At 42.1% G+C, this 54,413-nt stretch carries 48 protein-coding genes, 2 pseudogenes and 1 riboswitch; of the genes and pseudogenes, 46 read left to right on the forward strand and 4 right to left on the reverse strand.

The genetic code is table 11. The annotated features are described in order from the left end of the window. Both I4V44_RS18570 and I4V44_RS12560 read left to right on the forward strand, forming a co-directional pair. Positions 1–177, forward strand: a 177-nt coding sequence (locus I4V44_RS18570; RefSeq protein ID WP_420314758.1) for an ABC-three component system middle component 6, incomplete at its 5' end; no start/stop codon positions are given. 428 nt (positions 178–605) lie between these two features. Next, complete coding sequence (locus I4V44_RS12560) at positions 606–1,157, forward strand: prolyl-tRNA synthetase associated domain-containing protein (RefSeq protein WP_118568899.1); 552 nt, start codon at positions 606–608, stop codon at positions 1,155–1,157. Positions 1,158–1,302: 145 nt separating this feature from the next. Here the strand turns inward: I4V44_RS12560 and I4V44_RS18315 are convergent. After that, a pseudogene (locus I4V44_RS18315) lies at positions 1,303–1,488 on the reverse strand (small, acid-soluble spore protein, alpha/beta type); the annotation flags it as partial. 288 nt (positions 1,489–1,776) lie between these two features. Between I4V44_RS18315 and I4V44_RS12570 the strand changes: the two are divergent. The 4 genes from I4V44_RS12570 to I4V44_RS12585 all read left to right on the forward strand — a co-directional run bounded on the left by I4V44_RS12570 (position 1,777) and on the right by I4V44_RS12585 (position 4,032). Continuing rightward, the gene (locus I4V44_RS12570; protein ID WP_008702973.1) at positions 1,777–2,172 is read left to right on the forward strand and encodes a methylglyoxal synthase; all 396 of its coding nucleotides are present in this window, start codon (positions 1,777–1,779) and stop codon (positions 2,170–2,172) included. Further along, entirely contained in the window at positions 2,169–2,720 is a 552-nt protein-coding gene (gene rsmD, locus I4V44_RS12575) for a 16S rRNA (guanine(966)-N(2))-methyltransferase RsmD (RefSeq protein ID WP_020993877.1), read from the forward strand. The genes I4V44_RS12570 and rsmD overlap by 4 nt, the downstream gene beginning before the upstream one ends. 126 nt (positions 2,721–2,846) lie before the next feature. Next, positions 2,847–3,341 carry a pantetheine-phosphate adenylyltransferase gene (coaD, locus tag I4V44_RS12580; protein ID WP_118572810.1) on the forward strand — a complete coding sequence of 165 codons (495 nt, stop codon included), beginning with the start codon at positions 2,847–2,849 and terminating at the stop codon, positions 3,339–3,341. A 58-nt stretch (positions 3,342–3,399) separates the two neighbouring features. After that, positions 3,400–4,032 (forward strand): hypothetical protein, encoded by a 633-nt coding sequence (locus I4V44_RS12585; RefSeq protein WP_008702979.1) that lies wholly within the window; start codon positions 3,400–3,402, stop codon positions 4,030–4,032. Between the two features lie 110 nt (positions 4,033–4,142). On the opposite strand, the gene I4V44_RS12590 is transcribed toward I4V44_RS12585, so the two are convergent. Continuing rightward, the gene (locus I4V44_RS12590; protein ID WP_025576988.1) at positions 4,143–5,069 is read right to left on the reverse strand and encodes a hypothetical protein; all 927 of its coding nucleotides are present in this window, start codon (positions 5,067–5,069) and stop codon (positions 4,143–4,145) included. Between the two features lie 169 nt (positions 5,070–5,238). Here I4V44_RS12590 and I4V44_RS12595 point away from each other — a divergent pair, with 169 nt between their 5' ends. The 21 genes and pseudogenes from I4V44_RS12595 (at position 5,239) to glmS (ending at position 30,050) form a co-directional block, all read left to right on the forward strand. Next, on the forward strand, positions 5,239–6,690 hold the full coding sequence (locus I4V44_RS12595; RefSeq protein WP_055058008.1) for an aminoacyl-histidine dipeptidase: 1,452 nt from the start codon (positions 5,239–5,241) through the stop codon (positions 6,688–6,690). Between the two features lie 350 nt (positions 6,691–7,040). Further along, positions 7,041–7,853 carry a GTP pyrophosphokinase gene (locus I4V44_RS12600; RefSeq protein WP_025576989.1) on the forward strand — a complete coding sequence of 271 codons (813 nt, stop codon included), beginning with the start codon at positions 7,041–7,043 and terminating at the stop codon, positions 7,851–7,853. A 102-nt stretch (positions 7,854–7,955) separates the two neighbouring features. Then, a complete protein-coding gene (locus I4V44_RS12605; protein WP_118339407.1) occupies positions 7,956–9,911 on the forward strand; it encodes a YgiQ family radical SAM protein in 1,956 nt (651 codons plus the stop codon). Beyond that, complete coding sequence (locus I4V44_RS12610; RefSeq protein ID WP_118568897.1) at positions 9,908–10,561, forward strand: hypothetical protein; 654 nt, start codon at positions 9,908–9,910, stop codon at positions 10,559–10,561. Before I4V44_RS12605 ends, I4V44_RS12610 begins: the two co-directional genes overlap by 4 nt. An 81-nt stretch (positions 10,562–10,642) precedes the next feature. Continuing rightward, positions 10,643–11,668 carry an RluA family pseudouridine synthase gene (locus tag I4V44_RS12615; RefSeq protein WP_196002807.1) on the forward strand — a complete coding sequence of 342 codons (1,026 nt, stop codon included), beginning with the start codon at positions 10,643–10,645 and terminating at the stop codon, positions 11,666–11,668. Further along, positions 11,592–12,152 (forward strand): signal peptidase I, encoded by a 561-nt coding sequence (lepB, locus tag I4V44_RS12620; RefSeq protein ID WP_008702987.1) that lies wholly within the window; start codon positions 11,592–11,594, stop codon positions 12,150–12,152. The genes I4V44_RS12615 and lepB overlap by 77 nt, the downstream gene beginning before the upstream one ends. 25 nt (positions 12,153–12,177) lie before the next feature. Next, on the forward strand, positions 12,178–12,711 hold the full coding sequence (locus I4V44_RS12625; RefSeq protein WP_118339403.1) for a Holliday junction resolvase RecU: 534 nt from the start codon (positions 12,178–12,180) through the stop codon (positions 12,709–12,711). 1,001 nt (positions 12,712–13,712) lie between these two features. Then, entirely contained in the window at positions 13,713–14,831 is a 1,119-nt protein-coding gene (hisZ, locus tag I4V44_RS12630; RefSeq protein ID WP_118521588.1) for an ATP phosphoribosyltransferase regulatory subunit, read from the forward strand. A gap of 3 nt (positions 14,832–14,834) precedes the next feature. Next, positions 14,835–15,482, forward strand: coding sequence for an ATP phosphoribosyltransferase (gene hisG, locus I4V44_RS12635; protein WP_008702990.1), 648 nt, complete (start codon positions 14,835–14,837; stop codon positions 15,480–15,482). A 2-nt stretch (positions 15,483–15,484) separates the two neighbouring features. Further along, positions 15,485–16,789: a histidinol dehydrogenase gene (hisD, locus tag I4V44_RS12640; protein WP_118574247.1), complete on the forward strand. Its 1,305-nt coding sequence runs from the start codon at positions 15,485–15,487 to the stop codon at positions 16,787–16,789. A gap of 106 nt (positions 16,790–16,895) precedes the next feature. After that, a complete protein-coding gene (gene hisB, locus I4V44_RS12645) occupies positions 16,896–17,483 on the forward strand; it encodes an imidazoleglycerol-phosphate dehydratase HisB (RefSeq protein WP_118330728.1) in 588 nt (195 codons plus the stop codon). Positions 17,484–17,568: 85 nt separating this feature from the next. Then, positions 17,569–17,883, forward strand: a pseudogene (hisI, locus tag I4V44_RS12650) (phosphoribosyl-AMP cyclohydrolase); the annotation flags it as partial. Positions 17,884–18,080: 197 nt separating this feature from the next. After that, a riboswitch (cobalamin riboswitch) is annotated at positions 18,081–18,257 on the forward strand. 201 nt (positions 18,258–18,458) lie between these two features. Beyond that, a complete protein-coding gene (locus tag I4V44_RS12655; protein ID WP_118574249.1) occupies positions 18,459–19,856 on the forward strand; it encodes a sirohydrochlorin cobaltochelatase in 1,398 nt (465 codons plus the stop codon). Between the two features lie 324 nt (positions 19,857–20,180). Next, complete coding sequence (locus I4V44_RS12660) at positions 20,181–21,200, forward strand: hypothetical protein (protein ID WP_118574251.1); 1,020 nt, start codon at positions 20,181–20,183, stop codon at positions 21,198–21,200. Between the two features lie 24 nt (positions 21,201–21,224). Beyond that, positions 21,225–22,418, forward strand: a complete 1,194-nt coding sequence (locus tag I4V44_RS12665) for an ABC transporter substrate-binding protein (protein ID WP_118574253.1) — start codon at positions 21,225–21,227, stop codon at positions 22,416–22,418. 139 nt (positions 22,419–22,557) lie between these two features. After that, positions 22,558–23,577: a FecCD family ABC transporter permease gene (locus I4V44_RS12670; RefSeq protein ID WP_196002808.1), complete on the forward strand. Its 1,020-nt coding sequence runs from the start codon at positions 22,558–22,560 to the stop codon at positions 23,575–23,577. Between the two features lie 80 nt (positions 23,578–23,657). Next, entirely contained in the window at positions 23,658–24,815 is a 1,158-nt protein-coding gene (locus I4V44_RS12675; protein WP_118409381.1) for an ABC transporter ATP-binding protein, read from the forward strand. 82 nt (positions 24,816–24,897) lie between these two features. Further along, entirely contained in the window at positions 24,898–25,617 is a 720-nt protein-coding gene (locus tag I4V44_RS12680) for a glycosyltransferase family 2 protein (protein ID WP_008703000.1), read from the forward strand. Between the two features lie 362 nt (positions 25,618–25,979). Further along, positions 25,980–26,243, forward strand: coding sequence for a hypothetical protein (locus I4V44_RS12685; protein ID WP_008703001.1), 264 nt, complete (start codon positions 25,980–25,982; stop codon positions 26,241–26,243). A gap of 79 nt (positions 26,244–26,322) precedes the next feature. Beyond that, a complete protein-coding gene (locus I4V44_RS12690) occupies positions 26,323–27,945 on the forward strand; it encodes a hypothetical protein (RefSeq protein WP_196002809.1) in 1,623 nt (540 codons plus the stop codon). A gap of 263 nt (positions 27,946–28,208) precedes the next feature. Next, positions 28,209–30,050, forward strand: coding sequence for a glutamine--fructose-6-phosphate transaminase (isomerizing) (glmS, locus tag I4V44_RS12695; RefSeq protein ID WP_196002810.1), 1,842 nt, complete (start codon positions 28,209–28,211; stop codon positions 30,048–30,050). Positions 30,051–30,124: 74 nt separating this feature from the next. On the opposite strand, the gene I4V44_RS12700 is transcribed toward glmS, so the two are convergent. Beyond that, complete coding sequence (locus I4V44_RS12700; RefSeq protein WP_243280277.1) at positions 30,125–31,180, reverse strand: tetratricopeptide repeat-containing glycosyltransferase; 1,056 nt, start codon at positions 31,178–31,180, stop codon at positions 30,125–30,127. A gap of 81 nt (positions 31,181–31,261) precedes the next feature. Then, on the reverse strand, positions 31,262–31,735 hold the full coding sequence (locus tag I4V44_RS12705) for a collagen-like protein (protein ID WP_118587697.1): 474 nt from the start codon (positions 31,733–31,735) through the stop codon (positions 31,262–31,264). Positions 31,736–32,568: 833 nt separating this feature from the next. Between I4V44_RS12705 and I4V44_RS12710 the strand changes: the two genes are divergently transcribed. The 19 genes from I4V44_RS12710 to I4V44_RS12800 all read left to right on the forward strand — a co-directional run bounded on the left by I4V44_RS12710 (position 32,569) and on the right by I4V44_RS12800 (position 54,301). Next, entirely contained in the window at positions 32,569–34,164 is a 1,596-nt protein-coding gene (locus I4V44_RS12710) for an AAA family ATPase (RefSeq protein WP_118587713.1), read from the forward strand. Positions 34,165–34,370: 206 nt separating this feature from the next. Then, positions 34,371–35,171, forward strand: coding sequence for a DUF4866 domain-containing protein (locus I4V44_RS12715; protein ID WP_008703013.1), 801 nt, complete (start codon positions 34,371–34,373; stop codon positions 35,169–35,171). 68 nt (positions 35,172–35,239) lie between these two features. Next, positions 35,240–36,571, forward strand: a complete 1,332-nt coding sequence (locus I4V44_RS12720) for a threonine/serine ThrE exporter family protein (RefSeq protein WP_196002812.1) — start codon at positions 35,240–35,242, stop codon at positions 36,569–36,571. Positions 36,572–36,835: 264 nt separating this feature from the next. Next, positions 36,836–37,786 (forward strand): L-lactate dehydrogenase, encoded by a 951-nt coding sequence (locus I4V44_RS12725; RefSeq protein ID WP_008703016.1) that lies wholly within the window; start codon positions 36,836–36,838, stop codon positions 37,784–37,786. 596 nt (positions 37,787–38,382) lie between these two features. Beyond that, a complete protein-coding gene (locus tag I4V44_RS12730; RefSeq protein WP_118521581.1) occupies positions 38,383–39,177 on the forward strand; it encodes a CoB--CoM heterodisulfide reductase iron-sulfur subunit B family protein in 795 nt (264 codons plus the stop codon). Beyond that, positions 39,174–39,563: a 4Fe-4S dicluster domain-containing protein gene (locus I4V44_RS12735; RefSeq protein WP_008703021.1), complete on the forward strand. Its 390-nt coding sequence runs from the start codon at positions 39,174–39,176 to the stop codon at positions 39,561–39,563. The genes I4V44_RS12730 and I4V44_RS12735 overlap by 4 nt, the downstream gene beginning before the upstream one ends. 6 nt (positions 39,564–39,569) lie before the next feature. Then, positions 39,570–41,558, forward strand: a complete 1,989-nt coding sequence (locus I4V44_RS12740; RefSeq protein WP_196002813.1) for a CoB--CoM heterodisulfide reductase iron-sulfur subunit A family protein — start codon at positions 39,570–39,572, stop codon at positions 41,556–41,558. Further along, positions 41,549–41,992, forward strand: a complete 444-nt coding sequence (locus I4V44_RS12745) for a hydrogenase iron-sulfur subunit (protein ID WP_008703025.1) — start codon at positions 41,549–41,551, stop codon at positions 41,990–41,992. Before I4V44_RS12740 ends, I4V44_RS12745 begins: the two co-directional genes overlap by 10 nt. Then, positions 41,980–42,954, forward strand: coding sequence for a 4Fe-4S dicluster domain-containing protein (locus I4V44_RS12750; protein ID WP_022380682.1), 975 nt, complete (start codon positions 41,980–41,982; stop codon positions 42,952–42,954). The genes I4V44_RS12745 and I4V44_RS12750 overlap by 13 nt, the downstream gene beginning before the upstream one ends. A 3-nt stretch (positions 42,955–42,957) precedes the next feature. Further along, positions 42,958–43,989 (forward strand): 4Fe-4S dicluster domain-containing protein, encoded by a 1,032-nt coding sequence (locus I4V44_RS12755; RefSeq protein ID WP_196002814.1) that lies wholly within the window; start codon positions 42,958–42,960, stop codon positions 43,987–43,989. Continuing rightward, positions 43,989–44,843 carry an FAD/NAD(P)-binding protein gene (locus I4V44_RS12760; protein ID WP_022380684.1) on the forward strand — a complete coding sequence of 285 codons (855 nt, stop codon included), beginning with the start codon at positions 43,989–43,991 and terminating at the stop codon, positions 44,841–44,843. Before I4V44_RS12755 ends, I4V44_RS12760 begins: the two co-directional genes overlap by 1 nt. Positions 44,844–45,021: 178 nt before the next feature. After that, positions 45,022–45,699: a 2Fe-2S iron-sulfur cluster-binding protein gene (locus I4V44_RS12765; protein WP_008703029.1), complete on the forward strand. Its 678-nt coding sequence runs from the start codon at positions 45,022–45,024 to the stop codon at positions 45,697–45,699. A gap of 14 nt (positions 45,700–45,713) precedes the next feature. Next, the gene (locus I4V44_RS12770) at positions 45,714–47,327 is read left to right on the forward strand and encodes an FAD-dependent oxidoreductase (RefSeq protein WP_025576996.1); all 1,614 of its coding nucleotides are present in this window, start codon (positions 45,714–45,716) and stop codon (positions 47,325–47,327) included. A 170-nt stretch (positions 47,328–47,497) separates the two neighbouring features. Then, the gene (locus I4V44_RS12775) at positions 47,498–48,340 is read left to right on the forward strand and encodes a fumarate hydratase (protein WP_118330743.1); all 843 of its coding nucleotides are present in this window, start codon (positions 47,498–47,500) and stop codon (positions 48,338–48,340) included. A gap of 1 nt (position 48,341) precedes the next feature. Then, positions 48,342–48,908: a Fe-S-containing hydro-lyase gene (locus I4V44_RS12780; RefSeq protein WP_022380686.1), complete on the forward strand. Its 567-nt coding sequence runs from the start codon at positions 48,342–48,344 to the stop codon at positions 48,906–48,908. A 317-nt stretch (positions 48,909–49,225) separates the two neighbouring features. Next, a complete protein-coding gene (locus I4V44_RS12785; RefSeq protein WP_226824829.1) occupies positions 49,226–49,927 on the forward strand; it encodes a YoaK family protein in 702 nt (233 codons plus the stop codon). Between the two features lie 322 nt (positions 49,928–50,249). Then, positions 50,250–50,729 carry a complex I 24 kDa subunit family protein gene (locus I4V44_RS12790; protein WP_008703034.1) on the forward strand — a complete coding sequence of 160 codons (480 nt, stop codon included), beginning with the start codon at positions 50,250–50,252 and terminating at the stop codon, positions 50,727–50,729. Further along, positions 50,726–52,597: an NADH-quinone oxidoreductase subunit NuoF gene (locus I4V44_RS12795; protein WP_008703037.1), complete on the forward strand. Its 1,872-nt coding sequence runs from the start codon at positions 50,726–50,728 to the stop codon at positions 52,595–52,597. The genes I4V44_RS12790 and I4V44_RS12795 overlap by 4 nt, the downstream gene beginning before the upstream one ends. A 15-nt stretch (positions 52,598–52,612) precedes the next feature. Continuing rightward, on the forward strand, positions 52,613–54,301 hold the full coding sequence (locus I4V44_RS12800) for a [FeFe] hydrogenase, group A (RefSeq protein ID WP_008703039.1): 1,689 nt from the start codon (positions 52,613–52,615) through the stop codon (positions 54,299–54,301). Positions 54,302–54,413 lie beyond the last annotated feature (112 nt).

Consider the following 54,413-nt stretch of genomic DNA (forward strand, 5'->3'; position numbering starts at 1 on the left):
GCAGAGATTGAATCCCGTCAGGCACTGAAAGAGGCTTACCGGTCCGCAGAAAATGCAAATCGTGCGAAAACAGAATTCCTTTCCAATATGTCCCATGTTTTGTTATGTTTAGATTGGTTGTATCTTATAGATGCGGCAGAGGTCGATAAGAAAGGGTGCATAAACTTATGTATATGAACTACTACGGCTATTGAATAGCCGATTTTGTTAAACTCTTTGATATCCGGCAGTTCCATTGCTGTGAGTACCGTTTTATCCCCATGGAGGCTTTCTATGTAAGTATCTACAGCATTGTGGATAGGATGGGGGAATAATCCATGTCAGGATGCAGGGATGCTGGCAGTAGATGCAGTTGGATGAGATGTTGTTTCAGCGGATATATAGCGGGTACTGATGGGTACTATGGAGCATCACATGATATTCCTGCTGCGGATAGACCGGTTGGTATCATAAGGTGGGGAGAGCTGGAGTGTTGGTGATCTATTCCGCGGAAGTGGTAGAACGTACAGGATACTAGAAAAATATTCTGGATATTTGCTCTTCTGTTGACATTCCGCTTACAAAAGGATTACACTTTGATAAATGAAAAAAAGGAGAGTTATGAAATGAAATTACAAAAGGGAAGACCCGAAAATACAGATAACCGTCTGAACAAAGAAATCCGCGTCTATGATTTTTTAGACAAGCTAGGTATTCAATATCAGCGTATTGACCATGAGGCTGCTATGACTATGGAAGCCTGCGAAGAAATTGACCACGCCCTTGGCGACAACACCACAATCTGCAAAAATCTGTTCCTGTGCAATCGTCAGGAGACGGATTTTTATCTTCTTCTGATGCCTGGTGATAAACCGTTTAAGACAAAAGATCTCTCTGCGCAGATCCATTCCGCCAGATTATCTTTTGCCAAACCGGAATATATGGAGAAATATCTTGATATCACCCCTGGATCCGTCAGTGTATTGGGACTGATGAATGATTCTGAGAAGAAAGTACAGCTTCTTATTGATGAAGATGTCATGAAGGAGCCATACTTCGGCTGTCATCCCTGTATTAATACCTCGAGTCTCAAATTCACAACTGAAGATCTGATGCAGAAAATTATTCCAGCACTGGAGCATGAGCCTGTCACAGTGACTCTGCCGGTTCCGGAATAAGGAAAACACATAACCAAAGACACAGGAAAGCCCTCAGCCATAGATTTTGTCTATATCTGAGGGCTTTCTGAATACCTGGGAATGTTGTTCTGTAGTTGACAATGACTCTGGGAATGATATAAAATATAGAATTGAAATTTAGCGGTTGTTCTGATACTATTTTCTTGACCATATAACCTCCGACAGAACCATTCTGTTTAGAAGTCAGGTTACCGTTGTACCCGTCTGTAAGCGGTACGCCTAATTCATTTGCAACCTCGAATTTGAAACGGTCTAACGCACCTTTTGCTTCCGGTACAGCTGTCTGGTTAGAAGATTTTGTGTTTGACATATCAATTTCCTCCTTGGTTGTTGTTTTCTTTTGAAGTATTTTTGTGTTGCAATGCTAGTATATGAAGATGTAGAAATAATACACTGGAAGTTTTCGCATGGACAGGAAGAGCATGGAAACAGGAAAACTTGCATGATGACTGTAAGAAAAATATTAATAAATTATGAATTATGTATATTTTTTAAGTTTTAATTGCGTTTTATTTAGTGCTTTGTTATAATTACAGTTAGGATTGTGGATAAAAGATAAAATCCGCAAAATAAATAGGAGAAACGGAGAGGAGAAACTATGAACTTAGGTATAATCGCACATAACAGTAAAAAAGTACTGATAGAAGATTTCTGCATCGCTTATAAGAATATACTTGCCAAACATGAGGTCTATGCCACAGGTACAACCGGACGGAGAATAGAAGAAGCGACAAGCCTTCATGTGCATAAATTCCTTGCCGGCAGTATTGGTGGAGACAAGCAGTTTATGGAGATGGTAGAGCGTCAGGATCTTGATATGGTCATTCTGTTCTACAATCCGGTCATGATCGATCCTAAAGAACCGGATATCACAAGCATCGTGAGAAGATGCGACCAGTACAATATTCCTGTAGCGACAAATATTGCCACAGCAGAACTTCTTATTTTAGGGCTTGCAAGAGGAGACCTGGATTGGAGACTGAATCTGAAATGAGAGTGATCGCAGGTAAAGCCAGAAGGCTTAATTTGAAAACAATTCCGGGGATAGACACAAGACCTACTACTGACAGAATCAAAGAAACATTATTTAATATACTTCAGCCGGAGCTTTTGGAATGCCGTTTCCTGGATCTTTTTTCCGGAAGTGGCGGGATCGGAATCGAAGCTCTGAGCAGAGGGGCTTCTTATGCAGTGTTTGTGGAGAAGAATCCAAAAGCTGCTGCATGCATCAGAGAAAATCTTGCATTTACAAAACTGGCAGAAGATGGTAAACTGCTGAACATGGACGTGTTGCAGGCATTGCGTTCCCTTGAGGGAAAAGGTGTTTTTGACATTATTTTTATGGATCCCCCATATAATAATGAACTGGAAAGACAGGTGCTGGAATATCTGAAAGACAGCACAGTTGCAGATAAGAATACACTTATTATTGTGGAAGCGGATCTTCAGACGGATTTCAGTTATGTGGAATCTCTCGGTTACAGGCAGCTGCGTTCGAAAGAGTATAAAACAAATAAGCATGTATTTTTAGAACGTGCATAATTAACTATAATAATTTCAGAATGAATACATTGCTTCCTGAAATTATCATAAGATTGCTGCCTGCAGGCAGCATTCGTGTTGTTATGCATATGTGTATGTGCCAGAGGAAAGAGAGAGTAAAAATAAATGAAAATAGCAGTATATCCCGGCAGCTTTGATCCGGCTACCTATGGACATCTTGATGTGATCCGGAGAGCAGCAGTTTCTTTTGACAAAGTGATAGTGGGCGTTTTACATAATTCTTCAAAAAGTCCGTTGTTTTCTGTGCAGGAACGTGTTAATATATTAGAAAAGGCGACTCAGGACGTTCCTAATGTCGAGGTAAAACCATTTGAGGGATTGTCTGTGAATTTTGCCAGAGAGAATCACGCTCAGGTGATCATACGTGGACTTCGCGCAGTTACAGATTTTGAGTATGAGCTCCAGATGGCTCAGACCAATCGTGTACTTGCACCGGATGTAGATACTGTATTTCTGACTACAAGTCTGGAATATGCATACCTGAGTTCTACAATATTGAAGGAAGTTGCACATTTTGGAGGCGACCTGAGTAAGTTTGCACCGTCCGAGATAACGGATGCAGTTATTGAGAAGATTCGTCTTACAGCAGACAACAAATAAGTTATTGTTCACATAGAGCGTACAGTAACAGAAATAGAAAATAAGGAGTGTATATACTATGAGCAGCAGAATTGAACAGATTATCGGTGAGATTGAGGAATATGTGGACAGCTGTAAATTCCAGCCACTGTCAACTACTAAGATTGTGGTAAATAAAGAAGAAATTGAGGAACTTCTGAGAGAACTCCGCCTGAAAACTCCGGATGAGATTAAACGTTATCAGAAGATCATTAACAATAAGGACGCTATCCTTGAGGATGCTCAGACTAAGGCAGATGCACTGATCGCAGATGCACAGGCAAGAGCACAGGAACTGGTAACACAGCATGAGATTATGCAGAAAGCATATGCACAGGCAAATGATACGATCAATGCAGCTAACAAACAGGCACAGGAGATTCTGGATTCTGCAACACAGGATGCAAACAGCATTCGCCTCAGCGCGATCACCTATACAGATGATATGATGGCCAATATTGGCAGTGTGCTTAATACAACATTAGAGGATGCAGGTGTGAAATACAAAACATTTATTGATTCCCTGCAGAGCTGTCTTGATGTTGTAAACCACAATCGTCAGGAACTTGCACCTCAGACAGCACAGGCTGCAGCAATTACAGGCTCTTATCATGATAATGACGGAGCGAAAGATGATGATGACGATCTGTTAGATGATCTGGGAGAGAACTAAAAATAAATCAGTTATAAATATTATAGAAGATGAGAAAACAAGGGGCAGGAAAATTTCCTGCCCTGATTTTGTATAATGAAATGATGACAGTTCCCGGAAAGAATTTATTTTCACAGATAGGAAATCAGACAGTAAAGAATACCTGCTGTAAGGAATGTACAGATACACTTGGAAATAAAATAAGGCAGAATGCTGAGGTCATGGTGGAGAACACCTTTTGTCTGAGCAAGGATGCACAGACCGCCGGATGCGGTAGCTGCAGCGGACAAAAGTATACGAGTCATGTATGGCAGTCCGGAAACTGAAATAAGAGAAAGTCCGGAAGTGATCTCTGTAAATCCGAGCAGCAGGTATTGATAGAGAAGTGGAAAAGGCGCATAATATCTGATACATCCTGCCAGAATGGAGAACAATAGAATATATCCTCCGAGACGTGTAATGGTTTCAAAACCGTTCATTATAGAAAAATCAAGTATATTTTTTCGAGAAGAAATCTCGGGTGAAAATCCTGGGGAATCTGAGATGGTGGCATTTTGGTACACAAAAAAACGAAAGAACAGCATACATATCAGATTTGCTGAAAAAATACTCGCAAAGACCATGCCGGCAGGTACTGTATCCTTAAGACAGGACTTACAGAGATAGGTAATGATAAAGGCAGGGCTTGGATTGTTACAGAAGGTAGTGAGATAAAGAGCTTCTTTTTTGCTGATTTTATGTAATCCATACAGATCAGAAGCAAGTTTGGCTCCCAGAGGATAACCACACAGCATTCCGAGAACGAAAACATAACCACCCCAGATGCTGACACCCGGAAAAATATGAAAGAATGATTCAAATGGCAGGAGAAGTTTCCGGATATGACCGGTATGTGTAAGCATTCCTGTGAGAATAATAAATGGGAGAAGCGTTGGGATTAATGTATTCAGCCACAGAGTCATTCCGGCTCTGGCACAGGACAGACTTTCAGCAGGATGTAGCAGAAGAAAGACAAGAAGAAAACAAATACCACCGGTGAGTATGGTGTTTTTGGACATACAACAACCTCTTTGCAATTGTTTGCCATTCTTTATAAAATTTATATGGCGCAGAATGAAAATAAATGCTATAGTATTTGGGTAAAATATATCTGGAAAATTTGTCGTATATCGGGAAAACAATGGTATATTATAAGACAAATGTGTGATTTTTGGAGGTAATATAATTATGGCAGTTTTAGAGAATTGTGAACCCAAAAGAGTGTTCCATTATTTTGAGGAGATATGCAAAATTCCTCATGGCTCAGGAAATACAAAGCAGATCAGCGACTATCTGGTTCAGTTTGCAAAGGATCATGATCTGAAATATGTTCAGGATGAGATGAATAATGTGGTTATTTATAAACCGGGCACAGCGGGATACGAGAATGCTCCTGTAGTGATCATTCAGGGACATATGGATATGGTATGTGAGAAACGTCCGGATGTAGAGCATGATTTTACAAAAGACGGATTAAATCTTTCTGTAGAAGGTGACTATGTATCTGCAAACGGAACAACCCTTGGTGGTGATGACGGAATTGCTGTTGCTTATGGTCTTGCACTTCTGGAAAGTGATACAATTGCTCATCCGCCGCTTGAAGTGTTTATTACTGTAGATGAGGAAATCGGTCTTCTGGGTGCAGTTGGATTTGACTGCAGTGTATTAAAAGGAAGAAGATTTATCAATCTGGATTCTGAAGCAGAAGGAAGCCTCTGGATCAGCTGTGCAGGCGGACTTTCCGGAGTCAGCCATATTCCAGTGACAAGACTGGATGCAGAGGGAGAGAAGCTGACAGTTAAGATCAGCGGATTGATGGGCGGTCATTCCGGAGCTGAGATTGACAAGAATCGTGCAAACGCAAATTCTCTTCTCGGAAAATTTCTCCATGGTCTGGATGAGAAAACAGATTTTGAACTGATCAGTGTGCAGGGCGGACAGAAAGATAATGCCATTACAAGGGAGGCTACAGCAGAAATCCTTGTTCTTGAAGAAAATGCAGATGCTGTCAGAGAATATGCGGCTTCTGTGCAGGGAGCATGGAGAGAAGAGTATGCAGGAACTGATGAGGGTATCACAGTAACTGTTGAAGATGAGGGAAAACAGGAAGTAAGGGTTCTTCATCCCACAAGTAAAGAAAAAGTAATTTTCTTCCTTGTAAATGTACCTTATGGTGTTCAGAAAATGAGCGGAACGATCAAAGGACTGGTAGAGACTTCTACGAATATCGGTATTCTGAAGACTTCTGAGAATGAGGTAATGGGAAGCTCCAGTATCAGAAGTTCTGTGGAGACAGCCAGAGATTCCCTTTCTGACAAGATTGCCTATCTGACGGAGTTCCTTGGCGGAGAGTATGAGAGACAGGGCGTTTATCCTGCGTGGGAGTATCGCAAGGATTCACCGCTTCGTGATAAGATGGTGGAAGTATATGAGGAAATGTATGGACAGAAACCGAATGTGGTGGCAATCCATGCAGGACTTGAGTGTGGACTTTTCTATAAGAAGATGGAAGGACTTGACTGTGTGTCTCTGGGACCTGATATGAAGGATATTCATACGTCTGAAGAGGTGCTTAGTATTTCTTCTACAGAGAGAGTCTGGAAGTATCTGGTGAAAGTTCTGGAGGCTCTTAAAGAGTGATGTTGGAAGCATCCCTGTTGCGCTTTGGCGGCAGGGGTGCTTTTTTGAATGTTCTATATGTCCGGTGCTTTGCATATACTGTATCAGAATGCGGAACTAAGCATTTCGTTACTGTTCACTCCGTTCACAGTAACGTAGCCAAAATTCATTTCAGATTGCCTGCGGCAATGGAATTTTGGCTTGTATGTCTCGGGATTTTGGCATATTCATGCCAAAACACCTCGCGGGATAGTGGTGTGTGAACAGTAACCGCATTTCTAAAAAAAACAGAAACTATTCATATTAGCGAGATATTTTTCAAAATCTATGCTATAATAACAAAATGTATGAAATGCAAGGAGCGAGTGAAAATGGAAATACAGTTATGGAGAAGCATTTTGTGCCCGTATGAACTGGCTGTGAGAGAGCTGGAAGTGAAATTCAATCACATTATTGATGAATGTAAAGAGAATGATGTTTACTGCCCGATTGAGCAGGTGGAGGGCAGGGTTAAGAGCGTGAGCAGTATTCTTGAGAAAATGCAGCGCAAGCATATTCCTATGGAGAGAATGGAAGAAGAACTGGAGGATATTGCCGGTGTTCGTATTATCTGCCAGTTTGAGGAGGATATAGAGACGGTTGCTTCCCTGATCCAGAAGAGAAGCGATATGGTTATAAAGAGTGAGAAGAATTATCTGAAGCATATTAAACAGAGTGGTTACAGAAGTTATCATCTGATTATTTATTATACAGTGGATACGATCAAAGGGCCAAAGAAGCTGCAGGCGGAGATACAGATCCGTACAATGGCTATGAACTTCTGGGCGACGATTGAGCATTCCCTGCAATATAAATATAAAGGGGATATGCCGGAGCATGTGGCAGAACGTCTGAGCAAGGCAGCAGATGCCATTAATGCTCTTGACCATGAGATGTCTTCTGTGCGGAATGAGATTATGGATGCACAGAATTCGTCACAGATGCAGTCTAATCTGGTGAAGGATATTCTGATCAACATTGAAAATCTGTACAAGATTGCAAATAAGCGGGAGATTATGAAGATTCAGGATGAGTTCCTGAGAGTATTTAAAACAAAAGATCTTCAGCAGCTGAAGCGGTTCCACAGACAGCTTGATATTATATCCGAAGGATACCGGGCACAGGCAGTGTATCATCATGTCTGATTATTATCCGGAAATGATAATTTGAAAGGTTTGCTGCAGATGTAGAACTGTGTGGCGGATGATCGTATCCGCATGACTATAATACATACGAGGAAAATATAAATGCAGGATTTTTTACCGGTAACAAAGAAAGAAATGAAACAGAGAGGGTGGGAGCAGGTAGATTTTGCCTATATTACAGGTGATGCCTACGTGGACCATCCTTCCTTTGGTACTGCGATCATCAGCAGACTGTTGGAGAGTCGTGGGTATAAAGTGGGGATCATTCCTCAGCCTGACTGGAGAAAGAAGGAGAGTATTCAGGTATTTGGAGAGCCTCGACTGGGATTTCTGGTGTCTGCGGGAAATATGGACTCTATGGTAAATCACTATACAGTCTCTAAAAAGCACAGGCAGAAAGATTCCTATTCACCGGGAGGCCAGATGGGACTTCGTCCTGACCGTGCGGTGATCGTGTACAGCAATCTGATCCGTCAGACTTATAAAAAGACACCCATTATCCTGGGTGGGATTGAAGCCAGCCTGAGACGACTGGCACATTATGATTATTGGGAGAATAAAGTAAAACACAGTGTACTCCTTGATTCCGGGGCAGATATGATTTCCTATGGAATGGGTGAGCATTCAATCATAGAGATTGCAGATGCGCTGGCGAGTGGACTGCCGGTAGAGGAACTTACCTATATTGCAGGAACTGTATTTAAGTGCAGGGATCTGTCGAGAGTTTATGATCCGATTATTCTTCCTTCTTATGAGGAAGTAAAAGTAAATAAGAAGGTTTATGCAGACAGCTTTGCCATTCAGTATCAGAATACAGATCCATTCAGCGCCAGACCAATGGCAGAATCTTATGGGACAAAGGGATATATTATACAGAATCCTCCTGCTCTGCCCCTGACGCAGGAGGAAATGGATGATGTATATGCCCTGCCTTATACGGAGAAAGTTCATCCCATGTATGAGAAGCTGGGCGGAATTCCGGCACTGGAAGAAATCAAGTTCAGCCTGACAAGCAACAGAGGGTGTTTTGGCGGCTGTAATTTCTGCGCTCTGACTTTTCATCAGGGAAGAATTCTTCAGACCAGAAGTCATGAGTCTCTGATCGAAGAAGCTACCAGAATGACAAATGATCCTGAGTTCAAGGGTTATATTCACGATGTGGGTGGTCCCACAGCAGATTTCAGACAACCATCCTGTCAGAAACAGCTCACGAAAGGGGTCTGCAAGAATAAGCAGTGTCTGTTTCCCACGCCATGCAAAAACCTGACTGTAGATCATTCGGATTACGTTTCTCTGCTTCGGAAGCTGCGGAAGATCCCGGGAGTGAAGAAGGTATTCATCCGCTCCGGTGTACGCTTTGATTATGTGGTGGCAGACAGGGACAAGACTTTTTTGCGTGAACTGGTGGAACATCACGTAAGCGGGCAGCTGCGTGTGGCACCGGAACATGTGTCTGATCAGGTTCTGAAGTATATGGGAAAACCAAGTCACAGCGTTTATCAGCAGTTTCTTAAGGAATATGATGCGGCAAACAGGCAAACAGGAAAGCAGCAGTATGCTGTCCCGTATTTCATGTCCTCCCATCCGGGATGTACCATGAAAGAGGCAGTAAAACTTGCGGAATATGTCCGGGATCTTGGCTTTACCCCGGAACAGGTACAGGATTTCTATCCAACCCCGTCTACTCTTTCTACCTGTATGTACTATACGGGAATCCATCCTCTTACAGGTGAGAAGGTATATGTTCCGAAGAACCCCCATGAAAAAGCAATACAGAGAGCTTTGATGCAGTACAAGAATCCTGCAAACAGAGAACTGGTGCTGGAAGGCCTCAAAATGACCGGAAGAATGGACCTGGTAGGTTACGGCCCTAAATGTTTGATCCGGCCGCTTCGAGAGAATCATGGAGGCCAACAGCATACTCAGGGCAGCAGTCGGAATGCGAAAAACAGCAGAAATAGCAAAAATAACAAAAACAACAAAAACAGTTCAGCATCTGCAAAGAAGAACACTATCAGAAATATACATAAGAAAAATTCCGGAGGAGGACGTAAGTGACAGAAAAGAAAAACAGAAATAAAAAACAAAGTAAAGCGAAAACATCTTCAAGAGTATCCAAAGGGAATTTCGGATATTTCAGAAGTGAAAAGAGACGTCGCCTGATCATCACTGCAATTCTTTTTGCAGTACCCTTATTCATCTTTTTTACATCCTGGTTCTATTTTAAGACAAGAATGACTGTCTGGACAGTTGTAACTGTAGTTGGCTGTCTTCCGGCATGTAAATCCATGGTGAATCTGATCATGATTCTGAAATGCAGACCAATGGATGCCGGATTATATCAGAAAATCCATGAGCATCAGGGCAGTCTGGATATGGCATATGAACTTTACATGACTTTTTATGAAAAAAGTGCCTATATTGATGCAGCAGCAGTATGTGGAAATACAGTAGTGGCTTACAGCAGTGATCCGAAAATCGATGCATCTTTCATGGAAACCAATTCCCAGAAGATCATCCGTAAAAACGGTTATAAAGTGACGGTGAAAATTTTTACAGATCTCCGTCCGTTCCTAGAACGTCTTGATTCCATGAACGATCACAGAGAAAGTCTGGAAGAAGGAATCAAATTTACCCCGGACGAAAAATATCCGGATCTTTCCAGAAATGAACTGATCCGGCAGACCATTCTGGCATTGTGTCTGTAGTCGCCGGAATTCAATTACAAAATATATCTATAGCAATGTGTTATTTCGGAGTTTGGTATAATTATACAGGAACAATTAAATATGAAAGAATTTATTATAGAAGAAAATGAAGCGGGCCAGCGCTTTGATAAATATCTGGCCAAGCTTCTCAGAGAAGCACCTAAAAGTTTTTTTTACAAAATGCTCCGCAAAAAGAACATCACTCTAAATGGAAAGAAAGCCACAGGAAACGAAAAACTTCTCAAAGGCGACACCATCAAACTGTTTCTGAGTGATGAAACTTTCGATAAATTTGCAGGAAGCAGTCAGGCAGCAAGAGCATACTGCGAACTGGATATTGTTTACGAGGATCCTGATATCATTATCATCAATAAACCGGCAGGGATGCTTTCACAGCCGGCAGATGACGGGGAACCGTCCCTTGTAGAATATCTGACCGGCTACCTTTTAAAGAAAGGTGACCTTACAGAAGAACAGCTCAAAACCTTCAGACCTTCTGTATGTAACCGACTTGACCGTAATACCAGCGGAATGGTCTGTGCAGGTAAAAGCCTTGCCGGTCTGCAGTTTCTGTCCAGGATATTCCACGACAGAATACTTCACAAATACTACCTCTGCCTCACAAAAGGCAAAATAGAAAAACCGGATCATATCAGGGGTTATCTGCACAAAGATAAAAAAACAAACAAAGTAATCGTAAGCAGACAGGAATTCAAAGATTCCCTGCCGATTGAAACGAAATATCGTCCTCTTGGCAGCAACGGAAAAATAACTCTTCTGGAAGTTGAGCTGATCACAGGCCGTACTCACCAGATTCGTGCTCATCTTGCAGGAACAGGACATCCATTGCTTGGAGACACCAAATACGGAGATTCTGAATTTAATAAGCAATACATCCGCCATGGAGTCAGGCATCAGCTTCTCCATGCATACAGGTTAGTAATTCCGGAGACAGACCAGAACTTTGTGGCGCCGGCACCGGAGCTTTTCTGTAAAATCATCAAAGAGGAAAATCTTGAGGAGGCTTATCATGAGAATCTGGAAAGAAATATGGGATTACGCAAAAATGATCATCATAGTAGTAGTGATCGTAACGCTTGTGAATAGCGTAGTACTGATCAATGCCAAAATTCCTTCCGAATCAATGGAAAAAACCATTATGACAGGAGACCGTATTTTCGGATTCCGCCTTGCATATGGACTCAATCTGGATTTCTTCGGACATGAAATATCAAAAAAAATAAAAGATCCGGAACGCTTTGACATTGTTATTTTCAAATACCCGGATGACGAAAGCAAGCTTTTCATCAAACGAGTCATCGGACTTCCGGGAGAAAAAGTACAGATTAAGGACGGCAAAGTCTATATCAATGATTCAGAGATTCCTCTGGATGACAGTTTCGTTCCGGAAAAACCAAGAGGCAGCTTTGGCCCGTATGAAGTTCCCGAAAATAGCTATTTCGTCCTGGGTGATAACCGCAATCATTCCAAAGACTCCCGTTGCTGGAAAAGCACCAGTTTTGTGACCTTTGATGAGATTGTCGGAAAGGCAGTTATCAGGTATTATCCGTCGGTAAAATTATTGAAGTAGAAAATAAAATTTACGGAGAAATAAAGTGGCAACATGGAACAGCAGAGGTTTGCGGGGATCCACTCTGGAGGATCTTGTAAATCGTACAAATGAACAATACAGAGAAAAGGGACTGGCACTTATCCAGAAAATTCCCACTCCGATCACACCTGTCCGTATGGATAAGGAAAATCGTCATATTACGCTGGCATATTTCGAGCAACGAAGCACTGTAGACTATATCGGAGCAGTACAGGGCATCCCCGTCTGCTTTGATGCCAAAGAATGTGCGGCGGATACTTTTCCGCTTGCGAATATCCATCCTCATCAGGTGGAATTTATGCAGGCATTTGAAAAGCAGGGAGGGGTGGCTTTTTTTCTTATATTCTACAGCCATGAAAACCAGTTCTATTACCTTACACTGCGCAGTCTCCTTACTTTCTGGAACCGGATGCAGGAAGGCGGCCGCAAGAGCTTCCGGCGCGAAGAGCTGGAGCCTCAGTACTATTTGAATAAAAAAAGCGGGTTTCTTGTGCCCTTTCTGGATGGGATTCAGATTGATCTTGATGAGCGGGGATAGAAAAAGGGGGACGCACAGAAATTTATTTTATTTCCGGTGCGGTTTCGGCATCTAAGAGTTTCTAAGGCAAAAAAAATCTGCTAAAAGCATGAGCCGTCTTCTCAAACTCGCTCCGTCGCAGACTTCGCTCAGACAGTGAAACAGCCGGCTCATAACGCAGATTTTTTTTGCCTAAGAAACTCTAAGATACCTGCAAATGCACCGGAAATAAAATAAATTTCTGCGCTGTGTATTGGCAGTAACTATGAAGAAATCAACTTGCTGGCATACTATAGCAAGCCTCTTATAATGTTATTGATTCAGTTCATCAGAGCGTAAAATCCTGCGTCAGCACGCCTGTAGGTATCTTTCTTGTTTTTCGCACTCTGCTGAATTGCCTCAAATGCATTAGTACAGCGAAAATTAAGTTTCTGCTATATTGACGCAGGATGATTTTTTCAGCCGCAAGGCGGAGGAATGAGGCGTAGCGGTGGCTACGGCGATTGACGACAACGCTGCAGATGAAAAATCAGACAAGTCAATATAGCAGTTACTTAATATTCGCTGTATTAGTTAATAGACTTGCTATAGCCATCATAATCTTCCGCATTGCGAAAACCAGCTCGGAAACATATTGTATTTGAGGTGCATTTGCAGGTGTCTTAGAGATTCTTAGTTTTCAGGAAATCTGCGTTATGAGAAGAAAAGCCCCTTGTCTGAGCGACAGCGAGTAATTCCGGGCTTTTCTTCTCATGGTTTTAGCAGATTTTCCGAAGACTTAGAAGCTCTTAGATACCGAAACCGCACCTCAAATACAATATGTTTCTGAGCGTCCCTTTGAATACACATAACGAATAGACAAAAACAACAATATAATAACATTAACTGTACTTGACATTTATTTGAAAACCTATTATAATTCTATCTAGTTACACATTGCTTTGGTAGCACGTTACCGCACTAAAGCAAAATATAAAATAATAACAAAAAGAATTACAACATAACCAAGAGGAGGACCACCCATGCAGCGTATTTTCCACACCCCTGAAGGTGTAAGAGACATCTACAACGGCGAATGCAGCCAGAAAAGAAAGGTACAGGAGAAAATCCATCGCGTCTTCCACCAGTATGGCTATGAAGACATAGAAACCCCCACATTCGAATATTTCGAAGTGTTCAGCCGTGAAGTAGGAACCATCCCCTCCAAAGAACTCTACAAATTCTTTGACAGAGAAGGCAACACCCTGGTACTCAGACCTGACTTCACCCCGTCTGTATCCAGAGCCTGCGCAACCTACTTTTCCCCGGACAAAGAACCTGTAAGCCTCTGCTACACAGGAAACACCTTTATCAACAACACCAGCTACAGAGGACATCTCAAAGAAACCACACAGATGGGAGTAGAACGGATCGGTGATGAATCCGCAGATGCAGATGCAGAACTTCTTGCCATGACGGTGGAATGCCTTCTGGCAGCAGGTCTTACTGAATTTCAGGTCAGTGTCGGACAGGTAGATTACTTCAAATCTCTGTTAAAAGAAGCCGAACTCGGTCCGGAAGCAGAGGAACGCCTTCGTGTTTTGATCTCACAGAAAAATTCTTTCGGAGTAGAAGAGTTTGTAGAGGAACAGAAACTCAAAGACAGTATGCAGAAAGCATTTATTGAAATCCCACAGATGTTCGGTTCGGAAGAAGTCTTAAAGAAAGCCAGAAGTCTGACAAATAACGCCTGCGCACTGGAGGCGGTTTCCAGACTGGAAGAAATCTATGAGATTATGAAAAATTACGGATATGAAAAGTATATCTCTTTCGATTTTGGAATGCTCAGTAAATATCAGTACTATACAGGTATCATTTTCCAGGCATACACTTACGGAACCGGAGAGCCTATGATCAAGGGTGGCCGTTACAACGGACTGATGAAACACTTTGGCAAACCTGCGGCATCTATCGGATTTGCCCTTGAAGTAGATAACCTTCTTCTTGCACTTTCCAGCCAGAAACTGATCTCTGAGAAAGAAGAGAAGCCGGAAGTGATCGAATACGAGCCACAGAACCGTACAGAAGCCATTAAAGAGGCACAGAAACTTCGTGCAGAGGGTAGATGTGTGGCATTACGTTTGAAAAAGGAGGCCAGATAAGCCATGAGATACCTGACAGTTGCCCTGACAAAAGGCAGACTTGCCAACAAAACAATGGAGATGTTTGAGAAAGCAGGAATCACCTGCGAAGAGATGAAAGATAAAGATTCCCGTAAACTGATCTTTACCAATGAAGAACTGAAGATGAAATTCTTCCTTGCAAAAGGGCCGGATGTTCCTACCTATGTAGAGTATGGTGCGGCAGATATCGGAATTGTGGGAAAAGATACGATCCTGGAGGAAGGCCGTAAGCTTTATGAAGTGATGGATCTTGGATTTGGAAAATGTAAGATGTGTGTCTGTGGACCGGAGAGTGCCAGAGAAGTTCTGGAGAATAACCAGCTGATCCGTGTGGCGACTAAATATCCAAATATTGCCAAGGATTACTTTTTTAACAGAAAACACCAGACAGTAGATTTGATCAAATTAAACGGTTCCATTGAACTGGCACCCATCGTTGGTCTGTCTGAAGTGATCGTAGATATTGTGGAGACCGGAAGTACACTGAAGGAAAACGGACTGAAGGTGCTGGAAGAGGTCTGCCCGCTGTCTGCCAGAATGGTAGTCAATCAGGTGAGCATGAAGATGGAAAATGAGAGAATCCGTAAACTTATTGAAGACTTAAGAAGAGTTCTTCAGGAGGAGATGTAAAGATGCGTACAGTAAAATTAACAAAAGAATCAACAAAGGATATTCTTGAGAATCTGCTGAAAAGAAGCCCGAATAACTATGGAAAATTTGAATCCACAGTAGCTCAGATCCTTGATAAAGTAAAAAATGAAGGGGACGCAGCCCTTTTTGCCTATACAAAAGAATTTGACAAAGCTGATGTGACAAAAGAGACTATCCGCGTCACAGATGCAGAAATTGAAGAGGCTTATGCGCAGATTGATCCTGCACTTCTTGGAGTGATCCGCAAAGCTCTGGTCAATATCCGTCAGTATCATGAAAAACAGATCCAGAACAGCTGGTTTACAAGCACAACAGATGGAACTATGCTTGGACAGAAAGTAACACCGTTAAATCGTGTGGGTGTTTATGTACCCGGTGGAAAAGCAGTTTATCCGTCTTCTGTACTGATGAATATTGTACCTGCGAAAGTGGCAGGAGTCCCGCATATTGTTATGACAACACCGCCCGGAAAGGATGGCAAAGTATGCGCTTCCACACTGGTAGCAGCCAAAGAAGCAGGAGCAGATGAGATTTATAAGGTGGGTGGTGCACAGGCAATCGGTGCCCTTGCTTTCGGAACAGAGAGTATTCCGAAGGTAGACAAGATCGTAGGTCCCGGAAACATTTTCGTAGCTCTTGCAAAGAAAGCAGTATATGGCTATGTAAGCATTGACTCCATTGCAGGACCGAGTGAGATCCTTGTTCTTGCAGATGAGACAGCTAATCCGCATTTTGTGGCAGCAGACCTTCTTTCCCAGGCAGAGCATGATGAACTGGCATGTGCTATCCTGATCACTACAAGTGAGGAATTTGCGAAGAAAGTAGATGAAGAAGTAAAAGGTTTCGTGGAGGTTCTTTCCAGAAAAGAAATCATTCAGAAATCTCTTGATAACTTTGGCTACATTCTGATTGCAGAGGATATGGACGAAGCGATTGAGGCGGCCAATGAAATCGCTCCGGAACATATGGAAATCGTGACAGCCAATCCTTTTGAAGATATGATGAAAGTGAAGAATGCAGGTGCGATCTTTATCGGAGAGTACAGCTCCGAGCCACTGGGAGATTATTTTGCAGGTCCGAACCATGTGCTTCCTACAAACGGAACTGCCAAATTCTTCTCAGCCCTTTCCGTAGATGATTTTATCAAGAAATCAAGTATTGTATATTACTCAAAATCTGCGCTGCGTAACATCCACAAAGATATCATCCAGTTTGCAACTTCTGAGCAGCTTACTGCACATGCAAATTCTATTGCAGTTCGTTTTGGGGATGAAGATAACGAATAATGGTAAGGCTTTGAATCTGAAATCTGCTATAATGTAAACTGTAGTTTGCACAGAAAAACATGGATTCAGAGTGTTTGAAAATAAGTAAGACAGAGAGGACTTAACCATGGCAAGAGAAGCCTCAGCAGAAAGAAATACAAAAGAAACAGAAATCAAATTAAAAATAAATCTGGATGGAACCGGATACTCTGATATTGAGACAGGTGTGGGATTTTTTGACCATATGCTGGATGGATTTACCCGTCATGGACTTTTTGACCTCAGTGTCAGAGTCCATGGAGATCTTCAGGTGGATGATCATCACACCATTGAGGATACAGGAATTGTTCTGGGAACAGCATTAAAAGAAGCAATTGGTGACAAAAAGGGGATTAAGCGCTATGGAAGCTGCATCCTTCCTATGGATGAATCCCTGGTGCTCTGTGCGATCGATCTGTCCGGAAGACCTTACTTTGTATGGGATGCAGAGTTTACCACAGACAGGATTGGTGACATGTCCACAGAAATGGTGAAAGAATTTTTCTATGCCATTTCCTATGCCTGTGGCATGAATCTTCATATCAAGGTTCTGGCAGGTGGGAATAATCACCATGTAGCAGAAGCAATGTTCAAAAGTTTTGCCAAAGCACTGGACGCAGCCACATCCTATGATCCAAGGATCACAGATGTTCTGTCTACCAAGGGCAGTCTGTAAATTCTGAAGATTTACGAAAATATCAATCAACAAAATTATATGGAGACAGAAAATGGAAAATACAGTGAATTTAAAAAGCAGCATCGCATGGTCTGATTTTAAATTAAACAGTGATGGAATGGTACCTGTCATAGCTCAGGATTATCAGACAAACGAAGTACTGATGCTGGCGTATATGAATGAAGAAGCATTTAATACCACTCTTGAAACAGGTAAAATGACTTACTGGAGCAGAAGCCGCAATGAACTCTGGACGAAGGGACTCACATCCGGACATCTCCAGTTTGTAAAATCCCTTACACTGGATTGTGACAATGATACGATCCTTGCTAAAGTAGAGCAGATCGGTGCAGCCTGCCATACCGGAAACAGAACCTGTTTTTTCAAAGCCCTGACAGAAGTGTGATGAATAACGCGATAATATACATACAAGCCAAAATTCCATTGCCGCAGGCAATCTGGAATGAATTTTGGCTACGTTACTGTGAACGGAGTGAACAGTAACACTAATGCCAAACATTAAAGGAAAATATACACGAATTGTATTGACATTTTTGGTAAAATGTGATAAAAAAAGAATATCCGAATTGAATATGTGCAATGTTATAACGCAAAGGTTGCATCGTACTTGATGCGCAAAAGAGAATCCGGTGAGAATCCGGAGCGATACCGTCACTGTGTATGGGAGCTGTTTTTCAGAAACCACTGGGAAACCGGGAAGGGAGAAACAGCGATGATCGAAGTCAGGAGAACTGCCTTGGCGTAGAATTTAAGGTCTGCGGTATACAGAACCTGTATTCTCATAACGATACATAGCTCTTTTATTAAATGAATCAGACAGAATCGGAAATTACAGATATATCTGGTACATATAAACCATGTATTTATGGGAAGGCGGTAGCTGCAGAATATGCAGCTGCCTTTTTTGTGCATACAATTGTCCGGAAATACGAGAAATAAAAGAGGAAAAACGAAATGAAAAGAAAATCCATGTTAGCCTTATTACTGGCAGTATCCATGACCTGTTCCATGACAGCAGCAACAGGTACAGTTGCTTTTGCATCTGATGATGCAGCAACAGAAGAGGCTGCAGATGACACAGAAGCAGCTGCAGACGATGCAGATGCAGCAGATACAGAGGAAGCATCTGATGATACAACAGAAGCTTCTGATGATGATCAGAAAGCCGCAGACGAAGTTGGTGCCCTGATCGATAAGATTTATGTTCAGGAAAGAACAGACACAACTGACGAAGACTGCAAAGCAGCAAAAGAAGCATGGGACAAACTTACAGATGCTCAGAAAGAACTGGTAACAGGTGAAGAAGCAAGCCCTGAATACTTTGGACGTGACACAGGTGATGCTTCCAAAGATGATCCTCGTAACCAGGATGAGATTGGTGAGAATGAACTTCTTGTAGTAAGTTTTGGTACATCCTTCAACGACAGCCGTGCAGAGGATATCAAAGGAATCGAGGATGCCCTTGCAAAAGCATATCCGGACTGGTCAGTAAGACGTGCATTTACAGCACAGATTATCATCAACCATGTACAGGCAAGAGATGATGAAGTAATCGATAATATGCAGCAGGCTCTTGACCGTGCAGTAGCTAACGGTGTTAAGAATCTTGTTGTACAGCCGACACATCTGATGCATGGTGCAGAATATGATGAAATGACAGAGGCAATTGATGGATACAAAGACAAATTTGAATCTGTTGCAATTGCAGAGCCAATGCTCGGTGAAGTTGGTGATGACGCTACAGTGATCAATGATGACAAGAAAGCAGTTGCTCAGGCAATCACAGATGAAGCTTGCAAGGAAGCTGGATTTGATGATATGAAAGCAGCAGCAGATGCAGGCACAGCATTTGTATTCATGGGACATGGTACATCCCATACAGCTAATGTAACCTATGACCAGATGCAGACACAGATGGATGATCTTGGATTCACAAACGCTTTCATCGGAACTGTAGAGGGAGAACCGGAAGACACAGCATGTGACAAGGTTATCGAGAAAGTAAAAGAAGCAGGATTCAAGAATGTGATCCTTCGTCCTCTGATGGTCGTTGCCGGAGACCACGCTAACAATGATATGGCCGGTGATGATGCAGATTCCTGGAAATCTCAGTTTGAAGCATCCGGTGATTTCGACAGTGTTGACTGCCAGATCGCAGGTCTTGGAAGAATTGCAGCAGTAGAAGATCTGTATGTGGCTCATACAAAAGCAGCAATTGATTCTCTTGGAGCATCTGACGATGCAGCGGCAGAAGATACTGATGCCGAAGCAGCAGATGACAGTGCAGACGATGCACAGGCAGATGACGCAGCTGAGACAACAGCTGATACTGCAGAGGCTGATGCTGAATAAAAAATATTGTTCAAACAAGATAAACTGCCCGGAGGACTTGCAAAAGTTTCCGGGCAGATATATTATATGATAAGAAAAAAAGAAGTCATAGCAATTCCATAAAATACTGCAAACAGTTCGCACGTTTCTGTTCATTCCGTTCACAGTAACGTGCGCACATCTGAGAAAGATCCAGAGGAACTGTCTTAATTGCATTATTTTCTGGAATTACTATAATATATTTGCCATCACCTGTTCAAAAGCCTGTTGCTCTGCAGCAGATGGGTTGAACAGCACGATAGAAAAAACTATAAAAAATATGAAGATAAGGGAGAAGAAATAATCATGAAGAAACGTTCATTTACATTATTAATGTCAGCACTTACTATTTCAGCTACTCTGATCGGTACAAGCCCGGTTGCTGCAAAGACAGATACTGATACGGCAACAGAAGAAACCACTGATAAAGAAGAAACCACTGCAAAAGATGCTGATTCAGAAAATACAGATAATAAAGAAACAGATGCATCCAAGGGTGATACATTAGAGGATGGCACCTACACAGCAGAATTTGATACAGACAGCGGAATGTTCCATGTAAATGAAACAAACGACGGAAAAGGAACCCTTACAGTAAAGGATGGCAAGATGACTATCCATGTAAGCCTTGCTTCAAAGAAAATTGTAAATCTTTTTGTGGGAAAGGCAGAAGATGCACAGAAAGACGGGGCAGAGATTCTTGAACCAACCACAGATACTGTTACATACAGCGATGGAATGAGTGAGGAAGTATATGGATTTGATATCCCGGTACCCGCAATTGATGAAGAATTCGATGTAGCTTTGATCGGAACAAAAGGAAAATGGTATGACCATAAGGTAAGTGTCAAAAATCCTGTAAAATCCGATGATACAGATGCAAAAAAAGATGATAAAGAAAATAAAGATGCAGATTCCAAAGCAGATGACACAGACAAAGATGCGAAAGACAGCAAGACAAGTGAAGGTAAGACTCTGGCAGATCTGAATCTTGAAGATGGCGACTATACCATGGATGTAACTCTTACAGGCGGTTCAGGAAGAGCAACCATTGATTCTCCTGCTGCCATTAAGGTAGAAGGCGATAAAGCTACAGCAACTATCGTATGGAGCAGTCCGAACTATGATTATATGCTTGTGGATGGTGAGAAATATGAGCCGGTTAATAAAGATGGAAACTCCACTTTTGAAATCCCTGTCAGCGTATTTGATGCAGAGATGGAGGTAACAGCAGATACAGTAGCAATGAGTGAGCCTCACGAGATTGACTACACCTTAAATTTTGATTCCACAACTGCCAAAGAAGCAGAAAAAACAGCAAAATAATCATATACAAACAAAGAAACAATTATGAAGATGAAAAACATAATAAAGAAACAGCAAAAAACAATATTTATCGGTTTTATATCAGTTGCATTATTTATTATCTGTATATGCACTGTCTGTACAGCATACGCAGCAGATAAAGACAATGCAAAAACTCCTGTGGATATCCCGGGACTTACCTATGATCACAGTATGGAACTTTCCTACGCAGAAGAATTCAGCGTAGACTATTACAATGATGGCTATGCTCTGATCACTATCAATCAGGAAGGACAGTTTCTTGTAGTTCCAGAGGGAAAAAAGGCTCCAAAGGGGCTTGAAAAAGATATCACAGTTATTCAACAACCGCTGAACAACATCTATCTGGTAGCAACCTCTGCTATGGATCTTTTCCGCGCAATTGACGGTATTGACAGCATTCGTCTTTCAGGAACTCAGGAGAATGGATGGTATATCCAGGAAGCAAAAGATGCCATGGAATCCGGAAAAATGATTTATGCAGGCAAGTACAATGCACCGGATTATGAACTGATCCTGAATGAAGGCTGTGGTCTTGCCATTGAATCAACTATGATCCACCATAATCCGGAGGTGGAAGAGAAACTGGAACAGTTTGGTATCCCGGTAATGGTAGAACGTTCCAGTTATGAGAGCCATCCTCTGGGAAGAACTGAATGGATGAAACTCTATGCTGTGCTTCTCGGAAAGGAAGATGTAGCTGAGAAGGCATTTAAGGAGCAGACAGACAAGCTTGACAAAGTTCTGACCTCTGATGATAAAGATACAGGTAAAACAGTAGCATTCTTTTACATTAATTCCACAGGTGCTGTCAATGTGCGAAAAAATGGTGATTATGTTTCAAACATGATCGAGCTTGCAGGCGGCAAATATGTTCCCGAAGATACAGGAGAAAGTGATAACGCTTTGTCTACCATGAATATGCAGATGGAAGAATTTTATGCCAAAGCAAAAGATGCGGACTATATCATCTATAACAGTACTATCGACGGTGAACTTTCTACTATTGATGAACTGCTGGCAAAAAGTAATCTTCTGGCAGATTTTAAGGCAGTGAAGGATGGAAATGTGTGGTGTACGGGGAAAAATCTTTTCCAGGAAACCACTGAGCTTGGAACTATGATTGAAGATATTCATACAATTCTTACTACAGATGATGATTCGCTGGATGAACTTGCATATATGCATAAGTTAAAATGATATTTGTAACTTTTCGGCACACTCGAATCCGCATCCTATGCGATTGGTATAGTTATTTACGAATGGCACTGAAATATGTTTGCGGGATTCTGCAGAACTGCCAAAAGCAGGAAATATAAAAACAAAAGGAACAAAAAATATGGATGACAAAAAACGTACAGCCAGATACTGGATAGCATTTTTTATACTGGCGGTGTTTCTGGTGATTTTATTTGTCTGGAATGTAAATGCCGGAAGCATTCATCTTTCAGTGGGTGAGATTCTGAATATTATTTTCAGACATCAGGGAGATGCGACTGCTTACAATATAATATGGGAAATCCGTCTTCCCAGGATTCTGTCAGTGATCATTCTTGGAGGAGCACTTTCTGTATCCGGATTTCTTCTTCAGACATTTTTTAATAACCCTATTGCAGGTCCCTTTGTACTTGGAATTTCTTCAGGAGCCAAGCTGGTAGTTGCACTTCTGATGATTTATTTTCTGAGCAGATCTATTTCCATGGGTTCTGCAGCCATGATCATTGCAGCATTTATCGGTTCTATGATTTCCATGGGATTCGTCCTGCTGGTTGCAAAAAAAGTCCACAACATGTCCATGCTGGTTATCAGCGGTGTCATGATCGGTTACATCTGTTCTGCAGTTACAGATTTCGTAGTTACATTTGCGGATGACTCCAATATCGTCAATCTTCACAACTGGTCACTGGGAAGCTTTTCAGGAATGTCCTGGGGTAATGTGAAGGTAATGACAACAGTAGTTCTGCTCACAATGGTGATCGTGTTCTTTATGTCCAAACCTATCGGTGCCTACCAGCTGGGTGAAGTTTATGCCCAGAATATGGGAGTGAATATCAAGCTGTTCCGCATAGGACTGATTCTCTTATCCAGTATTCTGTCTGCCTGTGTGACAGCTTTTGCAGGACCAATTTCTTTTGTTGGCATTGCAGTGCCTCACATTGTAAAAAGCCTGCTGAAAACAGCCAGACCGCTCCTTGTGATCCCGGCCTGTTTTCTGGGAGGGGCAGTATTCTGTCTTTTTTGCGATCTGATTGCCAGAACCGTATTTGCACCTACAGAACTCAGTATCAGTTCCGTAACAGCAGTATTTGGTGCACCGGTTGTAATCTATATCATGATCCACAGACAGAAGAGGAATTGATATAAAAAGCGGGAGCAGAATACGCTATCCGGGCAGATTACTTATATGATGCAGCATAAAAAAGGAAAACAGGAAAACATATGTCAGAGAAAATAGCAGATGTAATAAGAGAAACAGAAAATAACAAAGCAGACCGGCAGGAACAGTATTTTTTCCGTACGGATCAGCTGACTGTGGGATATGACGGAAAACCTCTTATCAGAGAAATCAATATTCAGCTGAAAAAGGGAGAAATCCTCACTCTCATCGGTCCTAACGGTGCCGGGAAATCCACTATTCTTAAAAGCATCACCAGACAGCTTGCCGCGATCAGCGGTACTGTTTATCTGGATAAAGAGAGAATGGCAAAGATGACTAATAAAGAGGTCTCTCAGAAACTGGCAGTCGTGCTCACGGAGCGTATGCGACCGGAACTGATGACCTGCGAAGACATTGTAGCCACAGGGCGTTATCCTTATACAGGCACTTTGGGAATACTCTCCGCAGAGGATAAGGCAAAGGTAAAGAAATCAATGGAAACCGTCCATGCATGGGATTTAAAAGACAGAGATTTCACAGCCATCAGTGATGGTCAGAGACAGCGAATCCTTCTTGCCCGGGCTATCTGTCAGGAACCGGAGATCATTGTGTTGGATGAGCCGACTTCTTTTCTGGATATCCGTCATAAGCTGGAACTTCTTACTATTTTGAAACAGATGGTGCTGGATCATCAGCTTACAGTGATCATGTCGCTGCATGAGTTGGATCTTGCACAGAAAATATCTGATAAAGTTATCTGTGTACATGGAGAATATATAGAGAAATACGGTGCTCCGGAAGAAATCTTTACTTCTGAGTATATTCGGAAGTTGTATGGAATTACCAGAGGAAGCTATAATGCTGCTTTTGGATGTGTGGAGATGGATCCGCCCAGAGGTGAACCTCAGGTGTTTGTAATTGGCGGTAATGGAAGTGGAATTCCGTATTATCGAAAACTGCAGAGACAGGGAATTCCGTTTGCGGCAGGAGTGCTTCACACGAATGATGTAGACTGTCAGGTAGCCGGTGCACTTGCAGACCAGGTGATTACAGAGAAACCTTTCGAAAGTATTTCACAGGAATCTTATGATAAGGCTGTGGAATTGATGAAAAAATGTCAGAAAGTTATCTGTCCTCTGAAAGACTTCGGAACAATGAATGCCGCAAACAGGGAACTGCTTCGCCTTGCGCGGGAGCTGGGAATACTGGCAGAGCTATAGTACATCGTTTTCGAAATAATATTATTATTTCATGTATATGTATGCTATAATGGATACCATCAATCATCCAAAGGAGAGAAATATGGATAAGTTATACATTGTTATCCCGGCATACAATGAGCAGGATAACATTGAACAGGTCATTAATGACTGGTATCCTGTTATAGAGAAGCATAACGGAAACGGTCAGTCACGTCTGATTGTCATTGATGACGGGAGCAAAGATTCTACATATGAAAAACTGAAACAGTGTACAAAGACACGCCCTCTGCTGATTCCGATAACAAAACCAAACGGCGGTCATGGTGCAACTGTGCTTTATGGCTATAAGTATGCACTCAAAAATGGTGCAGATTACATTTTCCAGACAGATTCAGACGGCCAGACACTGCCGGAAGAGTTTGAACCGTTCTGGAAACGAAGACAGAAATATGATATGGTCATCGGCTGGAGAAAAGACAGACAGGATGGAATATCACGTGTTTTTGTAACAAAAACTCTGAAACTGGTTATCCGTATCTGTTTTGGGGTAAATCTGACAGATGCCAACACTCCGTACCGTTTGATGAAAGCAGAGACGATGGCCAGGTACATACATCTGATCCCGAAGGATTTTAATCTTTCCAATGTACTTCTGGCTGTTATTTATAAGAAGAAGGGATGCAGCATCAAATTTCTTCCTGTCACATTCAGACCTCGTCAGGGCGGGGTGAATTCCATTAACATGAAGAAAATCTGTAAGATCGGAAAACAGGCGGTAATAGATTTTGTGAAATTGAACAGGATTATCCGCCGAACATAAAAAAATGATGAAAAAAAACTGTTGTTTCTACAGTGATCGTGAGGAACAGCAGTTTTTTTATGTTATAGGAAATTACTCCGTAATGTTCCTATAACATAAAAAAGCCCTCCGGGCGGGATTCTTTCTTGTATTTTCAGATAAATGTCGAATCATATCATAAGATGTCGGACGAAATAAATTGACATTTTCTTTAAACAAAATTACAATTATAGTTGTAATAAGACAGAAAACGGTATGTACCGATCTGCACACATCGGGTACATAACACACATAACACAACAAATCAACATATAACAAAACAACACACACAGGTAACAAGGTTACCACAAATGTAAAAATAATAATAGGGAGAAAAGAATAAGATGAACAAAATGAATGAATTGTGCGAAATGGAATTAACAGGTCGTTACGAGGAGAAACTTTCTGCTCTGAAAGCGGAAATCAGTGCAGCAGATGAGTATATCAGGCAGGATAACAGTGACCTGACGGAATTTGAGAACCGATATGAGCGCTTAGATATCCCGTATCGTGTAAAAAGATTTCTGGATGACTATATTGCGTGTATGCAGACAAAATATGAACGTCTTGCAGACCTGTGCTATCTGGCAGGAGAACAAGGATTATAAAAAAAATCTTGTTTTATCTGTCGAAATAAAGTATTGTAGTAATATACTATATTTACGACAGATAAGGAGAAAATGCGTTATGTACAGAAAGAAAAATTTTATAAGTCTGGGAATGAGCCTGGTTCTGGCAGCAGGAATTACGGTAACACCTGTAACAGCAGCAGATTTCACAGATGGTACAGTTTCTGAATTTAATTCAGATGATGCAACAGAATTTGATGTACAACAGGAAACTGCGGATAATGCGGAGTTTGCATCAGATACAGAGGATAGCATTTCGGACAAAGCAGGTTCAAATGAAGCAGATTCAGACGAAGAAGTCTTTGCAGAGGCTGTAATTCCGGACGAAAACGGTGCTGTGGATAACAGACAGCTTCTGGAGAAATATCTGAATGACATTCTGTACGGACAGGATCCGGACACACAGCCAGCAGCTTCTCTGGGTGAGGATGTACTGAATGGACAGCAGCAGACCTTATATGAGGAACTTAAGAGTAAAATCAGCGCAGTGGCATCGAAAGGTGGTTCTACCAGGTTTAAAGTCAGTTCAGATCTGGGACTGACCTGGCAGACAACAGCAAGCGGTAATGCGCTCAAAAGAGAAGTAGCCGCACACCTTAATGAACTGGATATTTCAAAGATTATCGATTGCCTGGCTGTAGATTGTCCATATGAATTGTACTGGTACGAAAAGACTGCAGCTACTACCTGGCAGTATGGTTACAGCACAAAGGCAACAGGAAACAAAACAACTGTAAAAATTGAAAATCTTTCCATATCTATGCCGGTGATCAGCAGTTATGCTTCCGGTAAATATAAAGTAAATGCAGGGATTGTACAGCTTGCAAAAAGTGCAGCAGAAAATGCCAGAATGATCGTAAAAGAATTTCAGGGTTATACAGAGACAGAAAAGCTGTACGGATATAAAGAAATGATCTGCTACCTGACTTCCTACAATGATGATGTGACGGAGGATGATGAATACGGAGATCCATGGCAGTTAATCTATGTTTTTGACGGAGATGACAGTACTAATGTGGTCTGTGAAGGTTATTCCAAGGCATTTCAGTATCTGTGCGATCTCAGTGACATTACCTGCTATACAGTGACCGGTATGATGAATGGCGGTACAGGTGAAGGTCCTCATATGTGGAATATTGTGGCAAATAACGGTAAATATTATATGGCAGATATCACAAACAGCGATGAAGGAACAGTTGGAGAAGACGGAGGTCTGTTTCTGGATACTCCGATTTCAGGAAGTATTTCCCGGGGCTATACATATGCGACAGACAGTGCGAATATATATTTTGCATATGACAAAGAAGCAAAGAGCTTATATGGAACCGGAAAAAATTCCATTCTTTATATGACGAAGGAAACGTATTCTGCTGATGATTTGACTGCAAAACCGGCAAAAACTTCAATTACAGGTATATCAAACAGGACTGCCGGAAAACTTGTGATTACATGGAAAAAGGCAAAGAGTGCAGACGGATATGAGATCTATCGCCGGGCAGGAACCACTAATCCATACGTAAGAGCAGCGGTAATTAAATCCGGTTCAACTACAAAATACACAAATGCAAAACTGAAAAAAGGACATACATATTATTACAGAATCCGTTCATACAGATATGATGAGAATGGAAGAAAGATATACAGCGGCTGGTCAACAGTAAAGAAGCAGAAGGTAAAATGAAATCGGTAATCAGAAAAAGACACAAAGGATAACGTGAATAAAACAATGATGAAAGTACTTTCGTAAAAACAGAGTACACAGTTTCAGGGGATTTTCTTGCCATATGTGGAACATCATGATACAATGAGACACGATATGACAGAGAGAACCCCTGAAATTTTATTATATTATAAGAAATTACTCCATAATGCTCTTATAATATAATAAAGCAGTATTTTTATAATACTGTAAATATCTGGAAAATATGGGAGGAATAAATATAAATGTGTGGAATTGTTGGATTTACAGGTAATCATCAGGCAGCACCTATATTATTATATGGTCTGTCCAGACTTGAATATAGAGGTTATGATTCAGCGGGACTTGCAGTTCGCGACGGCGAAGGTGATACAGAGGTTATTAAAGCGAAAGGCAGACTGAAAGTTCTTGCAGATAAAACTAATAATGGAGAATCTGTACCTGGAACATGTGGTATCGGACATACCCGTTGGGCGACACATGGAGAACCATCTGAGACAAATGCGCATCCCCATATGAGTGATGACGGTAACGTAGTAGCAGTTCATAATGGAATCATTGAGAATTATCAGGAACTGAAAGACAAACTGATCCGCAATGGCTATGAGTTTTATTCATCTACAGACACTGAAGTAGCAGTTAAACTTGTAGATTATTATTATAAGAAATATCTCGGAACACCGGTAGATGCCATTAACCATGCAATGGTCCGTATCCGCGGTTCCTATGCTCTTGCGATCATGTTTAAAGACTACCCGGGAGAGATTTATGTGGCAAGAAAAGACAGCCCGATGATCCTTGGGGTGGAGAACGGTGAATCTTACATTGCATCCGATGTTCCTGCAATTTTAAAATACACCAGAAATGTATATTATATTGGAAATCTGGAGATGGCTCGTATCAGAAAAGGGGAGATCACGTTCTACAATCTGGATGGTGATGAGATCCAGAAAGAGCCGAAAACAATTGAATGGGATGCAGAAGCGGCGGAGAAAGCGGGATTTGAACATTTCATGATAAAAGAAATTCATGAACAGCCGAAAGCAGTTCGGGATACTTTGAATTCTGTACTCAAAGATGATCGTATTGATTTCTCAGAAGTAGGTCTTACAGATGAGGAAATCAAAAAGATCAGCCAGATCTATATTGTAGCCTGTGGCTCTGCTTACCATGTGGGAATGGCAGCCCAGTATGTGATTGAAGATCTGACAAGGATTCCGGTACGTGTGGAACTGGCATCGGAATTCCGATACAGAAATCCGATTTTAGATCCGGAAGGTCTTGTGGTCATTGTCAGCCAGTCAGGGGAAACAGCAGACAGCCTTGCGGCACTTCGTGAGGCGAAACAGAGAGGTATCCGTACACTGGGAATTGTCAATGTGGTAGGTTCTTCCATTGCCAGAGAAGCGGATAATGTTTTTTACACTCTGGCGGGACCGGAAATTTCTGTAGCAACTACCAAGGCATACAGTACTCAGCTGATTGCCTCCTATGCATTGGCAGTGCAGTTTGGAAAAGTCAGAGAACAGATTACAGAAGAAAAATATCAGGAGCTGATCGCAGAGCTGAAAACACTTCCGGATAAGATTGCCAAGATTATTGAAGATGACAAAGAGCGTATCCAGTGGTTTGCGGCTAAGCAGGCAAATGCCAGGGATGCTTTCTTTATCGGGCGTGGTATTGACTATGCCATCAGTATGGAAGGCAGCCTGAAGATGAAAGAAGTCAGTTATGTACACACAGAAGCTTATGCGGCCGGAGAACTGAAACATGGCACAATCTCTCTGATTGAGGACGGAACTCTTGTGATCGGTATTCTCACGCAGAATCATCTCTATGAGAAAACAGTCTCCAATATGGTAGAATGTAAGAGCCGCGGTGCATACCTGATGGGACTCACCACATATGGACATTATAATATAGAAGATACTGCAGATTTCACAGTTTATATTCCGAAAACAGATCCACACTTTGCAACTTCACTGGCAATTATTCCTTTGCAGCTGCTTGGCTACTATGTCAGCGTAGCCAAAGGCCTGGATGTAGATAAGCCGAGAAATCTGGCTAAGAGTGTAACTGTAGAATAGTGCCGGGAAAACAATATAATATGTAGCGTAATGCCACAGACTGTAAAGGATTAATACGGTCTGTGGCATTTTTTTCAAAATCCCAGAATCTCATGAAAATAGATCTGATTTTGAATAACAGAAGGATGTTCAGGTTTCAGTGTTCTGGCTTTCCGGTGAAATTCAAAAGCTTCTTTGTGCATTCCGGATTTGTCCAGACATACACATAATTGCAGAAATGGTATGAAATTATGGCAGTCCGGAATATAGAATCCTCCGTTTTGGCTGTTGTCCGGTGCAAGAAGTGCCTGATGATACCAGTGAGCTGCCATGGAAAAGTTCTGTTTCATAAAAAATATTTTCCCAATCTCACAGCATATTTCGGCTCTTGGAATATCTGACATGAAACTGTGAAACAGTATCTCAAGAGCATACTGGTCATTGCCTGATGCCTGATAACAATAGGAGAGAACCAGACAACTGTCCAGTCTGTTTTCAATCCAGCCGTCCGGCTCTTTCAGAAATTTTTTCAGAACACAGATGGCATACTCGTATTGCTTATGATAAAAAAGTTCCCGGCCATAATAAAATAAGTCTCTGGATTCCAGAGGCTCTCCTTCTTCAATCATCTGTTGATAGATGTGCAGATTTCGAAAGGAAGAGCAGGGTTTTATTTTGCGATGTTCAATCTGTATGGGAGAATAAAGGATGTTCCCGGTGGGAATGATGGATTCATGAACTCTTCCCCGCCATCTGAAATTTCGGGAAGTTTTTAAGATGCGTTCTCTGTAACAGGAGAATGCAGCATGATTCCATTCATCGAAATCTGTGACATAATCCATCATAACCATATCTGTGTTCGGACTCAGTGTTTCTTTTAATTGTTTTAGTCTGTACAGATTTTCCTGAGTGATCATGTCGTCTGCATCCAGCCACATCCAGTAATCAGTACTGACTTTTTCCGAAATAAAATTCCGGGCAGCAGAAAAATCATTTTTCCATGGAAAATCATAAACTTCTGCTGTAAATTCTCTGATAATTTCTTTGGTCCTGTCTGTAGAACCGGTATCACAGATAAGAATTTTGTCTACAATTTCTTTCATGGGTTTCAGGATACGCGGCAATACTTTTTCTTCATTTTTTACAATCATACAAAGGCTGAGAGAAATCATGGAAGATAATTTAAAGCACCTTTTGAGAAAATCAGGAGGAGCATTTGCCCCTCCTGAGGTTTAAGTTGCAAGAAGTCCGGCTGCGCGGAGATTTGCGAGAAGCTGATTAAACTGGGTTACAATATCTGTCTGACCTGTGGCATCTGCTACGGCCGCTGCCGGAGCTACAGTACCGGCAGGTCCGGTAGCACCAGTGGCACCAGTAGGTCCGGCAGGTCCGGCAGCACCAGTAGGTCCGATAGCTCCGGCAGGTCCGGCAGGGCCAGTGGCTCCGGTAGCTCCGACAGGTCCGGTAGCGCCAGTGGCTCCAACAGGTCCGACAGGACCTGGGTAGCCTTGAAGTCCGGGTTCACCCTGGGGGCCCTGAGGTCCCATTGGACCAACGGGACCGGGACAGCCTCTGGGTCCGGTAGGACCAGGACAACCGCGCGGCCCCTGAGGTCCCTGACAGTCACAGCTGCAGCGATTGTTATTGTTACAACAGGATGTACCGGATAATTCCGGATCATCTGAGGTATGACGACTAAACAGCATAGAAAAGTATCACCTCTGGAAAATCCTATATCGTCAGACTAGACAGTCTGCCCGGCAGACTGTAATTTTACAGGACATTCCGGCAGTTGTCGTGGAATCTGACAATAATAGATTGCAGTTCTCGATATTAGTATATGTTTCATATGTGAGTTTGTGACTTACTATTGTATAACTGTCAACTACCCATTACCTAAAGGCAATGGGCTTGTAACTGCCCAGTCGTAGTAACGGTTTACGCCTTCGACCTTTTATCCCCAATAGGTATTGCTACCTAAAGTGGCGTTACATCATAGGGTGGTTGACAGCATCCTTTACAGACAAGATATACTCATCTGTAACTGTATCAGGTACTAAACTTCCCATGCTATACAGCAAACATTCTTTTACGGGTAAGATTTTACGCAATACGCGAGTTTTTTACTTTATAGGAAAGAAATATAAAAACTGCTGTGGAAGATAAGTTTATTTTCCTGACAGGATAATTATCAAAAATGAAAAGAGTCTGATGCATAAAACATATAGGTTTATGCGTTGGATTCTTTTTTGTCTCTTGCCCAATAAGTTCCGGTATGCTATGATAAACAAAAGCATATTTTCTAATTATCTAAATCTATGTAACTGTCCGGTATTTTCAACAGTTACAGCCAAATCTCAATTCATATACAGATCATGAATCTGTTCTTTCAGAAAAGTCATGCTTTAATTTTCACTATTTATTTCTAGCAGGAGTTTTCTAAAAGACAGGAACTCCTGAACATATTTATTAAGGAGGTTATAAGATGCTGTATAAGAAGACAGAAAAGCTATCAATAATAAAGAGGGAGGGTGAGATAATGGGTATGTTTGTAAATCCGAATGCTGCAGCATTTCAGTGTGCAGTCAATTCAGAAGTATATATAGACAAAACGGGATTATTGGAATATACAAATAAAGTATTGGGCACAAATGCCAGGTTTATATGTAACAGTCGTCCGCGCAGATTCGGGAAATCTGTTACTGTAGATATGCTGACTGCATATTACAGTAAAGGATGCGACACTGAAAAAATGTTTTCAGGACTGGAAATCAGCAAATGTCTGGATTTTTACGAACATTTAAATAAATATGATGTCATTCATTTTGATGTACAATGGTGCTGTATATCAGCAGGTTCCAGTGAGAATTTAATTTCATATATCACGAATATCGTTGTTTCCGAATTAAGAGAGACTTATCCTGAAGTCAATCTGGTGGAAAACAGCACTATATATGGAGCAATGGCACGAATTAATACTGTATTAGGAAAACAGTTTATTGTAATCATTGATGAATGGGATGTTCTGATCCGTGATGAAGCCCATAATCAGGCAGCGCAGGAAATGTATATTGACTTTCTCAGAAACATGTTTAAAGGAATTGAGGCATCAAAATATATCGCACTTGCATATCTGACCGGAATTTTACCGATAAAGAAATTAAAAACCCAGTCTGCCTTAAATAATTTCACCCAGTTTACAATGCTTAATGCCGGCCCATTGACACCATATATCGGCTTTAATGAAGATGAAGTAATCGATTTGTGTGAAAAATATGAGATAGATTTTGCAGAAGTGAGGCGGTGGTACGATGGTTACCGTCTTGGAGATTACCATGTATATAATCCCAATGCGTTAGTAAATCTGACAATTATGCGGACATTCCAGAGCTACTGGTCACAGACAGGAACCTATCTGTCAATCCTGCCACTGATCAACATGGATTTTGATGGTCTGCGGACATCCATTATAGAGATGCTGTCCGGTTCCTCTGTAGAAGTAAATGTGAATGAATTTCAGAATGATATGGTCAGCTTCGCAGACAAAGATGATGTATTGACTCTGCTGATTCACCTGGGTTACCTTGCCTACGACCAGAGAACCCAGAGAGCTTACATTCCCAATGAAGAAATCCGTCAGGAATTTCGTGCCGCAACCAAACGAAATAAATGGAATGAACTGATTGAATTCCAGCAGGAATCTGAAAAACTGCTGGAAGCCACCTGGGAAATGGATGCAGAAACAGTTGCTGAACAGATAGAGAAAATCCATGCAGAATACACATCAGTGATTCAGTACAATAACGAGAATTCCCTGAGCAGTGTACTCAGCATTGCCTACTTAAGTGCAATAAAATACTATTTTAAGCCAATCCGGGAACTCCCGACAGGAAGAGGCTTCGCAGATTTCGTCTTCATCCCCAAACCACTGTACAGAGACTATTATCCTGCATTACTCGTCGAACTGAAATGGAACAAAGACGCAGAAACTGCTCTGAATCAGATAAAAGAACGAAAATATCCAGAGTCATTACAGCAGTATACAGGAGATATTTTGCTGGTGGGGATCAACTACGATAAAAAAGAAAAAGTACATCAGTGTGTAATCGAAAAATGGTTTCCACTGTGTATATAGAACGTAACTTCAAAAGAATCATATAAGTTATGAGAAAAGACATTCTACCTCAGTGGATGGAATGTCTTTTTTATATAATTTTTAGCTTGCATCTATGTAAAATTGATATCAGAAAATTCCCTCTTTTTATGTTGACATTACTAAAAGCAAGACTATAATGAAAACCGAAAAAAGAATCTGACACGATTGGAAAGGGGAAGTTAATTATGAGTACAGTTTTGCCAAGAGAAGAAGCAGTAGAAACAATTTTTTCTAAAATTTTGGCTTCGCCGGAAGCATCCGGACGATTAAGCGGAGTTTTTTATGACCATATAGATGACGACCATCGTCTGACAGATAATGACAGAGATCATTTCCTGCAGGTATTGTTTCATGCGTACCAGAACGGTGATATCAGTGCACTGCTGTTGGAATTATGCGGCAGAAGTATGTTTGACCTGTTAAGGGAGGCTTATCTGATCCCGAAGAAATTCCACGGAAAAGCAGGAGAGAACCCGGTGCTCCTTACAGATGCAGCCGGAGAACTTCTTCCCGGGGAAAAGGTTTCAGCCAGAGAATATGCAAAATTCAAGGAAACATATGAACATCATGAATGTGCCCCCAGATCTGCGCTGTATCTTGCAGATGGTTATGATCTTGTCCGTACCTATACAGAAGGTCTGAACATTACAGAAGAAAAAGATAACCGTAAACGTGGTGTCCTGGCTCTTTATGCACTTCCCGACACCTGTAAACTGGGTCTGACAGAAGCACAGGCATATGCCGTTGTATGGGATGCTTTCCAGAAGATTCAGGAAGAAGCCCCAAGAGCCATGGTATACTACGGACAGGAAACAGGTCTGAAGAAAGAGAATCCGGATAAACCCTATGATGAAATTGGAATTCTTCTTCCTATCCATGAATTTGAGAAAAAAATGCTGCAGCATTTAGACGAGATTGACGGAATCGTACTGGCATGCAGAGAGAAAATGATGGAGAAAGCAGGAAATGACAGTCTGCAGCTTTAACAAATCAAGCAAGTAGCAAAGCGGATGATTTTATCCGATTGACAATATAGAATGAGGAAGTGAGAAAAATGCCGCAGGAAGTGATTAAAAAGAACCATATGGATGTTGCCTGGCATGAGTATACAGATGAAAATGGGGAAAATGTACCAGTTGTAGATTCCAGCATCGCAGAGAAAGCATCTGTTATCGGACGTGTGGGGATTATGTTTCTCTCATGCGGTACCGGAGCATGGAGAGTGAGAAGTTCCATGAATACACTGGCAGAAGCACTTGGCATTACGTGTACGGCGGATATTGGTCTGATGTCCATTGAATATACATGTTATGACGGAGAAAATGGTTTTACCCAGTCGTTGTGCCTGACTAATACAGGCGTAAATACTTTGAAGTTAAATCGTCTGGAACACTTTATCCGAAACTTTGAAAAAGAAGGAAAACATATGTCAGGAGAACAGCTGCATACATTTCTTGACAATATTGAAAAAACACATGGTTTATATTCCCCGCCTGCACTGGGACTTGCTGCAGCGATCGCATGCTGCGGATTTACATTTCTTCTTGGGGGCGGTCCGATCGAGATGTTCTGTGCATTTGTCGGGGCAGGAATTGGAAATTATCTCCGTTGCAAACTGACCAAACACCATTTTACATTGTTCTTATGTATTGTGTCTTCTGTATCTCTGGCATGTTTTGCATATGCAGGTCTGCTCAAACTTGGAGAAATATTATTTGGTATTTCTGTTCAGCACGAAGCGGGATATATCTGTGCAATGCTCTTTATCATACCGGGATTTCCGTTTATTACCAGTGGTATTGACCTTGCAAAACTGGATATGCGTTCAGGAATAGAACGTCTGACTTATGCTTTGATCGTTATTCTGGTAGCTACTATGTCAGCATGGATCATGGCACTGATCCTGCATTTGAAACCTGTAGATTTTATAAAACTTTCACTGTCAACAGAGCAGTGGATCTTATTCAGGCTTCTTGCAAGTTTCTGCGGAGTGTTTGGATTCTCTATCATGTTTAACAGCCCGGTTCGTCTGTCAGTCGCAGCAGCCGGGATAGGAGCAGTTGCCAATACTCTGAGACTGGAACTGGTAGACCTTGCAAATATTCCTCCTGCTGCAGCCGCATTTATTGGTGCACTTACTGCGGGACTTCTGGCGTCCCTGTTGAAGAATAAAGTCGGATATCCAAGGATATCTGTAACAGTTCCCTCAATCGTTATCATGGTTCCGGGATTATATTTATACAGAGGATTTTATAATCTTGGTATTATGTCATTATCAGTAGCTGCATCCTGGTTTGCGTCTGCGATCCTTATCATTGCAGCGTTGCCATTAGGGCTAATCTTTGCACGTATTCTGACAGATAAAGCTTTCAGATACTGTACTTAACCGAATCAAAAATCAGGGAAATCCCCAACCACTGCTTAAATTGCAAAAAGCAATAAGCAGTGGTTGGGGATTTGTTCGTGCAAGTATCTACTCCAATAGGAAAATGTGAAAATTATATCAAACTAACAAACAATTTTATGCTTCCAAACAAATATTTAAACGAAAAAATTGTTCAGATTTCTGTACAAAAGCTCTTGTCAATTTTTTGACAATGTGTTATCATTAAGACGTCAATTTTGTTAGGAGAAAAGGAGTATTAAGATTATGAGCAGTAAAATTACTATCATTGGAGCCGGCAGCGTCGGATCTACCATCGCGTACACTTTATCAAGCCAGGATATCGCATCTGAAATTGTTCTGATCGATATCAACAAAAAGAAAGCAGAAGGTGAAGTTCTGGATATCATCCAGGGAACCTGCTTCAGAGATCCTATCTCTATCATTGCCGGAGACTACGAAGATGCTAGGGATTCTGACATCGTTATCATCACATCCGGTATTGCCCGTAAACCAGGGCAGACAAGACTTGAACTTACACAGACAAATGTAAATATCCTCAAATCTATCACACCGGAGATCGTAAAGGCAGCTCCAAATGCCCTTTATCTGATCGTAAGCAATCCGGTTGATATCATGACTTATGTATTTACAAAGATTTCCGGACTTCCAGAAAACCAGATCCTTGGTTCCGGTACAATTCTTGACTCTGCACGTCTGCGCTGCGGATTATCCGAACATTTCCAGATTGCACAGAGTAATATCCATGCCTATGTATTCGGTGAGCATGGAGATACATCCTTTATTCCGTGGTCTGGTGCCTATATTTCAGGTGTAAGTGTGGATGAATATTACGACCTTGAGAAGAAACTCGGTAAGGATATTGAACCGATTGATAAAGAAGCAATGCTTCAGTATGTACAGAAATCTGGCGGTGAGATCATTTCCAAGAAAGGTGCAACTTTCTATGCAGTATCCTCTTCTGTATGCAAACTTTGCAGCCTTCTTGTATCTTCTTCAGAGTCTATCTCTACAGTATCTACTATGATGCATGGAGAGTACGGAATCGATGATGTATGCCTGAGTACATTAACTCTGGTAGGACCAAATGGTGTACAGGGCAAAGTTCCAATGAGAATGACAAAAGCTGAGATCGAACAGCTTAAGAAGAGTGCAGATGCACTGAAAGAAATTATTGCTCAGATTGACCTTAATTAATAATATATCAGACAAAACATTCAGAAGTACAGGTACAGCCTGTTCTTCTGAATCCATATTACTGTTTACTCCTTTTTAATTATTAGCCAAAATTCTGTACTGTAAGCGGAAACAGACGAATTTTGGCTTACATATATCAAAAGCAAAAAAATATATAAATAATATTTTTATTAATTTTTTGAAAGATACTATGATTGTGAGTAAATAGAAAAGCGGAAGATTTTATCTGCCTGAAAAAGATTAATTTAGATCAGAAGAATTGAGCAATGATGCGTGATAAAAAAATTATCAAAAACCTCTTGTTAAAATGTTGTCAATATGATATAATATTTTTCGGAAATCGAGCTGATACACTCCTTTAATTGCGGAGGAAGGGTGTGCGAACTCTTTTATTTTCTATGTCTCAACAAAGATATAAAAAGTAATTGTATTAGACTTGATTTATATTTTTGTCCATATATTGTTAAAAAAAAGACAAAGACTAGCGACTGTTATTTACGGGCGCTATATATCGGGGCAAATTGCTTTTGGACCCTGATATCATTATTTGAGCAACATGAATTTATCTGAACAACTAAGAAAGGATAATGTTAAGTATGAAGTACAGTTATTATCCGGGTTGTACCCTGAGAAACAAGGCGAAAGATCTGGACGAATATGCCAGAGCCAGCGCCAGAGCACTTGGGTTTGAACTGGAAGAGATCGAAGACTGGCAGTGCTGCGGAGGTGTTTATCCTCTGGGAACTGACGAAATTGCTACGAAGCTTTCTTCTGTACGTGCTCTTAATCAGGCCAAAGAAAAGGGCCAGGATCTGGTAACAATCTGCTCTGCCTGTCATCACGTGATCAAACGTGTCAATGATGATATGAAAAATGTGGAGGATATCCGCACCAGAGCAAATAATTACATGCAGCTTGATGAGCCTTATGAAGGCGAGACAACAGTGCTCCATTATCTGGAAGTACTTCGCGACAAAGTCGGTTTCGACAAGCTGAAAGAGAAGGTAGTAAACCCGCTTACAGGAAAGAAAATCGGAGCCTATTACGGATGTCTCTTATTACGTCCGGGCAAGATCATGGCTTTTGATGATCCGGAGAATCCGACAATCATGGAAGATTTCATCCGTGCACTTGGGGCAGAACCGGTAATCTATCCATACAGAAATGAATGCTGCGGCGGTTACATTTCTCTGAAAGAAAAAGATATGTCTCAGAACATGTGTCAGAAAATCGAAGATAGTGCGAAAGGCTTTGGCGCAGATATGCTGATCACAGCCTGTCCATTGTGTAAATATAATTTAAATAAAAACGCTTCCAGCGAACTGCCTGTATATTATTTCACAGAGCTCCTTGCAGAAGCCCTCGGAGTAAAAGAGGAGGTGGCAAAATGAGAAACCAGCATTCAGCAGCAGAAAAGATCAAAGAGATCTCCGGAACCAATCCGCTGAAATGTATGAAATGTGGAAAATGTTCTGCTACCTGCCCATCTTTCAATGAAATGGATATCAAGCCACATCAGTTTGTATCCTATGTTGTAAATGAAGATATCGAAGCACTTGTCAATTCAAAGTCTCTCTGGAAATGCCTTTCCTGCTTCGCCTGTGTAGAGCGTTGTCCAAGAGATGTAAAACCGGGAAAGATCATCGATGCAGCAAGACAGTTAGTTGTTCGTGAAAAAGGCGGCGATTATCTGAAAGCAGATGAGATACCACAGCTTCTTGATCCGGAACTGCCACAGCAGCTTCTGGTAAGTGCATTCAGAAGATACAGGAGGTAAGCCAGCGTGCAGAGAATTGGTGTATTTGTCTGTCATTGCGGAAGTAATATCGCCGCTACGGTAGATGTAAAAAAAGTTGTTGAATTAGCTGCCAAAGAGCCGGGTGTCGTTCATGCAGAAGACTACCAGTACATGTGCTCAGAAGCAGGCCAGGCTAAAATTCAGGAAGCCATTAAAGAGAAAAACCTGACAGGCGTTGTTGTCTGTTCATGCTCTCCACGTATGCATGAGGCAACATTCAGAAAAGCAGCTGAAAGAGCTGGCCTGAATCCATACATGGTGGAGATTGCAAATATCCGTGAGCACTGCTCCTGGATCCACAAGGATATGGAAGAGGCTACAAAGAAAGCTGTGATCCTTGCCAGAGCAGCAATCGCAAAAGTAAACTTAAACACACCTCTTCAGCCAGGAGAGAGCCGTGTTACAAAGAGAGCCCTGATCATCGGCGGCGGTATTGCCGGAATCCAGACAGCCCTGGATATCGCAGATGCAGGATATGAAGTAGATATCGTAGAGAAGACTCCAAGTATCGGTGGAAGAATGTCACAGCTTGATAAAACATTCCCGACACTTGACTGTTCTGCATGTATCCTCACACCTAAGATGGTAGAGGCAGCAGCACATGAGAAGATCAATATCTATACATACAGTGAAGTAGAACATGTCAGCGGTTTCGTAGGTGATTTCACCGTTGATATCAGAAAGAAAGCAAGAAGTGTAAATATGGACAAATGTACAGGCTGCGGTGTCTGCCAGGAAAAATGTCCGTCCAAGAAGATTCCGAACGAATTTAACAGAGGATTAAATAACAGAACTGCTATTTACACTCCATTTGCACAGGCAATCCCGAATGTTCCGGTTATCGACCGTGAGAACTGTCTGAAATTTAAAACAGGAAAATGTGGTGTCTGCTCCAAAGTATGTCAGGCAGGAGCCATTGATTACGATCAGCAGGATGAGATCGTAACACAGAAATACGGTGCAATCGTAGTTGCCACAGGTTTTGATACCATCAAACTTGACAAATATGATGAATATGCGTACAGCCAGAGTAAAGATGTTATCACATCCCTGGAACTGGAACGTATCATGAACGCAGCAGGTCCTACAAAAGGACACTTAGAGCGTCTTTCCGACGGAAAGGCTCCGAAAGAGCTGGTATTTATCCAGTGTGTGGGAAGCAGATGTTCTGATGACAGAGGAAAGCCATACTGTTCCAAGATCTGCTGTATGTACACAGCAAAACATGCAATGCTGATTCGTGATAAATATCCGGATACAAATGTAACCGTATTCTATATTGATGTGCGTACACCTGGTAAGAACTTCGATGAGTTCTACAGAAGAGCCGTAGAACAGTACGGCGTAAACTACATCAAAGGCCAGGTAGGAAAAGTTATTCCGCAGCCGGACGGAAGCCTTCTTGTACAGGGATCTGACCTGATCGACAACAAACAAATCCTTAAGAAAGCAGATATGGTCGTTCTTGCAACAGCCATTGAACCGAACCCGGATGTTCGTAAGATCGCTACTATGCTTACAGCAAGTATTGATACAAACAACTTCCTCACAGAAGCCCATGCAAAACTCCGTCCTGTAGAATCTCCTACAGCAGGTATCTTCCTTTCCGGTGTATGCCAGGGACCGAAAGATATTCCGGAGACAGTTGCACAGGCCGGTGCTGCAGCAGTTAAGGCAATCGGCCTTCTTGCAAAAGATAAACTGACAACCAACCCATGTACAGCAAAATCCGATGAACTGTTATGTAACGGATGTTCTACATGTGCAAATGTCTGCCCATATGGAGCAATTTCCTATGAGGATAAAGAAGTAAATGACCACGGTATCCGTGAAACAAGAAGAGTAGCCGTTGTAAATACAGCACTTTGCCAGGGCTGTGGTGCATGTACAGTAGCCTGCCCGTCCGGTGCTATGGATCTGCAGGGCTTTTCCAACAGACAGATTATCGCGGAGGTAGATGCAATATGTCGATAGAAACAAACGAAGAATTCAGACCTAAGATTGTGGCATTCTGTTGTAACTGGTGTAGTTACGCAGGTGCAGACCTTGCAGGAAGCAGCCGTCTTTCTTATCCGGCTGATGTAAAGATCATTCGTGTTCCATGTTCCTGCCGTGTCAATCCAATGTTCATCCTCCGCGCTTTTGAGAAAGGTGCTGACGGTGTGATCATGTGTGGCTGTCATCCTGGAGACTGTCACTACAGTACAGGTAACTACTATGCAAGAAGACGTATGACACTTCTTTTCTCCATGCTGGACTATATCGGTGTGGAAAACGGAAGAACAAGAGTAGAATGGGTTTCCGCTGCTGAAGGTGTGAAATTCTCCCAGACTATGAATGAGTTTGTAGAGAAGATCCATTCACTTGGTAAGAACGTAAGATTGGAGGATTTAAGATGCAGGAGCTGATAAATCGTGCAAAAGAACTGCTTGCTGACGGTACAGTTGCAAGAGTTCTGGGATGGAAAGCCGGAGATCTGCCTTACAATCCGGAACCGGCTTACTTTGAAACAGAAGAATCTCTGAAAGATTTTGTATATAACGGATTCTGCGGTGCAAACTTAAGCAAATATATGATCGAAGCTTCCAAACTGGAAGGCAAGACACTGGTTTGTTTAAAACCATGTGATACATACAGCTTTAATCAGCTGATCAAAGAGCATCGTGTAGACCGTGAGAAAGCTTATATCATTGGTGTTGGATGTAAAGGAAAACTGGATATCGAGAGAATCCGCAAACAGGGAATCAAAGGTATCGAAAGCATTTCCGGTGCAGAGATCACAGATGAGGCAGAAACACTGACTATTCAGACAATCTATGGTGAGAAGACCTGTGCATACAAAGATGCAATGCTTGAAAGATGTCACGTATGTAAAGGAAAAGAACATAAGATTTATGATGAACTTATCGGTGAGTCCAAAGACACAAAAGATGCAGATCGTTTTGCAGAAGTAGAGAAGATCGAAGCAATGAGCCCGGAAGAAAAATTTGCATTCTTCCAGAGCCAGTTAAGCAAATGTATCCGCTGCAATGCCTGCCGTAATGTCTGTCCTGCATGTAGCTGCCGTAAATGTGTATTCGACAGCAATAAGTTTGACAGTGCGCAGAAAGCAAACGTGGACTCTTTCGAAGAGAAGATGTTCCATATCATCCGTGCATTCCATGTGGCAGGAAGATGTACAGACTGCGGCGAATGCAGCAGAGTATGTCCTCAGGGAATTCCGCTTCACCTGTTCAATCGTAAATTTATCAAAGATATTGATACATTCTATGGTGAATATCAGGCAGGAGAGGATTCAACATCCAAGGGACCTCTTACAAACTTTACATTTGAAGATGTTGAGCCGAGTATCGTGGCAGAAAGGGGATAATGTATGTATAAGATAGCAGCAGAGAATCTGCAGGCATTATTCCAGAAGATTGCCGCAGATCAGGATTTATATTTACCGGTCAAAGTCAGTGATCAGGTAAACTTCAAAGCATGGAGCGAAGATGCAGAAGTTTGTCTTGATACTTTAAAAACTGTAAAATCACCAAAAGATGCTTTTTTTCCACAGAGTGAAAACCTCTACACCTGTAAGAAAGAGGAGAAGAATATCTCCATTGAGCCACAGGCATTACAGGAAAAGAACTTTGTTGTGTTCGGAATGAAAGCCTGCGATATCCAGGGTGTAAAAGTACTGGATAACGTATTCTTAAGTGATCCGATCGATACTTTCTATGCAGCCAGAAGAGATCATGGTACGATTGTAGCACTTGCATGCCATGAGCCGGAAGAAAGCTGTTTCTGTAAAGTATTCGGTATTGACTGCGCAGACCCTGTTGCAGATGTTGCAACATGGATGATCGAGGGAGAGCTTTACTGGAAACCTCTTACAGAGAAAGGGGAAGCCCTTACAAAAGCAGTTGCAGAACTTCTCAACGATGCTGACGAAGCAAAAGTAGAAGAAGAGAAAGCTGCGATCCACGCAATCGTAGAGAAGCTTCCGTACTCTAATCTTTCTCTGGAAGGATGGGGACAGGAAGATTACATGGATCGTTTCAATTCTCCTGTATGGGAAGAACTTTATAAACCATGTCTGGCATGTGGTACCTGTACATTTGTATGCCCTACCTGCCAGTGCTATGACATCAAAGATTATGACACAGGACACGGCGTACAGCGTTACCGCTGCTGGGATTCCTGTATGTACTCTGACTTTACCATGATGGCACACGGAAATAACCGTAACAGCCAGATGCAGCGTTTCCGTCAGAGATTCATGCATAAGCTTGTTTACTATCCTGTAAACAATAACGGAATGTTCTCCTGTGTAGGCTGTGGTCGTTGCGTTGAGAAATGCCCGTCATCCTTAAATATCGTAAAAGTCATCAAAGCTTTTGAAAATCAGGGAGGTGAAAAATAATGAGCGAATGTACCTGCCATAAAAACTATACATTAGACACACTGATCCCAAAGGTTGGTGTGATCACAGATATCCGCCAGGAGACACCGGACGTTAAGACCTTCCGCGTAAATGCTCCTGAAGGTGGAAAGCTTTTTGAACATATGCCTGGCCAGTGTGCAATGGTCTGCGCACCAGGTGTAAGTGAAGGTATGTTTTCCATTACTTCTTCACCTACAAATAAAGAATATCAGGAATTCAGTATCAAGAAGTGCGGTGCACTGACCGATTATCTCCACAGCCTTCAGGTTGGAGATGAGATCACAGTCCGTGGACCATACGGAAATCATTTCCCTGTAGAAGATAAATTAAAAGGTAAAAACCTTCTGTTTATCGCAGGTGGTATCGGACTTGCACCTCTTCGTTCTGTTATCAACTATGTACTGGATAACCGTGCAGATTACGGAACAGTAGATATCCTCTATGGTTCCCGTTCCGCAGATGACCTGGTACAGTTAAAAGAAATCCAGGAAGTCTGGATGAAAGCAGAGGGAGTTAATGTTTATCTGACAATCGACCGTGAACAGGAAGGCTGGGACGGACACGTTGGATTCGTTCCTTCTTATCTGAAAGAGATTGGATTCGATACAAACAAAACAGCACTTGTCTGCGGACCGCCGATCATGATCAAGTTCGTTCTTGCAGGACTGGAAGAACTGGGCTTCTCCAGAGAACAGGTTTACACAACTCTGGAGCTTCGTATGAAATGCGGTATCGGTAAATGCGGCCGTTGCAATATCGGTTCCAAATACGTCTGCAAAGACGGTCCGGTATTCAGATGCGACGAGATTGATGAATTACCTGCAGAATATTGATAAGCAATGAGCAGTGCAGAAAGTGATGTGAAGGAATGCGTCATGCTTGCATATAAGCATTCTTTCACAGAACATTCTGTAGGGCGAACGCCCTCAAGCGAGAAGTAGCGTAGCGGATTCGAGCTTGTATGTGCTGCTGACGACAGATGATATATATAGAAAGGACTGGTAATCTCAAATGGAAAAGAATATGGTAAACGTATATTTTTTCGGTAAGAAATACAGCGTACCTGCAGAACTTACAATTATGACTGCCATGGAATATGCCGGTTATACATTAAAGAGAGGATGCGGCTGCAGACACGGATTCTGCGGAGCCTGCGCAACAATCTACAGAATCAAAGGTGAAAACGAGCTGAAAACATGTCTTGCCTGTCAGACACAGGTACAGGAAGGAATGTATGTAGCAAGCATCCCGTTCTTCCCTACAGATAAGAGACTCTACAACATCGAAGACCTGAAACCGAATCAGCAGGTAATGATGGAACTCTATCCGGAAATCTACAGCTGTATCGGATGTAATGCCTGTACAAAAGCATGTACTCAGGACTTAAATGTAATGCAGTACATCGCATATGCACAGAGAGGCGAACTTGAAAAATGTGCAGAGGAATCCTTCGACTGCGTAAGCTGCGGATGCTGTTCTGTAAGATGTCCGGCCGGTATTTCCCATCCGATGGTAGGTCTTCTGGCAAGACGTCTCACAGGTAAATATATCGCGCCTAAGAGCGAACATCTGGAGAAACGTGTAGAAGAAATCCACGAAGGTAAATATGATGATCTGATCGAGCAGATCATGCAGAAACCAATCACAGACATGCAGGAACTTTACAACAACAGAGAAATTGAGAAATAGGGAGGGCGTAAAACATGTATGCACCATATCCAGAAAATATGATGGAATCCATCAAAAAGGTAGAGGCTACAAGAGCACAGCGTATGGCAACAGAGCCAAGACGTCTGACAGCTGAAGAGAAAGACGCTCTTCTTGAGAAATTCCATCCGGATTATAATCCAGACGCGTTTGCAGAAATCAAAGTCGGACCAAACAAAGGACAGAAAGCTCCTCTGGAACTGGCAGAAATGCTTCATTCAACAAGCCGTCTGATCAACGAAAAAATTGACCTTACAAAAATTGATTATGATGTAGATGTACTTGTGATCGGCGGTGGCGGTGCAGGTTCTTCCTGTGCCATTGAAGCACACAATGCAGGTGCAGACGTTATGATCGTTACAAAGCTTCGTATCGGTGATGCCAACACAATGATGGCAGAGGGCGGTATCCAGGCTGCAGACAAAGAGAATGATTCTCCTGTACAGCATTATCTGGACTGCTTCGGCGGCGGACATTTTGCAGCAAAACCGGAACTGGTAAAGAGACTGGTAATGGAAGCTCCGGATGCCATCAAATGGCTCAATGACCTTGGTGTTGAATTTGATAAAGCAGAAGACGGAACCATGGTTACCACACACGGCGGCGGTACTTCCAGAAAGAGAATGCATGCTGCAAAGGATTATTCCGGATCTGAGATCATGCGTACCATCAGAGATGAAGTTCTGAATCTTAAGATTCCGGTAGTTGAATTTACTTCAGCTGTTGAACTTCTGAAAGATGAAAAAGGACAGGTTGCAGGTGCAGTTCTTCTTAACATGGAAACAGGAGATTATTCTGTTGCAAGAGCCAAAACTGTTGTAATCGCAACAGGTGGTGCAGGAAGAATGCATTATCAGGGATTCCCGACATCTAACCATTATGGCGCAACTGCAGACGGACTTGTACTTGGATACAGAGCAGGTGCTTCCCTTCTTTATCAGGATTCTATCCAGTACCATCCAACAGGAGCAATCTATCCATCACAGATCATGGGTGCTCTGGTAACTGAGAAAGTTCGTTCTGTTGGTGCACAGCTTGTAAATGCAAACGGAGAAGCTTATATTCATCCGCTTGAAACCCGTGACGTAAATGCTTCCGGTGTTATCCGTGAATGTGAAGAAGGCCGCGGCGTAGAAGTTCCGGGAGGACTGAAAGGTGTATGGCTTGACACTCCGATGATCGAGATCCTCGGTGGCGAAGGAACCATCGAAAAGAGAATCCCGGCTATGTTCCGTATGTACATGAACTACGGCATTGATATGAGAAAAGTTCCTATCGTTATTTATCCGACACTTCATTACCAGAACGGTGGTCTTGAGATTAACGGAGACGGATTCACAAAAGAAATTCCAAACCTGTTAGTTGCAGGAGAAGCCGCAGGTGGAATCCACGGAAGAAACCGACTGATGGGTAACTCTCTTCTGGATGTTATCGTATTCGGAAGAAATGCAGGTAAAAAGGCAGCTGCAAAATGCAAGAATGTAGAGCTTGGTGAAATGAACCTCGATCATATCTACAAATATGCAGATGAACTGGACAAAGCAGATTTACATACTGACAAAGTATCTCCATTACTGCTTCCAAAATATGCCCGTCACGAGCAGCGCTGATAAAAGGTCAGACAATCAGAATATAAAAGTTACTGTAACCAGTATACGATAAAAATGTTCCGGTATCGGTGCCGGGAAATTGCCGTTACCGGAAACCTTTGATATAATGAAAAAGGGAATATGTCATTGCTTAATGGCATATCCAAAAATAGAGAAGGGAGCTTACCAGAATGCGTGAAGTAGAAGTAAGCAGACTTACAGATGTCATCGAAAAACTCTGTATCGAAGCAAATGAACATCTTCCGGAAGATGTAAAATGCGCCATCAAAACATGCCGCGCATGTGAAGATGGAGAGATTGCCAAGGGTGTCCTTGACAACATTATTGAGAATTTTGATATTGCAGATAATGAGAATGTGCCGATCTGCCAGGATACAGGAATGGCATGTGTATTCCTTGAAATCGGACAGGATGTACATTTTGTTGGGGGAGATCTGAACGATGCCATCAATGAAGGTGTACGTCGGGGATATGACAAGGGATATTTAAGAAAATCTGTAGTAAAGGATCCGGTTCGCCGTGGAAACACAGGCGACAATACACCGGCTATGATCTACACAGAAATCGTTCCCGGAGATCAGGTAAAGATCACAGTAGGCCCCAAAGGCTTCGGAAGTGAGAACATGAGCCAGATCCGTATGTTCAAACCATCTGCAGGATTACAGGGAATCAAGGATTTTATCCTTGAAGTAGTAGAGACCGCAGGTCCCAACCCATGTCCGCCAATGGTAGTCGGAGTTGGTATCGGAGGAACCTTTGACAAATGTGCACTTCTTGCAAAGAAAGCACTGATGAGACCTCTGGATACTCAGAACCCGGATCCGTTCTATGCTGATCTTGAGAAAGAAATGCTGGAAAAAGTAAACAAGCTTGGAATCGGACCTCAGGGATTTGGCGGAAAGACAACAGCCATCGGCCTGAATATCGAAACAATGCCGACTCATATTGCAGGTATGCCATGTGCAGTTAATATCAACTGCCATGTAACCCGCCATAAATCGGAGGTGATCTGAGATGGAAAGAAAGAAAATTACACTTCCACTTACTAGAGAGCTGGCAAGAACTCTCCATGCAGGTGATCAGGTATTATTAACAGGTACTATTTATACATCACGTGATGCAGGACACAAGAGAATGTGTGAGGCCCTTGCAAAAGGTGAGAAAATTCCATTTGATCCTACAGATGCAACCATCTACTATGTAGGACCAACTCCTGCAAAACCAGGCGCAGTCATTGGCTCCGCGGGCCCTACAACCAGCGGACGTATGGATGCCTATGCACCCACAATGATGTCTGTGGGAGCAAGAGGAATGATCGGAAAAGGTGCCCGCCTTCCGGAAGTAGTAGACGCCATGAAGAAATATGATGGTGTATACTTCGGAGCTATCGGCGGTGCAGGTGCGCTTCTTGCAAAATGCATCAAAAAGGCCGAACTGATCGCCTATGAAGATCTGGGAGCAGAAGCACTTCGTAAATTGTATGTAGAGGATATGCCTCTTGTAGTCATCATTGACTCAGAAGGTAATAATCTGTACGAGATGGGAAAAGCAGAATATCTCAAAGAACACGGAGATAAGTAATTCTGCAGATACATAAAAAAATAACTTCCATATGCTGTAGACATACAGTATATGGAAGTTGCTTTATATAGCCAAAATTATATATATATTGTATCCAATATATAAAAATCATATATACAATAATATGAATTATATCTTTTACATTTGACCTATAAACGTATAACATGATAATCAGGGTCAGGGACCCGCCAAACATGAGAAAGCAGCGATTTACGCAGTAAATCAACGGATTTCGAATGTTTGAGAAAGACGGTAAAAGAATAAAGGCAGTTATCCGTACAGGAGATAATCGCAAATAAACTTGAACGGGGAAAATCATGAAAGATCATAATCAACACGAAATACAAATGTCGGAAGCCTTTTTAAACAGTGCATTCCTGGCACTGTCAGGAGGTTTTCAGGACGCTTATACATATAATGCAAGAAACGAAGTATTCTGTAATGCACAGACAGGAAACGTCGTTCTTATGAGCCAACATTTTATGGCAGGGGAAGTGACTGCAGGACTGGGATATTTCTTTCCTATCATATCCTTTGCATTAGGGGTGTGGGTTGCAGAGAAAATACAGGCAAATTATAAATATGCGCAGAAGCTCCACTGGCGGCAGGGTGTTCTGCTGGCAGAAATCCTGATCTTATTTACAGTAGGTTTCCTGCCAACCGAATACAATATGCTGGCAAATGCCATGGCATCTTTCGCCTGTGCAATGCAGGTACAGTCCTTCCGCAAGGTAAACGGATATTCCTATGCAAGTACTATGTGTATCGGTAATTTGCGCAGTGGTACAGCTGCGTTGTCAGTTTATTTTCGTGAAAAAAAATCAAAACAGCTAAAACAGGCGATGTATTATTTTGGAATCATCCTTATGTTTGCCTTGGGTGCCGGCATTGGTGGAAATCTGTCCATACGCTATGGAATCAGAATGATCTGGGTTTCCTGTGGATTCCTTATGATCAGCTTTCTGTTGATGTTTATAGAAAAATATAAGCATTTCCATGAGGAACATGAAATTAAATAATGCAGCCATTTCCAGAAAGGTCATTGAGAAGAAGATAATATTCTTTTCAATGATCTTTTTTGTTTTGATATTGCTATTAAATTAACAACCCTGTTAAAGAAATTGCTTTTCATTTATATACATTTATGAATACTATACATCTATAACAAATTGTTATAAATTAATTTCAGAAAATTTCAAAAATGATATTGTGCAAAACAACTATATAATGTATAATATCAACAGCACATATGTTGAAAATAACTAAAGCTGCGTGGGAATCGATATATCGGTACTATATTAAAACCAATGTATCAAAATTACTATTTAAGGAGGGAACCGAATGTTAGACCAGTCTTATTACAGAAAAGCGGATGAGATCATCGAGCACTACGGACGTACAGCAGCATCGCTGATTCCGATCATGCAGGATATTCAGGCGGAATATCGTTACCTGCCGGGAGAATTGCTGACTTATGTAGCGAAAGAAATCGGAGTAAAAGAAGCCAAGGCCTACAGTGTAGCCACATTCTATGAGAATTTTTCTTTTGAGCCGAAAGGGAAATATGTCATTAAAGTGTGTGACGGAACAGCCTGTCATGTGAGAAAATCCATGCCTGTAAAAGAGGCTTTGATGAAGGAACTTGGACTGAGCAACAAGAAACACACTACAGATGACATGCTTTTTACCGTAGAAACAGTATCCTGTCTGGGTGCATGTGGACTTGCCCCCACACTGACTGTCAATGATGAAGTACATCCGAAGATGACTCCTGAGAAAGCTGTAGAACTTTTGAATAAACTGAGAGGAGAGTGCGTATGAGTATTAAGAGTAAAGAAGACCTGTTAAATAAGCAGGCTGAAGTAAATGAGCAGATTAAATCTTATACCTGCCGCGTTCTTGTCTGTTCAGGTACCGGATGTATCGCATCCGGAGCGCAGAAGATTTATGAAGAGATGTCAGTACTCTGTGAGAGAATTGATGGAGTAACAGTTGAAATGCAGAAGGATGTGCCTCATGTAGGCGTGATCAAGACAGGGTGCCAGGGCTTATGTGAACTTGGACCTCTGATGAGAATTGAACCATATGATTATCAGTATGTTCACGTACAGCCGGAAGACTGTAAGGAAATTGTGGAGAGAACTATATTGGAAGGAAAACCTGTAGAGAGACTGTTTTATCGTGATAATAATACAGTCTGTCCACATCCTGATGATATTCCTTTCTTAAATCAACAAACACGTATCGTTCTTGAAAACTGCGGAAAAATCGATGCGGAATCTATCGAAGAGTATATTGCTGTGGGAGGCTATCAGGCACTTGCAAAAGTGATGGGAAGCATGTCCCCGCAGGAAGTTATTGATGAAGTAACTAAATCCGGGCTTCGCGGTCGTGGCGGTGCAGGATTCCCGGCAGGCAAGAAATGGTCTCAGGTTGCACGCCAGGCAGAGAAAACCCGCTATGTTGTATGTAATGGTGATGAGGGTGATCCCGGTGCATTTATGGATGGTTCCGTCATGGAAGGTGATCCATATAAGATGATCGAAGGTATGACTATTGCAGCCTACGCAGTCGGTGCGGAGAATGGATATATTTATGTTCGTGCAGAGTATCCTCTTTCTGTAAAGAGACTTAGGATGGCGATTGAACAGGCAGAAAAATATGGCCTGTTAGGTGATAATATTTTAAATTCCGGTGTAAACTTCCATTTACATATCAACAGAGGTGCCGGAGCTTTCGTATGTGGAGAAGGTTCGGCACTTACCGCATCTATCGAGGGTAACAGAGGTATGCCTCGTGTAAAACCGCCCCGTACAGTAGAGAAAGGTCTGTGGGGTAAACCTACAGTTCTTAATAACGTAGAAACTTATGCCAATGTACCGAAGATCATTCTTCAGGGAGCAGACTGGTTCCGCACCATCGGTACAGAGGGAAGCCCCGGAACTAAAACCTTCTCACTGACCGGTTCTATCGAGAATACCGGTCTGATAGAGGTTCCTATGGGAACCACACTCCGCCACATTATCTATGATATCGGTGGTGGTTTAAAGAGTGGCGCCGCATTTAAGGGTGTCCAGATCGGCGGTCCGTCCGGCGGATGTCTGATCCTTGACCAGCTGGATGCACCTCTTGATTTTGATTCTGTCAAAAAATTAGATGCGATTATGGGATCTGGTGGTCTGGTAGTTATGGACGAGAATACCTGTATGGTTGAGGTTGCCAGATTCTTTATGAACTTCACCCAGCGTGAGAGCTGCGGTAAATGTGTACCGTGCCGTGAGGGTACCAAACGTATGCTGGAGATCCTGGAGAGGATTGTAGATGGCAAGGGTGAGATGTCCGATCTGGATGAGCTGGAAGAGCTTGCAAATATGGTTCAGAACATGGCTCTGTGCGGACTTGGCAAGAGTGCACCTCTTCCTGTTATCAGTACTCTCAAACGCTTCCGCAATGAATATGAGGAACATATCCGCGATAAGAAATGCCGTGCAAAAGTATGTACTGCTCTTCGTCAGTTCCACATCAACCCTGAGTTCTGTATCGGCTGCGGTAAATGTGCAAAGAACTGTCCGGCAGGTGCGATCTCAGGTAAGATCAAACATCCATATCACATTGATAACGACATCTGTATCAAATGCGGTGCATGTAAGGACAACTGTAACTTTGATGCAGTATATGTGGAAGCATAGAAGGGAGGATACACTATGGGCCATATGATAATTGACGGTAGAAAGGTAGAATTTACCGATGAAAAAAATGTCCTGTCTGTCATCCGCAAGGCAGGGATCAATATTCCGACACTGTGCTACCACTCAGAGGTATCCACTTTTGGTGCCTGTCGTTTATGTACAGTTGAAGACGAGAGGGGAAAAACATTTGCCTCATGTTCTGAACAGCCAAGAGATGGAATGGTGATCTATACCAATTCCGGAAGAGTCAAGAAATACAGAAAACTAATTGTAGAATTATTGCTTGCAGCACATTGTCGTGACTGTACAACCTGTGTTAAGAGTGGTGAGTGTGTCCTTCAGGAACTGGCACACAGGCTGGGCGTACAGACAATCCGTTTCAAAAATACCAGGGAATATCATGAGTTGGATACAAGTTCTCCTTCTCTGGTTCGTGATCCAAACAAATGTATTCTGTGTGGTAACTGCGTACGTGCCTGCGAAGAACTTCAGGGAATCGGAGCTTTAGGATTTGCATTCCGGGGAACTGAGGCCATGGTAATGCCTGCATTTAACAAAAAAATCGCAGAGACAGAATGTGTAAACTGCGGTCAGTGTCGTGTATATTGCCCAACAGGTGCGATTGCGATCAAGACACATATGGACGAGGCATGGGAAGCACTTGCTGATCCGAATATACGTGTAGTTGCTCAGATTGCTCCTGCAGTACGTGTCGCAGTAGGTGATCATTATGGACTGACCAAAGGCAAGAGTGTTATGGGTAAGATTGTCAATGCTCTCCACAGAATGGGATTCGATGAAGTTTATGATACTTCATTCAGTGCTGACCTTACTATTATGGAAGAGAGTGCCGAGTTCCTTGACAGAATTAAGAAGGGTGAGAAACTTCCGCTTCTTACTTCCTGCTGTCCTGCATGGGTGAAGTTTATCACAGACCAGTACAAGGAGTATATTCCTAATCTTTCTACCTGCCGTTCTCCACAGGGAATGCTCTCAGCAGTAATCAAAGAGTACTTCCGCGATCCGGAACATGCCGGCGGCAAGAAAACAGTTATGATTTCTATTATGCCATGTACAGCCAAGAAGGCAGAAGCAGTTCGTCCGAACAGCTTCACAGACGGTGAACAGGATACAGATATCGTTATTACAACTACAGAGCTGCTCCGCATGATCGATAACTTTGGTCTTGACTTTGCAACTCTTGATCCGGAAGCCTGTGATATGCCGTTTGGCTTCGGCTCCGGTGGTGGTGTTATCTTCGGTGTTACAGGAGGTGTTACAGAAGCAGTTCTCCGCCGCCTGACTCCGGATCACAGCAAAGAAACCATGCATGAGATCGCAGAATGCGGTGTTCGTGGAGATGAGGGAATCAAGGAATTTACAGTTCCTTATGAAGGAATGAACCTTAATATCTGTGTTGCCAGCGGCCTTGCAAATGCAAGAACCGTTATGGAACAGGTTAAGAATGGTGAGAAAGAATATCATCTGATCGAGATCATGGCATGCCGCCGCGGATGTATCATGGGTGGCGGACAGCCGACAAGATCCGGCGACAGAACCAAAGCTCTGAGAGCTAAGGGCCTGTATAATGCAGATAATACAACTATCATTAAGAAATCTGATGAAAACCCGTTAGTTCTGGAACTTTACAACGGACTTCTGAAAGGCAAAGAGCATCATCTGCTTCACAATGATTCCTATTAAGGAATATCTGTGATACCTGACAGAAACAATATGTCGTTACTGTTCACTCCGTTCTCAGTAACGTAGCCAAAATTCATTCCAGATTGCCTGCGGCAATGGAATTTTGGCTTGT

The sequence above is a fragment of the Blautia sp. 1001283B150304_161114_C9 genome, from assembly GCF_015668165.1.
GTDB classification, from domain to species: Bacteria; Bacillota; Clostridia; order Lachnospirales; family Lachnospiraceae; genus Blautia_A; species Blautia_A wexlerae.

Bases quoted from the DNA above. Each gene is read 5' to 3' on its own strand.
- I4V44_RS12725 (WP_008703016.1), top strand. From the start codon at position 36,836: ATGAGCAGTAAAATTACTATCATTGGAGCCGGCAGCGTCGGATCTACC.
- I4V44_RS12735 (WP_008703021.1), top strand. From the start codon at position 39,174: ATGAGAAACCAGCATTCAGCAGCAGAAAAGATCAAAGAGATCTCCGGA.
- hisD (WP_118574247.1), top strand. From the start codon at position 15,485: ATGCGTACAGTAAAATTAACAAAAGAATCAACAAAGGATATTCTTGAG.
- I4V44_RS12775 (WP_118330743.1), top strand. From the start codon at position 47,498: ATGCGTGAAGTAGAAGTAAGCAGACTTACAGATGTCATCGAAAAACTC.
- I4V44_RS12765 (WP_008703029.1), top strand. From the start codon at position 45,022: ATGGAAAAGAATATGGTAAACGTATATTTTTTCGGTAAGAAATACAGC.
- I4V44_RS12710 (WP_118587713.1), top strand. From the start codon at position 32,569: ATGGGTATGTTTGTAAATCCGAATGCTGCAGCATTTCAGTGTGCAGTC.
- I4V44_RS12800 (WP_008703039.1), top strand. From the start codon at position 52,613: ATGGGCCATATGATAATTGACGGTAGAAAGGTAGAATTTACCGATGAA.
- I4V44_RS12780 (WP_022380686.1), top strand. From the start codon at position 48,342: ATGGAAAGAAAGAAAATTACACTTCCACTTACTAGAGAGCTGGCAAGA.
- I4V44_RS12745 (WP_008703025.1), top strand. From the start codon at position 41,549: ATGTCGATAGAAACAAACGAAGAATTCAGACCTAAGATTGTGGCATTC.
- glmS (WP_196002810.1), top strand. From the start codon at position 28,209: ATGTGTGGAATTGTTGGATTTACAGGTAATCATCAGGCAGCACCTATA.
- I4V44_RS12760 (WP_022380684.1), top strand. From the start codon at position 43,989: ATGAGCGAATGTACCTGCCATAAAAACTATACATTAGACACACTGATC.
- I4V44_RS12755 (WP_196002814.1), top strand. From the start codon at position 42,958: ATGTATAAGATAGCAGCAGAGAATCTGCAGGCATTATTCCAGAAGATT.
- I4V44_RS12785 (WP_226824829.1), top strand. From the start codon at position 49,226: ATGAAAGATCATAATCAACACGAAATACAAATGTCGGAAGCCTTTTTA.
- lepB (WP_008702987.1), top strand. From the start codon at position 11,592: ATGAGAATCTGGAAAGAAATATGGGATTACGCAAAAATGATCATCATA.
- I4V44_RS12590 (WP_025576988.1), bottom strand. From the start codon at position 5,069: ATGTCCAAAAACACCATACTCACCGGTGGTATTTGTTTTCTTCTTGTC.
- I4V44_RS12770 (WP_025576996.1), top strand. From the start codon at position 45,714: ATGTATGCACCATATCCAGAAAATATGATGGAATCCATCAAAAAGGTA.
- I4V44_RS12615 (WP_196002807.1), top strand. From the start codon at position 10,643: ATGAAAGAATTTATTATAGAAGAAAATGAAGCGGGCCAGCGCTTTGAT.
- hisB (WP_118330728.1), top strand. From the start codon at position 16,896: ATGGCAAGAGAAGCCTCAGCAGAAAGAAATACAAAAGAAACAGAAATC.
- I4V44_RS12705 (WP_118587697.1), bottom strand. From the start codon at position 31,735: ATGCTGTTTAGTCGTCATACCTCAGATGATCCGGAATTATCCGGTACA.
- coaD (WP_118572810.1), top strand. From the start codon at position 2,847: ATGAAAATAGCAGTATATCCCGGCAGCTTTGATCCGGCTACCTATGGA.
- I4V44_RS12605 (WP_118339407.1), top strand. From the start codon at position 7,956: ATGCAGGATTTTTTACCGGTAACAAAGAAAGAAATGAAACAGAGAGGG.
- hisZ (WP_118521588.1), top strand. From the start codon at position 13,713: ATGCAGCGTATTTTCCACACCCCTGAAGGTGTAAGAGACATCTACAAC.
- I4V44_RS12750 (WP_022380682.1), top strand. From the start codon at position 41,980: ATGCAGGAGCTGATAAATCGTGCAAAAGAACTGCTTGCTGACGGTACA.
- I4V44_RS12560 (WP_118568899.1), top strand. From the start codon at position 606: ATGAAATTACAAAAGGGAAGACCCGAAAATACAGATAACCGTCTGAAC.
- I4V44_RS12600 (WP_025576989.1), top strand. From the start codon at position 7,041: ATGGAAATACAGTTATGGAGAAGCATTTTGTGCCCGTATGAACTGGCT.
- I4V44_RS12720 (WP_196002812.1), top strand. From the start codon at position 35,240: ATGCCGCAGGAAGTGATTAAAAAGAACCATATGGATGTTGCCTGGCAT.
- I4V44_RS12675 (WP_118409381.1), top strand. From the start codon at position 23,658: ATGTCAGAGAAAATAGCAGATGTAATAAGAGAAACAGAAAATAACAAA.
- hisG (WP_008702990.1), top strand. From the start codon at position 14,835: ATGAGATACCTGACAGTTGCCCTGACAAAAGGCAGACTTGCCAACAAA.
- I4V44_RS12790 (WP_008703034.1), top strand. From the start codon at position 50,250: ATGTTAGACCAGTCTTATTACAGAAAAGCGGATGAGATCATCGAGCAC.
- I4V44_RS12685 (WP_008703001.1), top strand. From the start codon at position 25,980: ATGAACAAAATGAATGAATTGTGCGAAATGGAATTAACAGGTCGTTAC.
- I4V44_RS12655 (WP_118574249.1), top strand. From the start codon at position 18,459: ATGAAAAGAAAATCCATGTTAGCCTTATTACTGGCAGTATCCATGACC.
- I4V44_RS12715 (WP_008703013.1), top strand. From the start codon at position 34,371: ATGAGTACAGTTTTGCCAAGAGAAGAAGCAGTAGAAACAATTTTTTCT.
- I4V44_RS12585 (WP_008702979.1), top strand. From the start codon at position 3,400: ATGAGCAGCAGAATTGAACAGATTATCGGTGAGATTGAGGAATATGTG.
- I4V44_RS12680 (WP_008703000.1), top strand. From the start codon at position 24,898: ATGGATAAGTTATACATTGTTATCCCGGCATACAATGAGCAGGATAAC.
- I4V44_RS12660 (WP_118574251.1), top strand. From the start codon at position 20,181: ATGAAGAAACGTTCATTTACATTATTAATGTCAGCACTTACTATTTCA.
- I4V44_RS12570 (WP_008702973.1), top strand. From the start codon at position 1,777: ATGAACTTAGGTATAATCGCACATAACAGTAAAAAAGTACTGATAGAA.
- I4V44_RS12730 (WP_118521581.1), top strand. From the start codon at position 38,383: ATGAAGTACAGTTATTATCCGGGTTGTACCCTGAGAAACAAGGCGAAA.
- I4V44_RS12665 (WP_118574253.1), top strand. From the start codon at position 21,225: ATGAAGATGAAAAACATAATAAAGAAACAGCAAAAAACAATATTTATC.
- I4V44_RS12700 (WP_243280277.1), bottom strand. From the start codon at position 31,180: ATGATTGTAAAAAATGAAGAAAAAGTATTGCCGCGTATCCTGAAACCC.
- I4V44_RS12670 (WP_196002808.1), top strand. From the start codon at position 22,558: ATGGATGACAAAAAACGTACAGCCAGATACTGGATAGCATTTTTTATA.
- rsmD (WP_020993877.1), top strand. From the start codon at position 2,169: ATGAGAGTGATCGCAGGTAAAGCCAGAAGGCTTAATTTGAAAACAATT.
- I4V44_RS12595 (WP_055058008.1), top strand. From the start codon at position 5,239: ATGGCAGTTTTAGAGAATTGTGAACCCAAAAGAGTGTTCCATTATTTT.
- I4V44_RS12795 (WP_008703037.1), top strand. From the start codon at position 50,726: ATGAGTATTAAGAGTAAAGAAGACCTGTTAAATAAGCAGGCTGAAGTA.
- I4V44_RS12690 (WP_196002809.1), top strand. From the start codon at position 26,323: ATGTACAGAAAGAAAAATTTTATAAGTCTGGGAATGAGCCTGGTTCTG.